The sequence below is a fragment of the Streptomyces sp. NPDC002867 genome (assembly GCF_053591895.1).
Genome location: NZ_JBSFUR010000006.1, coordinates 1 through 56321 on the forward strand (window position 1 = coordinate 1; position 56321 = coordinate 56321).

Below are 56321 nucleotides of genomic sequence, written 5' to 3' on the forward strand. Positions count from 1 at the left end.
CAGCGTGACGAGGACCCGTTCGCCGATCCCGGACTGCCGGCCCACAAGCCGCGCGTCCAGGACATCGACGAGCGTGCGGCCAAGCGCTCCGAGCGGCCCGCCGGTCCGTTCGGGCAGAAGTGCCGCGTCCTCGCGCCTACGCGGAGTCGGCCTCCTCGCGCAGACCGTCCTCGCTCAGGCCCTGCTTCCAGTAGCCGACGAACGTCACGCGCGTGCGGTCCATGTGACGGTCGTTCACCAGATGGCGGCGCAGCGCCTTGACGCTGCCCGACTCTCCCGCGATCCACGCGTACGGCGTGCCCTCGGGCAACTCGGCGGCGGCCACGGCCTCCAGGGCGGGCGGAGCGTTCTCCTCCCGCACCAGCCAGCTGATGTCGGCGTCCGCTTCGGTGGCGAGCGGTATCCGGTCGCCTGCGTGCGGGACCTCCAGCCACACCTTGGCCTTCATGCCCTTGGGCAGCCATTCGAGGATCGCCGCGGCGGCGGGCAGCGCCGTCTCGTCGCCCCACACGAGCACCCAGTCGGTGTCCTCGGGCGGGCGGCAGCGCACCGCCGTGTTGTCCGCGACGGCCGGTCCGAGCACCATCACGCGGTGGCCGGGCTCGGCCGCGAGCGCCCAGCGGCACGCCGGGCCGCCGTCCTCGTGGACGGCGAAGTCGATGTCGACCTCGCCGGCGTCCGCGCGCTGCTCCCGGACGGTGTACGAACGCATCACGGCCCGTACGTCGTCGGGCAGCGCCCGCCACGCGGCGAAGACCGCGCTGCCGTCGCCCGCGTCGACGGGGACGACAGGGGCGTCCTGGCCGGGGTGGGGGAGGAAGAGCGAGAGGGACTGGTCACGGCCGCCGGCCGCGAAACCGTCGAGACCGCCGTCGGCTCCGGTGAAGGTGACCCGGACGAACGACGAGCCGAGCCGCCGGGTCCGTGCGACCTTCAGGCCGAAGAAACGGAAAGGGGCGGACTCGGCCTGCGTCGTCATCGTCAGGAGACCTTCTTGGCGTTCTCGATGGCCTTGGCCAGGTCCTCGAGGATCGGCGCGCACTTGGCGTACGAGTGGATGGGCTCGGTGACGCGCGGGATGACCTGACCGGCCTTGACGGCGGGGAGCTTCGCCCAGGTCGGCTTGGACGTGTGGAGGTCCGCGGGCTGCAGCGTGCCGGTGCGGTTGTCCATCATGATGATGTCCGCCTCGTACTTGGCGGCGTTCTCCCAGCTGAGCTCCTCGAACCAGCCGGTCGCGTCGAGCTTCGACGGCGTGATGATGTCGACGCCGAGCTCCTTGAAGTACGTGAGGTCGGTGGGGCGGTCCGGCGTCGAGACGTAGAACAGGTCGGCGCTGCCGGAGCCGATGAGCACCTTGATGCCGGGGTTGGCCTTCGCCGCCCGGCGCAGGCGCTCGGCGGCCTTCTCGAAGCGGGCCTTGGCGTCGGTGACCTTCCGCGACGTCAGGTCCGCGCCGAGGGACTCGGCCAGCTGGGCGCGGCGGGCGAGCGCGGCGGGCATGTCGACCCCGGCGGCCCACAGGGCCGCGCTCGGGGCCAGCTTGAGGATCTTGTCCTTCGACTGGTCCGGCACGTACCAGAGGGCGCCCTTGTCCCACATGTCGGTGACGAGCAGTTCGGGCGCGAGGGCCGCGTACTTCTCGACGTTGAACTCGCCCCAGACGTTGCCCAGGATCTCGACCTTGCTGATGTCCAGGTCGCCGGCCTGGACGTCGGGCTTGCCCTCCGGCGTCCTGGTCGGGCCGAAAACGCCCTTGACCTGGATTCCGTAGTCGTACAGCGCAGCCGCGGTGCCGGTGAAGGCGACGACGTTCCTGGGGACGGCCTTCGACTCGGCGGTGGTACCGCGGTCGTCCTTGAAGGACCAGGGGCCCGCGTCCTTCGCGGCGTCCTTGCCCGAGCCGCTGCTCGTGGCGTCGCCCCTGCCGCAGGCGGCGAGTGCGACGCCGAGCCCGAGGGCGCCGCCGGCGGCGAGGATGCCGCGGCGAGTGAGGTGATGTGCGCGGGCGTTGGACATGATGGTGTCCGCTTTCGTACGTGCTGATTCGGCCACTGGCAGGTTCGAAGGTAGGTTAGCCTAACCTCAGTACGCGCCCAGGGGCCCTCTCCTCGTACGGCATCGGGCGAGGGCGTGATCCTGGACATGACGGACCGGCGGCCGATACGCGAACGCGCGCGGCCCGCCGTCCGGCAGGTCGCGCGCGCTCGGCGCGGCGGGTCAGCCGCCGAGGCCCAACTCCCGTGCGATCAGCATCCGCTGGACCTCGCTCGTGCCCTCGCCGATCTCCAGGATCTTGGAGTCGCGCCACATCCGGGCGACCGGGTACTCGTTCATGAAGCCGTAGCCGCCGTGGATCTGGGTCGCCTCACGGGCGTTGTCCACCGCCACCGTCGACGAGTACAGCTTGGCGAGCGCCGCCTCCTTCTTGAACGGCTCGCCCCGCACCAGCCGGGACGCCGCGTCGCGCCAGCCGACCCGCGCCATGTGCGCGCGCATCTCCATGTCGGCGATCTTGAACTGGATGGCCTGGTTGTCGCCGATCGGCCGCCCGAAGGCGTGACGTTCCTTCGCGTACTTCACCGACTCGTCGACACAGCCCTGCGCGAGACCCGTCGCCAGCGCCGAGATGGCGATGCGGCCCTCGTCGAGGATGCGCAGGAACTGCGCGTAGCCCCGGCCCTCCTCGCCCAGCAGGTTGGAGAGCGGGACGCGGACGTCGGAGAACGACAGCTCGCGGGTGTCCGACGCGTTCCACCCCACCTTGGAGTAGGGGGCGGCCACCGTGAAGCCCGGTGTGCCGGAGGGGACGATGATGGACGAGATCTCCGGACGGCCGTCGGGCTTGCGGCCCGTCACGGCCGTCACCGTCACCAGGCCCGTGATGTCCGTGCCGGAGTTGGTGATGAAGCACTTGGAGCCGTTGACGACCCACTCGTCGCCGTCGCGCACGGCCGTCGTCCGGGTGCCGCCCGCGTCCGAACCGCACTCCGGCTCGGTCAGGCCGAACGCGCCCAGCAGTTCACCCGAGCACAGCCGCGGCAGCCACTCCCGCTTCTGCTCCTCGGTGCCGAAGCGGTAGACCGGCATGGCGCCCAGCGAGACGCCGGCCTCCAGGGTGATGGCCACGGACGAGTCGACGCGGGCCAGCTCCTCCAGGGCGATGCCGAGGGCGAGGTAGTCACCGCCCATGCCGCCGTACTCCTCGGGGAACGGCAGCCCGAACAGGCCCATGCGGCCCATCTCGCGGACGATCTCGTAGGGGAACTCGTGGCGCTCGTAGAAGTCGCCGATCTTGGGCGCTATCACGTCGTGCGCGAACTCCTCCACCGTGCGGCGGAGTTCCTCGTGCTCGGCGGAGAGCCGGTGGTCCAGGGACATCAGGGAGTCACTCCTTGTGGGAGAGGGCGCGGACGGTACGGGACGGGCTGGGACGGCCCAGCTGTTCGGCCATCCACACGCTGGTGGCGGTGAGCCGGCCGAGGTCGACCCCGGTCTCGATGCCGAGGCCGTCGAGCATCCACACGAGGTCTTCGGTGGCGAGGTTTCCGGTGGCGCTCTTCGCGTACGGGCAGCCGCCGAGGCCGCCCGCCGAGGCGTCCACCGTGGTCACTCCGCACTCGAGCGCGGAGAGGGTGTTGGCGAGGGCCTGGCCGTAGGTGTCGTGGAAGTGCACCGCGATCCTGGTGCTCGGCACGCCCTTGTCGTTCAGCGCGGTGACCAGCGCGCGCACGTGGCCGGCGGTGGCCACGCCGATGGTGTCGCCGAGGCTGAGCTCGTCGCAGCCCATGTCGATCAGGCGCCGGGACACCGCGACGACCTGGTCGACCGGGACCGGGCCCTCCCACGGGTCGCCGAAGCACATCGACAGATAGCCGCGCACCCGCAGGCCGTGCTCGACGGCCCTGGTGACGACCGGCTCGAACATGGCGAGCGCCTCGTCGACCGTACGGTTGAGATTGGCCTTGGCGAACGACTCCGTGGCGCTGGCGAACACGGCGATCTCGCGGGCGCCGAGGCCCAGGGCCCGGTCCAGGCCGCGGTCGTTCGGCACGAGGACGGGCAGCCGCACCCCGGGAAGGTCGGCGACCATCGGGAACAGCTGCTCCGCGTCCGCCAGTTGGGGCACCCACGTGGGACGGACGAAGCTCGTCGCCTCCACGGTGGTGAGACCGGCGCCGGCCAGCCGGCGGATGAACTCCGCCTTGACCTCGACCGGAACCACCGACTTCTCGTTCTGCAGGCCGTCGCGGGGGCCGACCTCGTGGATACGTACCTGCGGCGGGAGGCCGGGGGCCCGCACCGTCATCGGCAGTCCTTCGGTGCCGGTCATGCCCGCGCCTCCTCGTCGGTCTCGTCCGGGGTGACCACGGCGAGCACCTGGTCCATGGCGACGGTCGAGCCCGCGGTGACGTCGAGCTCGGTGACCGTGCCCGCGTGCGGGGCGGAGATGACGTGCTCCATCTTCATCGCCTCCACCACCAGCAGGCTCTGACCGGCCGCCACCACGTCGCCCACCGCCACCTTGACGACGGTGACGGTGCCGGGCATCGGCGCGGCCAGGGTGTCCACGCCGCTGTGCGCGGTCCCGCTGAGGGCCGCCTCGACGGGGTCGTGGTCCAGCACGTGCCAGGAGTCGCCGTCCCGGCCGAGCCAGTCGCTCGCGCGGTGGAAGGTGTGCGTGACGCCGTGCACCTCGACGGCGACCGTGTCCTCCTCGACCCGGGGGGCCGCCTGGCGCCTCACGGTGTGGGTGACGGGGTCGAGTCCCGGCACGCGCAGCGAGAAGGCGAGCGGGGCCGCCTCGCCGCCCATCCGCCAGCCGCTGGGCACCGAGAACGGGTCCGTCCAGCCTCCTGTCGCCGGGGGCGCCAGCTCGGCGGCCCGCACGGCCGCCGCCGCCTCGTACACCTCGTCCGGCACCCCGTCGGGAACGAGCGCGTCCGCCTCCCGCTCGACCAGGCCGGTGTCCATCTCGCCGGAGACGACCGCCGGATGGGCGAGCAGCCGGCGCAGGAACCCGGCGTTGGTCGGGACGCCCAGCGTCACCGTCTCCGCGAGGGCCGCGCGCAGCTTGCGCAGCGCGGTGGCCCGGTCGGGGCCGTACGCGATGACCTTGGAGAGCATCGGGTCGTAGAGGCTGCCCACCTCCAGGCCCTCGGTCAGGCCGGAATCGGTGCGCACTCCGTCGCCCTGGGGCTCGTGGAGGCGCAGCACCGTGCCGCCGGAGGGCAGGAAGCCGCGCGAGGGGTCTTCGGCGCAGACACGCGCCTCGACGGCGTGGCCCGTGAGGGTGATGTCGTCCTGGGCGAACGGCAGGCGCTCTCCGGCCGCCACCCGCAGCTGCCACTCCACCAGGTCGAGACCGGTGATGAGCTCGGTGACCGGGTGCTCGACCTGGAGACGGGTGTTCATCTCCATGAAGTAGTACTGCGAAGGGTCGGTGCCCGGGACGATGAACTCCACCGTGCCCGCGCCCCGGTAGCCGCAGGAACGGGCCGCCTGCACGGCCGCCTCGCCCATCGCGGCACGCGTCGCCTCGTCCAGCAGGACGGACGGCGCCTCCTCGATGATCTTCTGGTGGCGGCGCTGGAGCGAGCACTCGCGCTCGCCGAGATGGACCACGTTGCCGTGGCCGTCGGCCAGCACCTGGATCTCGATGTGGCGGGGGCGGTCGATCCAGCGCTCGACGAGCAGTGTGTCGTCGCCGAACGAGGCGCGCGCCTCGCGCCGGGCCGCCGCGATCTCGTCGAGCAGCGCCGACTCGACGCGGGTGAGGCGCATGCCCTTGCCGCCGCCGCCCGCCGAGGGCTTGAGCAGCACCGGCATGCCGATCTCACGGGCGGCCGCGGCCAGTTCGTCGTCGGTGAGCCCGCTGCCCGAGGACCCGGGGACGACCGGGACCCCGGCCGCCCGCACGGTCTCCTTGGCGCGGATCTTGTCGCCCATCAGCGAGATCGCGGACGGGGGCGGGCCGATGAAGACCAGGCCGGCCTCGGCGCACGCCTGGGCGAAGCCCGCGTTCTCCGCGAGGAAGCCGTAGCCGGGGTGGACGGCCTGGGCGCCGGTGCGCACGGCCGCGTCCAGCAGGCGGTCGATCGAGAGGTAGCTCTCGGCGGCCGGCGCGGGCCCGATGCGCACGGCGGTGTCCGCCTCGCGCACGTGGCGGGCGCCGGCGTCCGCGTCGCTGAAGACGGCCACGGAGCGCACGCCGAGGGACCGCAGGGTGCGGATCACGCGTACCGCGATCTCGCCGCGGTTGGCGACCAGAACGGTGTCGAACATCGTCATCGTGGAAGGTCCCTCACATCCGGAAGACGCCGAAGCCGGGCTCACCCAGCGGGGCGTTGGCACACGCGGTCAGGGCAAGACCCAGCACCTGCCGGGTGTCCATCGGGTCGATCACGCCGTCGTCCCACAGGCGGGCCGTCGCGTAGTAGGCGTTGCCCTGCTGTTCGTACTGGGCGCGGATCGGGGCCTTGAAGGACTCCTCCTCCTCGGCGGACCACTCCTCGCCGCGGCCCTCCAGCTGGTCGCGCTTGACCGTGGCCAGCACGGACGCGGCCTGCTCGCCGCCCATCACCGAGATCTTGGCGTTGGGCCACATCCACAGGAAGCGGGGGCCGTACGCCCGGCCGCACATCGAGTAGTTGCCCGCGCCGTACGAACCGCCGACGACCACCGTCAGCTTGGGCACACGCGTGCACGCCACGGCCGTGACCATCTTGGCGCCGTGCTTGGCGATGCCGCCGGCCTCGTAGTCCTTGCCGACCATGAAGCCGGAGATGTTCTGCAGGAAGAGCAGGGGGATGCCGCGCTGGTCGCACAGCTCGATGAAGTGGGCGCCCTTCTGGGCGGACTCGGCGAACAGGATGCCGTTGTTGGCGACGATGCCGACCGGGTGGCCGTGGATCCGGGCGAAGCCGGTGACCAGCGTCTGCCCGAACTCCGACTTGAACTCGGCGAACCGGGAGCCGTCGGTGATCCGGGCGATCACCTCGCGGACGTCGTAGGGCGTGCGCGAGTCGACCGGGACGGCGCCGTACAGCCCGGCCGGGTCGGCCTTGGGCTCCTCGGCGGCCTCGACGGACCACGGCAGCGGCCCGCGCTCCGGCAGGGTCGCCACGATGTTCCGCACGATCCGCAGCGCGTGCGCGTCGTCCTCGGCGAGGTGGTCGGTGACGCCGGAGATCCGCGAATGGACCTCGCCGCCGCCGAGTTCCTCGGCGGTGACGACCTCGCCGGTGGCGGCCTTCACCAGCGGCGGGCCGCCGAGGAAGATCGTGCCCTGATTGCGCACGATCACGGCCTCGTCGCTCATGGCCGGCACATACGCCCCGCCGGCGGTGCAGGAGCCGAGCACCGCGGCGATCTGGGGGATGCCCGCGCCGGACATGCGGGCCTGGTTGTAGAAGATCCGGCCGAAGTGCTCGCGGTCGGGGAAGACCTCGTCCTGCATCGGCAGGAACGCGCCGCCGGAGTCGACCAGGTACACGCAGGGCAGCCGGTTCTCCAGGGCCACCTCCTGGGCGCGCAGGTGCTTCTTGACCGTCATCGGGTAGTAGGTGCCGCCCTTGACGGTGGCGTCATTGGCCACGACGACGACCTCGCGGCCGCTGACCCGGCCGATCCCGGCGATCACCCCGGCCGCCGGCGCCTGCCCGTCGTACATTCCCTCGGCGGCGAGGGGCGCGAGCTCCAGGAACGGTGAGCCGGGGTCGAGAAGGGTGTCCACGCGGTCGCGCGGAAGCAGCTTCCCGCGCGCGGTGTGGCGGGCGCGCGCCTTCTCGCCGCCGCCGAGGCGGGCCGCCGCCAGGCGTGAGCGCAGACCGTCGGCGAGCTCCTGGTGTGCCGCCTCGTTGGCCTGCCAGGCCTCGGACGCCGGGTCCGCGGCGCACGCCAGCACTGGTGCCTGCTGCATTGCTCGAGCTCCCTTGCTCGGTTAATGAGCGTTAACGTGTTTCTCCTAGGTTAACGACCGCTAACAGCCCTGTCTAGAATGAATTCCCATGAGCACCAGGACCTCGGCCCCGACGCGCCGCGAGCAGATCCTCAAGGAGGCCGCGCGCCTCTTCGCCGAGCGCGGCTTCCACGGCGTGGGCGTCGACGAGATAGGGGCCGCGGTGGGCATCAGCGGACCCGGTCTCTACCGCCACTTCCCCGGCAAGGACGCGATGCTCGCGGAGCTGCTCGTGGGCATCAGCGAACGGCTCCTGAGCGGTGGCCGGCTGCGGGTCGAGGAGGCGTCGGCGGGCCCGGACGCGGTCCTGGAGTCCCTGATCGACGGCCACATCGACTTCGCGCTCGACGACCGCCCGCTGATCACTCTGCACGACCGGGAGCTGGACCGCCTGCGGGACAGCGACCGCAAGCTGGTCCGCCAGCTGCAGCGCCAGTACGTGGAGCTGTGGGTGACGGTGGTGCGCGAGCTGCACCCGGCCGTGGCGGAGTCGGAGGCGCGGGCCGCCGTGCACGCGGTGTTCGGCCTGCTCAACTCGACCCCTCACCTCGGTGCGAACGGGGGAGGCCCGCTCGGCCGCGCGGCCACCGAGTCGCTCCTGCGGCGGCTGGCGCACGGGGCGTTCGCGTCCCTGGGCGGCTGAGGGACCCTTCTTCGGCCGGCCGAAGGCCCGCAGGCTCCCGTCGCCCGGACGGGCGCCACGTCCGCAGGACAAGACGGTGCGTACGCTCCGCGCACCCCACGGCACAATGGGCTCATGCCGATACCCAGCCGCGCCGCTCTGGTCGACCACCTCGTCCGCTCACGTATCGCCGGAGACGTCGCCACCCCCCGCGACAACAACCTCTCCCACTACCGCAGGCTCGCCAACGGCGACCGGCACTACTGGCTGGGGCTGGAGCTCGGCGACCGCTGGAGCGACGAGCAGGACGTGCTGGCCGTCATGGCCGAGCGGTGCGGCGTCAACGACGACCCCGAGCACCGGCAGGGCCAGGACACCATCGACCCCGAGCTGACCGTCGACGCCCTGGAGCGCATGGCCGCGCGCCTGCGCAAGGCCGCCGACGCGCAGGAGCGCGTGCTGTTCGCGACCGGGCACCCCGGCGGCCTGCTGGACGTGCACCGGCAGACCGCGGAGGCGCTGCGGGCCGCCGGATGCGAGATCGTACGGATCCCGGGCGGGCTGATGGCCGACGAGGGCATGGTCTTCCAGTTCGCCGACGTCGCCGTGCTGGAGCGGGGCGCGACCCTGTGGCACACCCACTCGCCCGCGCCGATGGCCGCGATCCTCGACGGTCTCGCGCGCGAGGGCCGCCCGCTGCCCGACCTGGTGGTGGCCGACCACGGCTGGGCGGGCTGCGCGGGCCAGCGCGGCATCGACGCCGTCGGCTACGCGGACTGCAACGACCCGGCCCTGTTCATCGGCGAGGCCGAGGGCACGCTCCAGGTGACGGTCCCGCTGGACGACCACGTGACCGACCCGCGCTTCTACGACCCGATGACGGCGTACCTGCTGGACGCGGCCGGGCTCGGCCCGGCCGCGTGACGCCGGGGCCGCCCGGCCCTCAGTCGCGCCAGGTGCCGCGCACGACTCCGTACGCGCCGCCCAGCAGCATGACCATCAGCGCGCCCCGCACCGCGAGCCCGAGAGCCTGACGGACTCCGCCGGTGAGACCGGCGGACCAGTCACGCAGGACCATCAGGAGCACGACCGCGCCCAGGATGAGCGTGCCCCCGCCGACGGTCCACAGCACCCGTGCGGCGGGAGACGCCGTCGCCCATCCGGTGGTCCCGGCCGCGTCGTACGACGGTTCGTCGTACGACGGTTCCTCCTCGGCCGGCGGCTGAGCGCTCACGGTGTCCGTTCCCCTTGACGGTCCCGGCGCGCTGCCCGGGCAGGCATGGTCCCGGGGGGTGGTCGGCCCCCGGGGATCCGCACCGAGCGCTTGTGGCGCCGCGGGGCAGTGACCGCGAGCCGCCCCGTGCGTGTGGGGCGCACGGGGATGCCCTGCGGGTACTGCCTAGGATCTGCATCCAGGCTCCCAGCAGCCGCTGCCGCATCGCTCAGACCACAGGACGACCTTTGCCCTACGACTTGAGGCCGGTGCGTGTCCTGGTCGTCGACGACGAGGAACTCGTACGCACCGCGCTCCAGCAGGTTCTCGGCTCGGCCGACGGCGTGACCGTCGCCGGGACCTGCGACGGCCCGGACGCCGTCGACGCCGTGCGCGACCTCGTGCCCGACCTGGTCCTGCTGGACATCGACATGCCGCGCGCGCACGGCTTCGACGTGCTGCGCGCCCTGAAGGGCCTGCCGCGGCCGCCCGCCGTCGCGATGCTCACCGCCCTCGACACCGCGGCCGACGTGGAACGCGCGCTGCGCGAGGGCGCCTCGGGCTTCCTGCTCAAGACCACCGAGCCGCGGCTGTTCACCGAGGCGGTGCGGCTCCTCGCGGCGGGCGGGGTGGTCTGCACACCGTCCGGCAGCGCCGAGGCGCTCTCCCGGTACGCGGCCGCGGCCCCGGCGCCCGCTCCCTGCGCGCCCGAAGCCCTCGACCACCTCACGGCCCGCGAACGCGACGTCCTGGCACTGATCGCGGCCGGCCTGTCCAACGCCGACATCGCGGCCCATCTCGGCATGGGCGTGACGACGGTCAAGACCCACATCGGCGCCCTCAAGCGGAAGCTGTCGGTCGGCAGCCGTGTCGCGCTGGCGACCGTGGTTCACCGGTCGGACACGCCATGAGCGCGGGCGCGCGGGGACGGGGGCGCGAGGGGGCGACGCGTCCAGGGACCGACGGGCCGGGATCCGACCGGCTCCGGTCCGGCCGTGCGGGGGCCGGCGGCCGGGGATCCGACCGGGCCGGGGCCGGCCGCCGCGGGCCCGCGCGCCCGCGGCTCCGCCTCCCGCGCCCCGGCCGTCCCCGGCGCGGGCCCGAACCGGGGACCGTCGCCGTCGAGGCCCTGGTCGTGGCCGCCGCCCTCGCCGAAGCGCTGGCCACCGGGCACTGGCTCCCCGGCTGGGCGGTCTGGGCCGCGCCGGCCGTCGCGTGTGTGCTTCCGCTGCGCCGGCGCTTCCCCCGCGCCTTGATGCTCCTCGCCCTGCCGACCCTGGCCACCGGCGTGCTGTGGATCCCGGCGATGGCCGCGCTGCACGCCGTCGCCGCGTCCGAGCGGCGCCGCGTCGAGGTGGTCGCCTCGGCGGCGGCCGTGGCCGTCGTGTCGTTCGTGCCGTGGCAGAACATGGACGACTATCCGTGGTCCCTCCCCGACGTCACCCTCGGGGTCCTGCTCTCGGGGCTGCTGGCCGTCGCTCCCGCCGCCCTGGGCCTCCTCGGCCGGGCCCGCCGGGAACTGGCCGCCCGCCTCGCCGAGTTGGCCCTGTCGCGGGAGCGTGAACGCCTGTACGCCGCCGAACAGGCCGCGCTGCGGGAGCGGGAACGCCTGGCCCGCGACGTGCACGACACCGCGGCCCACCATCTGAGCCTGATCAGCCTGCGGTCGTCGGTGCTCGCCGCGTCCGTGGAGTCCCCCGCCTGCCGGGAGGAGGCGGAGACGCTCGGCGAGCTGGCCCGGCGGGCCGCGGCCGACCTGCGCCGGACGATCCGCCGCCCCGGCCAGGGTCTCGCGCAGCTCCCGGAGCTCGTCGAGGCGGCGGGCGACGGTGTACGGGCCGAGCTGGACCGGCTGGAGGCGGCCGAGTGCCCGCCGGAGGTCCAGCACGCCGCGTACCGGATCGTGCAGGAGGGGCTGGCGAACGTCCGCCGTCACGCGCCGGGGGCCGAGGCCAAGGTCTCGGTCCGCCGTACGGACGACGGCTTGCGCATCATCGTCCGCAACACCCCGCCCGCCGGGCCGCCGCGCCCGGCTCCCGACCGTGGCGGCCAGGGTCTGCCGGGTCTGCGCACCCGCGTGGCGGCGCTGGGCGGCACGCTGTCCGCGTGCCCGACACCGGACGGCGGCTACGCGCTCGCCGCGCTCCTGCCCCTGCCCGGCCCGTCCGGTCCGCCGGCTCGGGACGCCTGAGAGCGCATCCGCGTCTCCGAGGGGAACTCGGCACCATGCCGACGTTGCCGCTGCTCGCCCGCCTCGCGCGGGCTCTCGACGCCGCGCTCGGCCTGGAGCTGGACGGCGACACCTCGCGCGTGGCGTTCCACGCACACACGCCCGCTGCCTGAGCAGCGGGCGTACGAGTGGGGCCGTTCTCAGCCGCGGGGGACGCGGACCACGCCCTCCTGGATGACCGTGATCGCCAGGCGACCGTCCTGCGTCCAGATGCGGGCCTGGCCCAGACCGCGTCCGCCCGAGGCGGACGGCGACTCCTGGTCGTACAGCAGCCATTCGTCCGCGCGGAACGGCCGGTGGAACCACATCGCGTGGTCCAGTGAGGCACCGACCACGTCGCCGACCGCCCACCCGCCGCGCCCGTGCGCGAGCAGGACCGAGTCCAGCAGCGTCATGTCGGAGACATACGTGGCCAGGCAGACGTGCAGCAGAGGGTCGTCGGCGAGCTTGCCGTTCGCGCGGAACCACACCTGGGAGCGTGGCTCGCGCGGCCGGCCCGCAGTGGCGTACGGCGGCTCGTCCACGTACCGCAGGTCGACCGCCGCCCGCGCCTCGAGCAGCCGGTCGACCACGCCCGGGTCGACGAACCGGTCCGCGTACCGCGGCAGAATCTCGGCCGCCGTGGGCAGTGTCTCCGGGTCCGGGGAGTCCGGCATCTCCTCCTGGTGCTCCAGGCCCTCCTCGTACGTCTGGAACGACGCGGAGAGGTGGAAGATCGGCTGCCCGTGCTGGACCGCGACCACGCGGCGGGTCGTGAAGGACCGGCCGTCGCGGATGCGGTCGACCGTGTAGACGATCGGCGCGCCCGGGTCGCCCATGCGCAGGAAGTACGAGTGCAGGGAGTGCGCCGTGCGGTCCGCCGGGACCGTACGGCCCGCGGCGACCAGCGCCTGGGCCGCGACCTGCCCGCCGAAGACCCTGGGGACGACGGCGGACCGGGAACGCCCGCGGAAGATGTTCTGCTCGATCTGCTCCAGGTCGAGCAGATCGAGCAGACCTTCGAGTGCTGAGCTCATGTCAGGAACGTACAGCTCCGGTTCTCCCGGCCTCTTACAGACCCATGTCCTTCGCGATGATCGACTTCATGATCTCGCTGGTACCGCCGTAGATGCGGTTGACGCGGTTGTCCGCGTACAGGCGGGCGATCGGGTACTCGTTCATGAAGCCGTAGCCGCCGTGCAGCTGCAGGCAGCGGTCGATCACCCGGTGCGCGACCTCGGTGCAGAAGAGCTTCGCGGACGCGGCCTCGGCCGGGGTCAGCTCGCCCGCGTCGAGGGCCTCCAGCGCGCGGTCGGCAACGGCCTCGGCGGCGTCCACCTCGGCCTGGCAGGCGGCCAGCTCGAACTTGGTGTTCTGGAAGGCGGCGACCGGCTTGCCGAAGACCGTGCGCTCCTGGACGTACTCCTTGGCGAACCGCACGGCGGCCTTGGCCTGCGCGTAGGCGCCGAAGGCGATGCCCCAGCGCTCGGAGGCCAGGTTGTGGCCGAGGTAGTAGAAGCCCTTGTTCTCCTCGCCGAGCAGGTCCTCGACCGGGACCTTGACGTCGACGAAGGCCAGCTCGGCGGTGTCGGACGTCTTCAGGCCGAGCTTGTCGAGCTTGCGGCCGACGGAGTAGCCCTCGGACTTGGTGTCCACGGCGAACAGGGAGATGCCGTGGCGGCGGTCCTCGGCGCTGGGCGCGTCCGTGCGGGCGCAGACGATCACGCGGTCGGCGTGCACGCCGCCGGTGATGAAGGTCTTGGCGCCGTTGAGGACGTAGTGGGTGCCGTCCTCGGAGAGCTTGGCGGTGGTCTTCATGCCCGCGAGGTCGGAGCCGGTGCCCGGCTCGGTCATCGCCAGTGCCCACATCTCCTCACCGGAGACGAACTTCGGCAGGAACCGCTTCTTCTGCTCGTCGGTGGCGAGCATCTTGATGTACGGCAGGCCGAGCAGCACATGCACGCCGGAGCCGCCGAACTGGACGCCGGCACGGGAGGTCTCCTCGTACATCACGGCCTCGAACTTGTACGAGTCGATGCCGGCGCCGCCGTACTCCTCGTCGACGCGGATGCCGAAGACGCCGAGCTCGGCGAGCTTGTAGTAGAAGTCGCGGGGCGCCTGGCCCGCCGCGAACCACTCGTCGTAGACGGGGACGACCTCGGCCTCGATGAAGGCGCGGATGGTGTCCCGGAACGCCTCGTGGTCCTCGTTGAATACGGTCCGGCGCACGGACGCCTCCTCGTGACTGGGTACGACAATGTCTAAGCGCTTGCTCAGGCACAAGTTACCGGGCGGTTGTTGAAGCTGTCCAGAGTGATGCTGCGCACGCAGAGGGGCCGCCGCCGCGCCCTCGCCCCGAAGGGGCGCTTTGTCCCCGGTGGCTACGCTCGAACCGGAACGCCGTCGCGGCCCCGGCCGCTCAGGCCGACGGCTCGTCGACGTCGTAGGCCGCCAGGGCTGCCTGGCGGTACTCCAGCAGTTCGGCCAGGTCCTCGTGGGTCAGGTGTTCCTGCGTCAGCTTCACCGTGGCCCGGCCCTCCGTCGCCGCCCACGCGTGGCGGGCCCGCTTGTTGGCTCTGCGGCGGTTGTCGCTGCGGAGGAAGCCCGCGCCCGCCGCGAACCCGGCCGCGGCCAGGGCCGCCAGCGCCGCGGGGACACGGGCGTTCGCCGTGGCCAGCCCCGTGGCGCCGGCCGTCGCGGCGAGGAGGGCCGCGGGGAAGCCGAGGGCGATGTCGACCTTGGTCCAGAACTCCGCCCTGCGGTGGGCGAGCCTGCGCTGCCGCTCCGCTTCCTCGCGCAGCCGCGTGATCTCGGCGCGCAGACGGCGGGCGGGCTCGTCCGGTGTGGACCGGGTGGTGCCGTCAGGGGCGATGGTCATGCAGAAATTCCAACACACTTGCCCCTCAAGGGACTTGGCTTTGTCCCGACAGTCCTGGAAGGGGTTCGTGGTGGGCTTCCCACGGATCCGTGGACGTCCGGCTTCTCACTCGTGCCGCAGTGCGAACCACAGCTCCATCCGGACGTCCGGATCGTCCAGGTCCTCGTCCAGCAGCGTGCCGACGCGCGCGATGCGCTGACGGACCGTGTTGCGGTGGATCTCCATCGCCGCCGCCGTCCGGTCCCAGTTGCCGTGCAGCGAGAGCCAGGTCCGCAGCGTCTCGACGAGCGCGGGGGAGGCCGCGAGCGGGGCCAGGCGCGCGCGGGCGGCGTCGGCGGAGAACGGGCCCGCGTCGCGGTGGCGCACCAGGGGTTTGCGGGTCGTCAGCGCACGGCGCACGGCACGGGCCGCCTGCGTGTCGGCGGCGGCCAGGTCCCGCGCCTCGACGGGGGCGCTCACCCCGAGCGTCCAGTCCGGCTGGGCCACGACGGCCGTGCTCGCCGGCAGCAGCAGCCGCACGGCCGTGGGCTCCGGTGTCTCGAACAGGGGGGTGCCCAGCGCCGCCGCCAGCGCCGCCGCCGCGAACGGGGTCGCGTCGCCGCCCCGGGCGTGGACCACCGTCCAGGGGCCCGGATCCAGGATGCGCGCCGTGTCGGCCGGGGACTCGCCGACGAGCAGACGGACCAGGGCCGCGTCGCGTACCGCCGAGTCCGCGGCCTGTCGCGGGGCCGTGAGCAGGGAGAGCAGAACGACCGCCACTCCCGCGATCGTGTGGTTCCCGGGCTCGTGGTGCTCGGACGCCACCCCGAGGGTGAGGCCGTCGCCGCCGCCGAGTGCGTACGCGGCGAGCCGCAGCCCGCCGCTGTTCCCGCTCGCCGTCGCCGGTCCGCCCGGGCGCGGGCCCACCACGCCCGCCAGATCCGCGAGGGCCCGGCTCGCCGCGTCGGGGATCGACCGGCCCGCCGCCGCCGACTCCGTACCGTCCGGTGCGAAGAGCACGGCACGTCCGCCGAGCCGCGAGGCCAATGCGCCGAGCACCGCCGGGACCGGGGCGGGCCGGGCCGCCGCCGTCGCCAGTGACTGCTGGGCCTCGGTCACCCGGCGCAGTTCCTGGAGGCGGGCCTGCGCCATCAGCCGCCACAGCGCCCTGGCCACCGCCGTGAACGGCGTCTGCGGCGGCACCTCGATCAGCGGCAGGCCGTGCCGTGTGCACGCCTCGACAAGCTCCGCCGGGACGGTGTCGTACACCGGTGTCACGCCGAAACCGAGTGCCGCCGCGCCCGCCTCCACGACCCGTTCCACGTAGCGAGCCGGGTCGCTGAGCTGCACGCCCGCCGTCATCAGCAGCTCACCGCCCAGGAGGTACGGATAGGGGTCCGCCATCTCGGAGGTGTGCACCCAGTGGAGGGCGGCGTCCTCGGGACCCGCGAGCAGGCGCAGCCCGAGGTCCCGGCGGGCGAGCAGTGCGGCGAGCGGGACCGGTGGCGCCGGTGGGGTGGATGCGGGCTCCTGTGCGGACATGACCGTGGACCCTTCGTACATCCATCGTAGGAACAGTGGAGGAAACGTACACTTCAGCGTCGCTTTCCGGCCACCTACTGTCGTGCCATCCAGCGGCAGCGGGTACGGGCGGATGTCCCCGCGAACGGCCCTGGCACCTTTCCCCGCACGACACGCCACCGAGGTGAGCAGAGGAGGGCCCCATGGCCGTCGACTACACAGTGATCGTCCTGTATTTGGCCAGCATGCTGGCGATGGGCTGGTGGGGCATGCGACGCGCCAAGTCCAAGAGCGAGTTCCTGGTCGCGGGCCGCCGCCTCGGCCCCTGGATGTACTCCGGGACCATGGCCGCCATCGTCCTCGGCGGCGCGTCCACCATCGGCGGCGTCGGACTCGGCTACAAGTACGGACTCTCGGGCGCCTGGATGGTCTTCACCATCGGCCTCGGCCTGCTCGCGCTGTCCGTCTTCTTCTCCGCGCGGATCGCCCGGCTCAAGGTCTACACCGTCTCCGAGATGCTCGACCTGCGCTACGGCGGCAAGGCCGGTGTCATCTCGGGCGTCGTCATGTGGGCGTACACGCTGATGCTGGCGGTCACCTCGACCATCGCCTACGCCACGATCTTCGACGTCCTCTTCGACCTGCCCCGCTCCGCCGCGATCGTCCTCGGCGGCACGATCGTCGTCGCCTACTCGACCCTCGGCGGCATGTGGTCCATCACCATCACCGACATGGTGCAGTTCGTGGTGAAGACCATCGGCGTACTGCTGCTGCTCCTGCCCATCGCCGTCGTCAAGGCGGGCGGCTTCGCCGAGATGAAGGCCGCGCTGCCGACCGCGTACTTCGAGCCGCTCGGCATCGGCGGCGAGACGATCTTCACCTACGTCCTGATCTACACCTTCGGCATGCTCATCGGTCAGGACATCTGGCAGCGGGTCTTCACCGCCCGCACCGACAAGGTCGCCAAGTGGGGCGGCACCGTCGCCGGTACGTACTGTCTCGCGTACGCCCTGGCCGGCGCCGTCATCGGCACCGCCGCCAAGGTGCTCTACCCGAAGCTGCCCAGCGCCGACGACGCCTTCGCCACCATCGTCAAGGACGAGCTGCCGATGGGTGTGCGGGGCCTGGTGCTGGCCGCCGCGCTCGCCGCCGTCATGTCCACCTCCTCCGGCGCGCTCATCGCCTGTGCCACCGTCGCCAACAACGACATCTGGTCCCGGCTGCGCGGTCTCACCGCGAAGAAGGCGGAGGGCGAGCACGACGAGGTCAAGGGCAACCGCGCCTTCATCCTGATCATGGGTGTGGCCGTCGTCCTGATCGCCATCGCCCTCAACGACGTCGTCCAGGCCCTCACCGTCGCGTACAACCTGCTCGTCGGCGGCCTGCTGGTGCCCATCCTCGGCGGCCTGCTGTGGAAGCGCGGCACCGTGCAGGGCGCGCTCGCCGCGGTGACCGTCGGAGGTCTCTCGGTCGTCGGCCTGATGGCGACCTACGGCATCCTCGCCAACCAGCCCGTCTACTACGGTCTGCTGGCCTCGCTCGCCGCATACATGGTCGTCAGCCTGGTCACCCGGCCCACCGACCCGGCCGTGCTCGCCAACTGGCGTGAGCGGCTGGCCGGCCGCGGTGGCGACGACGCCGAGCCGGAGGCCCCGGCCGCCGAGCCCGCCCCGCTCCACAGCTAAAATCGGACAAACGTCCTCAAGCGGATGAATGCGCAACGAAGCGCGAGAAGGAAGGCATCACACATGAGCAGCAACGAGCAGCCGCGCGGTCCGATCGACTCGTCCCGCATCCCGCGGTACGCCGGACCCGCCACGTTCGCCCGGCTGCCGCGGCTCGACGAGGTCGGCTCCGCCGACGTCGCCGTGGTCGGCGTGCCCTTCGACTCCGGGGTCTCCTACCGCCCCGGTGCGCGCTTCGGCGGCAACGCCATCCGTGAGGCGTCGAGGCTCCTGCGCCCCTACAACCCGGCGCAGGACGCCTCGCCCTTCGCGCTCGCCCAGGTCGCCGACGCGGGTGACATCGCGGCCAACCCGTTCAACATCAACGAGGCCGTCGAGACGGTCGAGGCCGCGGCCGACGACCTGCTCGCCACCGGCGCCCGGATGATGACGCTCGGCGGCGACCACACCATCGCGCTGCCGCTGCTGCGCGCGGTCGCCAAGAAGCACGGCCCGGTCGCCCTGCTGCACTTCGACGCGCACCTGGACACCTGGGACACCTACTTCGGCGCCGAGTACACCCACGGCACGCCGTTCCGCCGGGCCGTCGAGGAGGGCATCCTCGACACCGAGGCGCTGTCCCACGTCGGCACCCGCGGCCCGCTGTACGGCAAGCAGGACCTGACCGACGACGAGAAGATGGGCTTCGGCATCGTCACCTCGTCCGACATCTACCGCCGTGGCGCCGACGAGGTCGCCGACCAGCTGCGCCAGCGCATCGGCGACCGGCCCCTCTACATCTCCATCGACATCGACTGCCTCGACCCGGCGCACGCGCCCGGCACCGGAACCCCCGAGGCGGGTGGCATGACCTCCCGCGAGCTCCTGGAGATCCTGCGCGGCCTGTCCTCCTGCAACCTGGTCTCGGCCGACGTGGTGGAGGTGGCCCCGGCGTACGACCACGCCGAGATCACCGCGGTCGCCGCCTCGCACACGGCGTACGAGCTGACCACGATCATGTCGCGCCAGATCGCCGCGAACCGTGCCTCCGGGGCGGAGCAGACCGGGAAGTGACCGCGCGGCCGGTCCCGTCACCGGGACCGGCACCGGCCTGCCGGCCGGGGCGCGCGCGTAACGTCGAGCCGGGAGGCCGGAAGGCCCCCGACGCCGGGCCCATGCGCCCGGAGGCAGACGTACGCAACGATCGAGACGCTAAGGACGCCACGGTGACCCACGACCACGACCTCGTCCTGCGGCCCACCGCCGCGCAGACCGAGGCCGCGCTGAACCCGCCCGCCGGGCGCAACGGCGGCGACCTCGTCGTCGAGACCCTGCGGGGCCTCGGGGCGACGACCGTCTTCGGGCTGCCCGGGCAGCACGCGCTCGGCATGTTCGACGCGCTGCGCCGCTCGACCCTCACCTACGTCGGGCTGCGCGTCGAGAACAACGCGGGCTTCGCCGCCGACGCCTACGGCCGCGTCACCGGCGAGGCCGCGCCGCTGCTGCTGTCCACCGGCCCCGGCGCGCTGATGTCCCTGGCCGCGCTCCAGGAGGCCGCCGCGGCGTCGGCGCCCGTGCTGGCGATCGGCAGCCAGATCCCGGTGGCCGGGCTCGGCGGCGGACGCCACGGCTACCTGCACGAACTGCGCGACCAGCAGGCGTCGTTCCGCGACATCGTGAAGTCCGTGCACACCGTGCGCACCGCCTCGCAGATCCCGTCGGCGATCGCGGCGGCGTGGGAGTCGGCGCTGACCGCACCGCACGGACCCGTGTGGGTCGAGATTCCCCAGGACGTCCTGCTCGCCGAGACCGCTGTGCCGGTCGTCACGGCGGTGGACGCCACACCCGAGGACGTCGTGCCGCGCCCCGAACTGACCGCCGTGGCCGCCCACCTGCTGTCCACCGCCGAGCGCCCCGTGATCATCGCCGGCGGCGGCGTGGTGCGCTCCGACGCCTCGGGCAAGCTGCGCGCGCTCGCGGAGAAGATCGACGCGCCGGTCGTCACCACCTTCGGCGGCAAGGGCGCCTTCCCCTGGGAGCACCCGCTGTCCCTCCAGTCCTGGCTGGAGGACCGCCACACGACCGACTTCCTGGAGTCGGCCGACGTGCTGCTCGTCGTCGGCTCGGGCCTCGGTGAACTGTCCTCGAACTACCACACGTTCGCCCCGCGCGGCCGCGTGATCCAGATCGAGGCCGATCTCGGCAAGCTGGAGTCCAACCACGCCGGGCTCGGCATTCACGCGGACGCGCGCCTCGCGCTGTCGGCCCTGCTGGAGACGGTGGAGGACCGCCGCGACCCGTCGGCGGCCGACGCCGTGCGCGAGGTCCTCGCCGCGGTCCGCGCGCGGATCGACTCCCAGGAACTGACCCTGGAGCAGCAGGTCCTGGCCTCCGTGCGCGAGGCCCTGCCGGACGACTCGCCCAGCTTCTGGGACATGACGATCCTCGCGTACTGGGCGTGGTCCGCCTTCGACGCCCGCCGGCCCAACACGATGCACTCCGCCCAGGGCGCCGGCGGCCTCGGCTACGGCTTCCCGGCGGCGCTCGGCGCGGCCGCCGCCGACCCCACCCGCCCGGTACTCGCCGTCTCGGGCGACGGCGGCGCGATGTACTCGATCGCCGAGCTGGCCACGGCCCGCCAGTACGACCTGCCGGTCACCTGGCTGATCGTGGACGACGGCGGCTACGGCATCCTGCGCGAGTACATGAACGACGCGTTCGGGCAGGCCACGGCGACGGAACTGGCGCGCCCGGACTTCGTCGCGCTGGCGGAGGCCTTCGGCGTCCCGGCGACCCGGACGAGCCCCGAGACGCTGTCCGAGGACCTGGCCAAGGCCCTGGCGCAGCCCGGGCCCTCGGTGGTCGTGCTCCCCGCCCTGCTGCGGATGTTCGCCCCGACGCACCTGTGACGCACGCGGCGTGACCCGCGGCTCCCGGCCCCGCCGCCCGCCCTCCCCGGGCCGGCGGGGCCGGGCTCGTCTCCGGAGCGCCCGTCAGGTCGTGCCGGCGAACGAGTGGTGCTCGTGCGCCACCAGCCAGCGGCCCCGCTCCTCGCGGAGCCGACGGTGAGCCGCAGCCGGGTCTCGGGGACGCTCGGCGAGTTCGGACCCGGCCGCGAGCCGGATCTCATCGCTCACGCCGGTGTGACGAACCCCGACTCGTACGCCGCGATGACCGCCTGCGTCCGGTCCCTCGCCCCCAGTTTGGCCAGCACGGCGCTCACATGCGTCTTGACGGTCTCCGTGCCGACGACCAGCTGCGCGGCGATCTCCGCGTTGGACATGCCCCGTGCCATCAGCCGCAGCACCGCCGCCTCGCGGTCCGTCAGGGCGGCCCGCTCCATCGCCGAGCGTGCCGCCGTGGTCCCGTACTCGGCGGCCAGCGAGCGGACCGCCGCCGGGAAGAGCAGCGACTCGCCCTCCGCGACGAGCCGCACCGCGTGCACGATCTCGGCCGGGCGGGCCCGCTTGAGCAGGAAGCCGTCGGCGCCCGCGCGCAGCGCCTCGTACACGTACTCGTCGTTCTCGAACGTCGTGACCACCAGGATCTTGGGCGGGTCGTCGACGGTCCGCAGGACCGCGCGGGTCGCCTCGATGCCGTCGAGCAGCGGCATCCGGACGTCCATCGCCACGACGTCCGGCCGCAGTTGCCGTACCAGCGGGATGACGGCCGCCCCGTCCGCGGCCTCGCCGGCCACCTCGATGTCCGGCTGCGCCTCCAGCACGGCACGCAGGCCCGCCCGTACGAGTGGTTCGTCGTCGACAATCAGTACGGTGATCGGCACCCGCTCAGCGTAGGCCGTCCAGCGGCAGCCCCACCCGCACCCTCCACCGGCCCTCGTGCGGACCCGTCGTCGCCTCCCCGCCGAGCAGCGCCGCCCGCTCCCGGATGCCGCGCAGCCCACTGCCGCGGGAGCCCGTCGCGACAGGGGCGACGGGTCCGGCGAGCGCGCTCTGCACCTCCAGCTCGAGCCGGCCGTCCGCGACGGCTATCCGCACGCGCGTCGGCACCGGACCCGCGTGCCGCAGGACATTGGTCAGGGCCTCCTGGACGATGCGGTAGCCCTCCCGGGACACCGGCGCCGGCACCTGCGTCAGCGGGCCGGTCACCTCGGCGTCCACCTCGGCGCCGGACGCGCGCGCCGACTCCAGCAGCCGGTCGGCGTCGGCGAGCGTGGGGCGGCTGCCGACGGGCTGCCCGGACTCGCGCAGCACAAGCAGCACGCGTTCCAGGTCCTCCAGCGCACTGCGCCCGGTCTCCTCGATCGCGGACAGCGCGCGCTCGGTGAACTCCGCGTTCCCCGCCGCCCGTGCCGCACCCGCCTGCACCACCGCCACGGTCAGCGCGTGCCCGATCGAGTCGTGCAACTCGCGGGCGATGCGGTTGCGTTCGAGGAGTTGCTCAGTGCGCTCCTCCAGGGCGGCGAGACGTTCCGCCGCCGAGGGGCCCAGCAGCCGGCGGGCGAGGAAGGCGATCAGCTCGCCGAGCCCGACGACGCAGGCGAGGAGGAGAGCGATCGGTACGGGGACGAGCAGCGCGTACCACCAGTGCCCGTCGCCGGCCGGCAGGGGGACGAGTGAACCCGAGTCGGCGCTGCCGTCGCCCGCCTTCAGCGCGAGGTCGAACGAGAGCCCGAGCAGGTGGACCGTGGCCCGGCCGGTCAGCACCCCGAGGCCGAGCCGGAGTTCCAGCCACAGCACGGTCCGCCACCGGTCCGCCCAGGTCGTCGACGAGGACACGGCGATGCCCGAGGCGTCGTCCTTGTACCCGTACGGCGACAGCAGCAGCCTTGCCTGGAGGCCCTCGACCAGCCGCATCGCCGGAAGGAAACCCAGCAGCGCGAGCGCGATCACCGGCACGTAGAGGGCGTCCTCCGTGATGAAGAGCCACACGCCGATCACGAGGGTGCTGATGAGCAGATGCAGCCAGCGGGTGTAGGTGACCCGCCGGGTCAGCGGGCGGAGGAAGCGGAGCATTCCGCCATCGTGCCAGCGGCTCCGGGGTCCGAGGCTCCCCCGCACGGGGGAGAGGATCCCCACGGGCGAGGGAGGCCCGGGAACCCGCCGCCCGGCCAGGCTTGCTGCCATGACCAGCATCGACATCACAGACCTCACCAAGGAGTACGGCGGGCGGTTCGCGCTGGACCGCGTGACGTTCACTGTCCGGCCGGGCCGTGTCACCGGCTTCCTCGGGCCCAACGGCGCCGGGAAGTCGACCACCATGCGCCTGGTCCTCGGCCTGGACCGGCCCACCTCGGGAACGGCCACGATCGGCGGGCGTCCCTACGCGGCGCTCGACGAGCCGATGCGGCACGTCGGCGCACTGCTCGACGCGCAGGCCGCGCACGGGGCGCGGACCGCCCGCGACCATCTGCGCATCCTCGCCGCGGCGGGCCGCATTCCGGCGTCGCGGGTGGACGACGTCCTGGAGCGGACCGGGATCGCGTCCGTCGCCCGGCGCAGGATCCGGACGTTCTCCCTCGGCATGCGCCAACGGCTCGGGATCGCCGCGGCGCTGCTCGGCGACCCGGCGGTGATCGTGCTGGACGAACCGTCCAACGGCCTCGACCCCGAGGGCATCATCTGGATCCGCGAGCTGATGAGGGACATGGCCCGGGAGGGAAGGACCGTCCTCGTCTCGAGCCATCTGATGGGGGAGACGGCGTCGTTCGCGGACCATCTCGTCGTGCTGGGCCGGGGGCGGCTGCTGGCGGACACCGGGATGCGGGAGTTCGTCGACGCCTGGACCACCCCGCGGGTGCGGCTGCGCACGACGGACGGCGCGCGGCTGCGGGCCGTCCTCGCCGGCAGGGGGCTTGCCCCCGTCGAAGGGCAGGACGGCCGGTGGACCGTCGACGGCGCGCGGGTCGAGGACATCGGGCCGCTCGCCGCAAGGGAAGGCATCCCGATCCTCGAACTCGCCGCGGAGGAGCCCTCGTTGGAGGACGCGTACCTCGCGCTCACCGCCGACGAGGCCGAGTACACCGCCACCCGCCCCGCCCCGGCCGTACAGGAGGCATGAACCATGTCCGTCGTTCCCGCCCCGACCCCGACCACCCCGAGCGCCTCGGCCACCCTGTCCGTCCGGCCCGTCCTGCGCTCCGAGTGGCTGAAGATCCGCACCGTGCGCTCCCAGTGCCTCACGCTCGCCTCCGTGTTCGCGGCGACCGTGGGGTTCTCGGCCCTGGTGTGCGCGACGCTCAGCGCCGAAGAGCTGTCCGAGCCCGGGTTCGACCCCGTCCACTCGTCGTTCTTCGGTATCGACTTCGGCCAGATCGCGGCCATCTGCTTCGGCTCGATCGCCGTCGCGGGTGAGTACCGCGACGGCGGCATCCGCGTCTCGCTGGCCGCCGTTCCGCGCAGAGGAGTCTTCTGGGCGGGCAAGATCGCGGTGGTCGGACTGCTGTCGCTCGCGGTCGGCCTGGCCACGAGCGCGGCCTGCTTCGCGCTGGGCCAGATGCTCCTCGGCGACCACGGTGTGGGCATCGGCGCGGCCGGGGCGCTGCGGGCGGTCGTGGGGTGCGGGCTCTATCTGGCGCTGATCACCCTGTTCGCCGCCGGGCTCGCCGCCCTGCTGCGCAGTGCCCCTGCGGTCATGGGCATCCTCATCCCGTTCCTGCTGATGCTGTCGTTCGTCCTCGGTGACGTGTCGCAGGGCGGCAGCTGGGTCGACTTCCTGCCCGACAGGGCCGGGCAGCAGATCCTCCTCCAGGAGCCGGACGGCCCGCTGGGCCCCTGGACCGGTACCGGCGTCCTGGTGCTGTGGGTGGCGGCGGCCCTGTGGGCGGGCGGCCGGCGGCTGACGCGACGGGACGCGTGAGGCGCTCCCCGGTCACTCCAGCAGTGCGCCGTGAGCGGCCGTGTACGCGGCCATCCGCAGGCGGTACCCCTCCTCGAACCTGTCCGGCTCCCCGTCCTGGAGGAAGCCGGGCAGGTTGCCCTTGGGCGGCAGGCAGTCCGGTATGGCCCGGAACAGCTCGTCGGCCGCCGCGCCGTGCGCGGGTCCCCGGCCCCGGGCCCTCACCAGGTGCTCGCCCGCCTTGCGCAGCATGCCCGGCAGCCACTTCAGCGGGCTGGTCCGCACCTTGTCGTTCGGGCGCAGGTCCTCCAGCTTCCGGTGGGCGGCGCCGAGGGCCTCCAGCGCCCGAAGGGTCGCGTACAGCTGGCCGCAGAGATGACCACGGCTCGGCGGAGCGTCGGGCATGTCCCCTCCCTCGCAAGGGCCCGGGCGATGCCCGCCCGGGCGCCGTCAGTGACTACCCACGGCCGCGTCCGGCGAACCGGCGCCTGCCTGGGGGCCCAGTCCCTCCGGCAGGCGCGGAGGGGTCCCCCGCGTCCACACGACGCGCAGGGCCGTCGCCGAGATGCGCCAGCCGTCCGCCGTCCTGACCAGCTCCGTCTCCGAGAGGCCGGCGGAGACGAAGACGTCCTCCGACCCGTCCGCCAGGATGTGGGTGCTCAACTGCGGGCCGCGGGCCGTGGCCCGGTCGCCGTCGATCTCGATCACGGGGCTGCCGCCCAGGTGCACCGTCCGGTCGAACAGGGCCATGGCACGGCCGACCGTCGCCAGCACGGCGTCGCGTCCGTGGACCGTGCCCACGGGCATCTCGGCGGTGACGTCCTCGGTGTGGAAGGCGCGGGCCCACTCCTCGTCGAGGACGCCCTCGTCCAGGGAGCGGAGGTAGCGGGCGAGGAGGTCGGTGATCTCGGCCCGGTCGGTCAGCGCGCGCAGCTCGAGCCGCATCTGGGTGATGTCCATGACCGCGATCCTGGTACCTCAAGCATGATTGAGGTCAAGGGTGGCGCCGGCGCCCTTCATGGCGTGGGCGCGCCCGTCCCGCATCCGGGCGGTCCTAGGACCAGGGACGGGGATTTGTTGCGGAGGGATGAAATCCGTTCCGGTCCGCGTTGGTGCCTTCCGGAAGATCAGATCGTCGGGATCAGCGGGATCCGAGTGTGCGGACGGGGAGGCCCAGGTGGCTGCGGCGGCTCGAAAAGAGGACGGCTGGGCGCGGCGTCTGGCCGGTTACGCCTGGCGTTACCGGCGCAACGTGGTGCTCGCGCTCGGGTCCTCGCTCGGCGGCATGGCCGTCATGGCGCTCGTACCGCTCATCACCAAGGTTGTCATCGATGACGTCATCGGGGCCAAAACCCGCTCGCTCGCCGTGTGGACCGGTCTGCTGATCGCCGCGGCCGTCGCGGTGTACGTCCTCACCTACATCCGCCGCTACTACGGCGGCCGGCTCGCGCTCGACGTCCAGCACGACCTGCGCACCGATATGTACGGCACGATCACCCGGCTCGACGGGCGGCGCCAGGACGAGCTGTCGACCGGCCAGGTCGTCGGACGGGCGACCAGCGACCTCCAGCTCATCCAGGGCCTGCTCTTCATGCTGCCGATGACCATCGGCAACTTCCTGCTGTTCGCGATCTCCCTGGCCATCATGGCGTGGCTGTCCCTGCCGCTCACCCTGATCGCCCTCGCCGTCGCCCCCGCCCTGTGGATCATCGCCAAGCGCAGCCGTACCCGGCTCCATCCGGCCACCTGGTACGCGCAGAGCCAGGCCGGGGCCGTCGCCGGAGTCGTCGACGGGGCGGTGTCGGGCGTGCGGGTCGTGAAGGGGTTCGGGCAGGAGGACCAGGAGACCGGGAAGCTGCGCGAGGCGAGCCGGAAGCTGTTCGCGGGCAGGCTGCGGACGATCCGGCTCAACGCGCGGTACACGCCCGCCCTGCAGGCCGTCCCGGCGCTCGGCCAGGTGGCCATGCTCGCGGTCGGCGGGTGGCTGGCGACGAAGGGCGAGATCACGCTCGGCACGTTCGTCGCCTTCTCGACGTACCTCGCGCAGCTCGTCGGACCGGTCCGGATGCTGGCCATGGTGCTCACCGTCGGTCAGCAGGCACGGGCCGGTGTGGAGCGGGTGCTGGAGCTCATCGACACCCGGCCGTCCCTGAGCGAGGGCACGAAGGAGCTGCCGGCGGACGCCGAGGCGAGCGTCGAGTTCGACGACGTGAGCTTCGCGTACGCGGACGGCAGGCCGGTCCTGGACGGCTTCTCGCTGGAGATCCGGCCCGGCGAGACCGTCGCGGTCGTCGGGGCGTCCGGCAGCGGCAAGTCCACCGTCTCGCTCCTGCTGCCGCGCTTCTACGACGTCACCCGCGGCGCCGTCCTCGTCGGCGGCCACGACGTGCGCGAGCTGACCCTCGACTCGCTGCGGGCCGCCATCGGAATCGTGCCCGAGGACAGCTTCCTGTTCTCCGACACCGTCCGCGCGAACATCGCGTACGGGAAGCCGGACGCGACGCAGGACGAGATCGACCGGGCCGCCCGCGCCGCCCAGGCCGACCGGTTCATCGCCGAGCTGCCCGACGGCTACGACACCAAGGTCGGCGAGCACGGACTGACCCTCTCGGGCGGCCAGCGCCAGCGCATCGCGCTGGCCCGCGCGATCCTCACCGACCCGCGCCTGCTCCTCCTGGACGACGCCACCTCGGCCGTCGACGCCCGCGTGGAGCACGAGATCCACGAAGCGCTGCGGCAGGTCATGGCGGGCCGGACGACCCTGCTCATCGCCCACCGCCGCTCCACTCTGGGCCTCGCCGACCGGATCGCCGTCCTGGACGGCGGCCGGCTCGCCGACATCGGCACGCACGAGGAGCTCCAGGAGCGCTCCGCGCTCTACCGCCGGCTGCTGACCGACCCGGACGAGCTCGGAGGCGTCTCGCCCGGCCACGTGCTCCCGCAGCCCGCGCCCGATCCGGACGAGGACCGCACCGTGCGGGACGAACTGGACGCGGAGTTCGACGCCGAGCGCGGCATCACCCGCCGGCTGTGGGTGCGCGACGAACGAGCCGACGAGGCCAGGGAGGCCAAGGAGGACGCGAGTGCCACTCCCGAACTGCTCGCCCAGGTCGAGGCGCTTCCCCCGGCCACGGACACGCCCGACATCGACGAGGCACGGGCCGTAGGGGCCGAACCGGCCGGCGCCCGCGCGGGGGAGGGCGGCCGGCTCCGATCGCTCCTGCGCGGCTTCGGCCTGCCCCTGCTGGTCAGCCTGCTGCTCGTCGCCGTCGACGCGGGCATGGGCCTGCTGCTGCCCGTGCTGATCCGGCACGGCATCGACGAGGGCGTCGAACAGGTCGCGCTCGGAGCGGTGTGGACGGCGTCCCTCCTCGCGCTCGGCACCGTCGTCGTCCAGTGGGCCGCCCAGACCGGCGAGATCCGCAAGACGGGACGCACCGGCGAGCGGGTCCTGTACGCCCTGCGCCTGAAGATCTTCGCCCAGCTCCAGCGGCTCGGCCTCGACTACTACGAGCGGGAGCTGACCGGCCGGATCATGACCCGGATGACGACGGACGTGGACGCCCTGTCCACGTTCCTGCAGACGGGCCTTGTCACCGCGTTCGTCTCGGTGGTCACCTTCTTCGGCATCATGGTCGCGCTCGTCGTCATCGACGTGCAGCTGGCGCTCGTCGTGTTCGCCACCCTGCCGGTCCTGATCGTCGGCACGTACTTCTTCCGCAGGAAGAGCGTGAAGGCCTACGAGCTGGCCCGTGAGCGCATCAGCGTCGTCAACGCCGATCTCCAGGAGTCCGTCTCCGGGCTGCGGATCGTGCAGGCGTTCCGGCGCGAGCGCGACGGCGTGGCCGACTTCACGGCGCGCAGCGACAGCTACCGCGAGGCCCGTGTCCGCGGCCAGTGGCTGATCTCCGTCTACTTCCCCTTCGTCCAGCTGCTGTCGTCGGTGGCGGCCGCGGCCGTGCTGATCGTCGGCGCGGGGCGGGTGGAGGCCGGGACCCTCACCACGGGTGCGCTCGTCGCCTACCTCCTGTACATCGACCTCTTCTTCGCGCCCGTACAGCAGCTCTCGCAGGTCTTCGACGGCTACCAGCAGGCCTCCGTGTCGCTGGGCCGGGTGCAGGAGCTGCTGCGGGAGCCGACATCGACGGCCACCGCGGAACGGCCGCGCGAGGTGCGCAAGCTGCGCGGCGACATCGCCTTCGAGAACGTGTCGTTCGCCTACGGTTCCGGCGGCGACGAGGAGGAGGCGCTGACCGGCATCGACCTGCGCATCCCGGCCGGGCAGACCGTCGCGTTCGTCGGAGAGACCGGTGCGGGCAAGTCCACGCTGGTCAAGCTCGTGGCCCGGTTCTACGACCCGACCGACGGCCGTATCTCGGTCACTCTCGACGACTCCTCCCACGACGACCAGGGCGAGGGCCCCGGGGAAGGCCACGACCTGCGCGAGCTGGACCTGACCGCCTACCGGCACCGGCTCGGCGTCGTCCCCCAGGAGGCGTACCTCTTCTCCGGCACGGTCCGCGACGCCATCGCCTACGGCCGGCCCGGCGCGAGCGACGCCGAAGTGGAGGCCGCGGCCAGGGCCGTCGGCGCGCACGACATGATCGCCACCCTCGACGGCGGCTACCTGCACGAGGTCTCCGAGCGCGGGCGCAATCTCTCGGCCGGACAGCGCCAGCTGATCGCCCTCGCCCGCGCCGAACTGGTCGACCCCGACGTGCTGCTGCTCGACGAGGCGACCGCCGCCCTGGACCTGGCGACCGAGGCACAGGTCAACCAGGCCACGGACCGGCTGACCGGCCGCCGCACCACGCTGGTGGTCGCGCACCGGCTCACCACCGCGGCCCGTGCGGACCGGGTCGTGGTGATGGACCACGGGCGGATCGCCGAGGACGGCACGCACGACGAACTCCTCGCCCGCGACGGCCACTACGCCGCCCTGTGGCGCACCTTCATAGGGGAGGACGAGCCCGCGACCGTGTGAGGGGAGGTGCGGGGCACGTACAACCTTTCGGTGCGGGCGGTTGTCTTGCGTACCGAACGCGTTCAACGGCGCGTTCTCGTCCGTTCACCGTCTTGTGCGGAGGGACTCCATGCCCACATCTCGTGCCCGCCGCCGTGCCGTCCTCGGCGCGGCGAGCGCCGTCGCCCTGATCGCCCTCGGTTCCGTGCCCGCCGCCGCGGAGGACGGCAAGGGACTCGTCCTGGGGCCGATCGCGCCCGTCGAGGGGGTGAAGCCGGGCAGCGGCTTCGAGCTGCCGGTCACCTTCCGGAACGAGGGCACCGAAGCACTGGACAAGGTCTGGCTCACGTACGCCGTCACCCAGGGCCTCGCCCACACCGAGCTGCCCTCCAACTGCGTGCGCTACGACATTCCTTCGGCCGACGAGTCGCCGCGTAACTCCATGGCGCAGTGCGAGTACGTGCAGCCGATCGAGGCGGGTGCGGTGTACGCGCCCGAGAAGCCGCTCGCGCTGAACGCCCAGGGCTGGGCGCTGCACGACGTGGTGCACGTGTCCGTCGGGCGCTACGGCGAGGGGCCCGGCGACAGCGGCGCCCAGCCCGTGCAGGGCACGGGACCGGCGCAGAAACTCGTCGAGCAGACGTCCGACGGGGCCGGCTTCTCGCAGCGCTTGGTCACCGTGCCGGTGAACGCGGACAGCACGGCCGACTTCCAGGTGACGGGTGCGCGGCTGAAGGCCCGCGCGGGTGACACGGCCCCCGCCGAGCTGTCGTTCCGCAATGCCGGGCCCGGCTGGGTGCTGGGTGAGGCGGGCATCCCCGCGCACGAGGTCACCGTCACCCTCCCCGCCGGCACGAAGGCCGCGAGGGTCGCCGACCTCTGCAAGGCCACCGACGATCCGCGCCGCTTCACCTGCGGCAGCTGGAACCACTGGGTGGAGGTGGACCGCGTCGAGCGGCTCACCTTCCAGCTGAAGGTCGAGAAGCTGGTGCCCGGAGCCAAGGGCACGGTGGCGCTCACCGGCGGACCGCGGCCGTTCGACAAGAACGCGGCGAACGACACGGCCGAGATCGTCGTCGAGGCGGCGGACGGGACGTCGGGCGGCGGATCGGCCACCGGCGGATCGGCCACCGGCGGATCGGCCACGGGCGGCTCCGGCGGCAGCGGCGGCTCCGAGTCGGGCGGCGGCTCCGCGACGGGCGGCTCCGGCGGCGCGGGCGGTTCCGCCTCGTCGACGGGCGGCAGCACCGGATCGGCCTCGGCGGGCGGTTCCTCCTCATCGACGGGCGGCAGCACCGGATCGGCCACGACCGGCGGCAACCTGGCCTCCACCGGCTCCGGTTCGGCCCTGCCGGTCGCGGCCGGCGCGGCAGCGGCTGTGGTCGCGGGCGCCGGCGTCGTCGTCGCGATGCGCCGCCGCGCGGCCCGCACGCAGTAGCCCGCGCGAGACCCGACGCGGAGGTCCGCGCGGTTGCCCGACCCGGCCAACCGCGCGGGGCCCGACGCGGCGCATCGCAACCAATCCCGCCGTGTGTGCGTCGTACGCGTGTACGGAGCAGTGGCAGTGGGGAGCGGACGTGGTCGATCGGGTGGGGAACGGGAACAAGCACGCGCGGCGAGCGGCCCGGGCGCTCGCCGTGCTGACGGCCGCGTCCGCCATGGCGCTGGCGGGCCCAGGCCTCCAGAGCGCCCAGGCGGCGGCGCCGTGCGCCGGACGCCTGGTGAAGTCCCTCTCCTTCGCCACCGGGGAGCTGAGGGTCTATCAGAACAGGCAGCAGGTCTGCGCCGTCACCCTCGCCAGGAACCCGGGTGCCAGGCGGCCCATGTCCGTCTCCCTCCAGGTGCGCGGCGACCGTGCGGAGACGGACAGCGGGAGCTTCAGGCGCCAGGCCGGACCGGTCACCGTGCCGGCGCGCGGCCGCTGCGTGAAGGCCACCGGTTCGGTCTCCGGCACCTCCCGCTCGACCGGCTGGATCCTGTGCTGAGCGCTCCTCCGCCAGCCACGCCATGGCCAACTGGGGGTGGTGGGACGGGGGTTGGCACCGCTAAGTTCACCGCGACCGTTTGATCTCAAGGGGAGATCTTCAGGGGAGGGTGAATGCGCAAGGCGTTCAGATGGCTGCTGTCGCTGGTGGTGCTCATAGGCACCGTGAGCGCGGCCGGAGCGACGGCCGGTGCGGCGACCGCCGCCGAGCCGACGGCCGGCACGGACATCAAGGACCGGATCCTGGCGATTCCGGGCATGAGTCTCATCGAGGAGAAGCCGTACCCGGGTTACCGGTTCTTCGTCCTCAACTACACACAGCCGGTCGACCACCGGCGCCCGGACAAGGGCACCTTCAAGCAGCGGATCACCCTGCTGCACAAGGACACCAACCGCCCCACCGTCTTCTTCACCTCCGGCTACAACGTGTCCACCACGCCGCGCCGGAGTGAGCCGACGACCATCATCGACGGCAACCAGGTCTCCCTGGAGTACCGTTTCTTCACGCCGTCACGGCCCGCTCCCGCGGACTGGTCCACGCTGGACATCTGGCAGGCCGCCAGCGACCAGCACCGGGTCTTCGCCGAGCTGAAGAAGATCTACACCAAGAAGTGGCTGTCCACCGGCGGCTCCAAGGGCGGCATGACCGCCACGTACTACGAGCGCCACTACCCGCGCGACATGGACGGTGTCGTCGCCTACGTCGCGCCCAACGACGTCGTCAACAACGAGGACAGCGCCTACGACCGCTTCTTCGAGAACGTCGGCACCAAGGAGTGCCGCGACAGGCTGAACGCGGTGCAGCGCGAGGCCCTCGTGCGCCGTGAGCCGCTGGAGGCCGTGTTCGAGAAGTACGCGGCGGACAACAAGCTCACGTTCGAGACCGTCGGCGGCCTGGACCGTGCCTTCGAGGCCGTCGTCCTCGACTACGTGTGGGCGTTCTGGCAGTACAGCCTGCTCGCGGACTGCGACTCGATCCCGGCCGCGGCCACCGCCACGGACCAGGAGATCTGGGACAGCATCGACGCGATCTCGGGCTTCTCCGCCTACGCGGACCAGGGTCTTTCGACCTACACCCCGTACTACTACCAGGCGGGCACCGAGCTGGGCTCCCCCGACATCGAGCAGCCGCACCTCGACGGTCTGAGCCGCTACGGCTACCAGCCGCCGCGGAACTTCGTGCCGCGTGACATCCCGATGCGGTTCAAGCCGTGGGTCATGAAGAACGTCGACACCTGGGTGCGCCACAACGCCACCCGGATGATGTTCGTCAACGGCCAGAACGACCCGTGGAGCGCCGAACCGTTCCGTCTCGGTGCGGGCGCGCGCGACAGCTACGTCTACACCGCGCCGGGCGCCAACCACGGCGCCAGTGTCGCCCGTCTCGCCGCTGACGAGAAGGCGAAGGCCACCGCCACGATCCTGACCTGGGCGGGCGTCGCCTCGGCCGCCGTCCAGGAGGACCCGACGAAGGCCAGGCCGCTCGCGAAGGCGGACGCCAAGCTCGACAAGCGGGACACGGAGCGCACGCTGCGTCCGTGACCCCCGGGCGACAGGAGGGGCTGTGTCCGCGGTACGGCGGACACAGCCCCTTCGTGCGTCAGCTGTACGACAGCCCGTGGCCGATCGGGAACAGCACCCGTGACGGGTCGTCGGCGCGCTGCACCGGGACCGGCAGCCGGCCCTGCGGTTCGGCCGCGCCCGCGACGACCCGGGCGGCGGCGCGGAGTTCGACGTCGGTCCACGAGTAGCTCGTGAGCGCCGCCTTCACCCCGCTGAGCCGGGCGATGTCGTACGGATTGCGGATCGCGAGCGCGACGACCGGCACCCCCGTGGCGACCAGCCGGTCCACCAGCGTGCGCTGCGAACTGGTCGCCGAGACGTTGTAGGTGCCCACGACGACGACGTCCTTGCCCTGGGCGGCGGCCACCGCCTCGGCGATCTTGGCGCTGCTGGGTGCGGTGCCCGTGGACAGGGCGCTCGCCCTGAAGCCCAGCTCGGTGAAGGCGTTCGCCAGCACGGTCGTCGGCGGGCCCGTCGTGCCGCTGGGGGACGCCGGGTCGGCGCCGACGACCAGCAGGTTGGGCCTGCTGCGGCGGCTGAGCGGCAGCAGCCCGTCCGGGTTGGTCAGCAGGGTGGTGGTGCCCTCGGCGATCCGGTCGGCGGCCGCCAGGTGCGGGGCCGTGCCGACGGCGAGGTCCACGCCCCGGTGGGTGACGAACGGGTCGCGGAACAGCCCGAGCTTCTCCTTGAGCAGCAGAATCCGCAGGATCGATTCCTCGATGCGGGCGACGCTGAGCTCGCCGCTCCTGACCGCGCCCATCACGCCGTGCCAGGCGACCGCCAGATCCGGCGGATTGAGGAGCTGGTCCACGCCCGCGAGCAGTGCGAGCACCGGCACCCGGTGGTCGCCGTACTTGTCCCGCACGCCCTGCATGTTGAGCGCGTCCGTCACGACGACGCCGTCGTAGCCGAGCTCCTCGCGCAGGATGCCGGTGAGGATCGGGCGGGAGAGCGTGGCCGGGTCGTTGCTCGGGTCCAGCGCGGGGAACTGGATGTGTGCCGTCATGATCGAGTCGATCCCGGCGTCGATCGCCGCCCGGAAGGGCGGTGCGTCGATCCGCTCCCACTCCTCACGGGTGTGGGTGATGACCGGGATGCCGGTGTGGCTGTCCACGGTGGTGTCCCCGTGGCCCGGGAAGTGCTTGGCCGTCGCGGCGATGCCCGCTGCCTGATAGCCCGTCACCTGTGCGGCGGCCATCCGGGCGACGGCGGCCGGATCGGCGCCGAAGGACCGTACGCCGATGACCGGGTTGGCCGGGTTCACGTTCACGTCGGCGTCGGGCGCGTAGTTCTGCACGATGCCCATGGCGGCGAGCTCGGTCCCGGCGATGTGCGCGGCGGTACGGGCCGCCGACCGCGAGCCGCCGGCCCCCAGCGCCATCGCGCCCGGCATCAGCGTGGCCGGCTTGCCGACGCGGGCGACGATCCCGTGCTCCTGGTCGGTGGAGATCAGCAGCGGCACGGGCGTGGGCTGGGCGAGCCCGGCCCGCTGGATCCCGTTCGACAGGTCCGCGATCTGGTGCGGGTCACGGGTGTTGTGCGCCCAGACGAAGTAGATGATGCCGCCGACGTGGTACCGGGCGACGAGCTCGGCGGCCGTGCGGACACCGATCTCCTTGAGGTTCGCGTCGATGTCGGCCTGGTCGGGCGCGGTGGCGGAGTGCCCGTAGACGCGCATCACGAAGAGCTGGCCGACCTTCTCCTCCAGGCTCATCCGGGAGATGAGGCGCTTGAGGCGGTCTCGGGTGCCGGCGGCGGCGGGCGACGCGACGGCGGGCGACGCCACCGCCACCGTCCCGGCGGCGACCGCGGTCGCGGTGAGAAGGGTGCGTCTGGAGAGGTTCCGGTCGTGCACTGGTGCTCCTTCCGGCCTTGCTCGACAAGGGAGTTGCACAAGGGGGGTTGAAGGAAACTTCCAAGGTGCCACGGATATCCGGAAAGTAACTGCCAGGTCAAGGCCCCGCGCAGAACCGGCACGAATGGCGCCTCCGGCCGCGGCTGCACCGCCGACGGCGGATCGCCGGGCTGCCGCCGTCCGGGCCGGCTCCTCACCCCTGGGCGGCGACCTGCGGCCACAGCCGCTGCAACGTGCGGACCGTCTCCCTGATCGCGGGCCGCCTCGCCGCCCCCGCACGCCACAGCGCGCACAGCCGGCGTCTCGGCACCGGTTCCAGCCGTACGGCCGCCACCTCAGGCGGAAGCGGCCCGCGGCCGAGCCGTGGCACCAGTGCGATGCCGAGCCCGGAGGCCACCAGGGCGACCTGGGTGTGGTTCTCCTCTGCCTGATGGGCGATCAACGGCTCATGGCCCGCTGCCCGCAGGGTGCGCATCAGCCAGTCGTGGCAGACGGTGCCGGGCGGCTGGGTGATCCACCGTTCGTCCACGAGATCCGCACGGCGTACGGACTCTTCGGCGGCCAGCGGATGGCCCGTCGGGACGAGCACGTCGCACAGGTCGTCACCGATCAGGGCCTGCTCCACACCGGGCGGGGCCGGCATCGGGGCGATGTCCCAGTCGTGCGCCACGGCCAGGTCGATGGCGCCGCGGGCGACGAGGTCGACCGACACGTGCGGATCGAGCTCCTGCAGCCGCGCGTCCAGGGCGGGGTGGCGGCGGGCGAGATCGGCGAGCGCGAGGGGCATCAGGCCCCGCGCCGCGCTGGCGAAACAAGCGACGGCGAGCCGCCCGGACGGCACGCCGCGCTGCTCCTCGAGGCGCACCTCGGCCTCCTCGACGAGGGACAGCAACTGCTCTGCCGTCGCCGCGAGTTGCTGTGCCTCGTCGGTCAGCCGCACTCCGCGGCCCTGCCGTTCCAGCAGCGTCGTACGGGTCTCCCGCTCCAGTTTGGCGATCTGCTGGGAGACCGCCGACGGCGTGTAGCCGAGCGCTGCGGCGGCAGCGCCGACCGTGCCGTGGACAGAGACGGCGTGCAGGGCGCGCAGTCGGCCGAGATCGAGCACGGCGCCTCCTCTCGTAAGCAGCGCTTCATCCAACCATGAAGAAATCCGTGCTGGTCCTGCACGGTCCCCGGCGGCGATGCTCGATGCCATGCCTCCCGCTCGGGTCATGCCGCCCGCCCACATCGCCCTCGCCGCCCTGGTCGCCGCCGTCTGGGGCGTCAACTTCGTCGTCATCGAGATCGGCCTCGACCACTTCCCGCCGCTCCTCTTCTCCGCGCTGCGCTTCCTCGCGGCGGCCCTGCCCGCGGTCTTCTTCGTCGGCCGGCCCAAGGTCGCCTGGAAGTGGATCATCGGCGTGGGACTGGTGCTGGGCGTGGCCAAGTTCGGCCTGCTCTTCACGGGCATGGACCAGGGGGCGCCGGCCGGTCTGTCGTCGCTGATCCTGCAGGTGCAGGCGGTCTTCACCGCCCTGTTCGCCTTCGTGGCCCTCGGTGAACGGCCGGGCCCCGTACGGACGGTCGGCATGGCCGTCGCTCTCGGCGGCATCGCGGTCGCGGCGGTCGACGAAGGCGCGTCGGGCCCGCTGCTGGGCTTCCTGCTCTGCATCGCCGCGGCCGCCTGCTGGGGCGTCTCCAACGTCATGACCCGCAAGGCGGCCCCGCCCGACGCCCTGAACTTCATGGTGTGGGTGAGCCTCGTCCCGATCCTCCCGCTGCTCGGGCTCTCCCTGCTCATGGAAGGCGTGGACCGCGACATGGCGGCCCTCCGCTCCCTGGACTGGACCGGCGCCGGCGTCGTGATCTACGTCGCCTGGATCACCACGATCTTCGGCTTCGGCGCCTGGGGCCACCTGATGCGCCATCACCCGGCCTCCTCGGTCGCGCCGTTCTCCTTGCTGGTACCGGTGTTCGGCATGTCGTCGGCGGCCCTGTTCCTCGACGAGTCGGTCAGCCCGTTGCGCTGGTGCGCGGCGGCGCTGCTCGTGGGCGGTGTGGCCCTGACGTCGCTGTCCGGCGGCCGCAAGGCTGTGCGGTCGAGCCGGCAGGGGGAGGCGGAGCCGGATCCGGTCGCGGCCGGCCGGACCTGAGGTTCTAAGGTGTCCTCCGGCTGACCAACCGGGGGAGTACATCGTGTCCATGCCGCCGCCCCACCATCAGGGCTTCGTCCAGCAGGGCCCCACCGCCCAGCACCATTACCAGGCGCACACGGGCGAGGAGTACCTGATGCGCGTCGAGGACGCGCCGGACGCGGTGGCCATGTGCCTCCGGCCCCTGAGGAACCGGTGACATGGTGACGGGAGGCACGTCGGCGGGCGGCTGGCTGGCACCGACGGACGTCGAACGCAGGCTGTACGAGGCGAAGATGCGGGGCGACTGGGCCGCGTTCTTCGACGTGCTCGCCGGGACGTATCTCTACTGGCCCGTGTCCCGTGCCGAGGCCGAGGCGGGCAGGACGCCGCACGCCCCGTTCCGCAGCCCGGTGACCGGCACCTGGTGCTTCGCCTACTACACCGAGGGCGTCCTCCCGGTACCGCAGCCCGACCCCGTGTTCGAACCCCGGCCCTTCTCGTACGTGGTGCGCACCTGGGGCAACGACAACCGCTGGCTCGCCATCAACCCCGGCACACCGGGCGAGGCGTACTTCCCCGCGAACCCGCAGACGCTCCACCTGTGGCGGCAGCACGCGGAGCGCATTTCGCCCGCCGAATGCGGCACGCTCCGCACCCTGCGGGTCGGCGGGCCGCTCCAGGGGGCGGTTGCTCACGGACTGGGCTGCGGAGCCCTCTTCGCGGTGAAGAACGGCGAACTGTGGAATGCCTTGGCCTTCCACGGCGCCGGCTTCGTCGACGAGCGGAACTCGCTCGAGAAGTGGTGGGGGGTGAAGAGCCCCGAAGACTGGCGGAAGACCCTGCACTCTCTCCTGAACGCGGAGTACGTCAGCCGCGTCTGGGAGTTCGCCCTGTCCGTCCGCCAGTCCCTCGCGCGGCAGTACGGTGGGACGGTCGACACCTCCCTGTGGCGGGAAGCCGCGGCCCACGTCATGCGCCGCAACGCGGAACCCGAGACGGTGCCCGAGTCGGCCCTCAACGGTGTGCAGCAGCTGATCGGCCGCATCACCCGCTACGAGGCCCGCTTCCGCGCGGACGGCCTGCTGCCGGAGGGCCGTCATGTCCGTTCCGTCCTCGCCTGGGACTACGGCCGGGCGGTCAGCATGGCCCGGTGGGGAGTGGCCGCCCGCTTCGGCGACGTGGCGGAGGCGGAAGCCGCGGTCCTGCGCGCCGGCCAGGCCGCCCAGGTCGCGTACCGCTCCTGGGAGGACTTCGGCGCCGGGTTCGTGCTGGGGAGGTGTCTCCACTTCGACGAGGAGGAGTTCGGCCCCTGGTACAGGGAGGTCGCGGAGAGCTGCAAGGTGCTCACCTCCGACCCGGAGAGCCCCTGGCTCACGCTCCCGTGGCGATAGCCGACCCGGGACGCGGGTAACGCGCCCGCATCGCGTCGATGCACACGTCACGCGAGGTGGGGCCGCCGAAGCGGAGGCGGTCGTAACCCGTGAACGCCGGCTCCAGCGCGTCCAGTTCGTCGATGAGCGCGTGCAGCCGGGCCGTCCACCCGGCCGAGCCCGCGTCCGGCGCGGACGGGGCCGCCGTGATGGCCGCCGTCAGACGCTCCTTGCGCCGGATCGTGGCCGGGCTCACCTCGTGCAGGCACACGTACTGCCCGCTCAGGTACGCCTCCCACTCCCGCCGTCCCGTCGCCCCGTCCGCCCAGTGCGCCGTGAACCACGCCTCCAGCCGCTCCGGTCCGCCGGCCCGCTCCGTCAGAGCGAACAGGTCCCGGGGGACCATCTGCGCGCCGTCGGAGCGCAGGTAGCCGGGCAGCGGCAGCAGTCCCGCCAGCATCGTCAGGCGTACGGCTCCGGGATCGCGGGCCTCGGTCGCGCACAGCTCGTCCAGTACGGCGAACTGCGCGGTGACATACGCGTCGTCCGCGGGTGTCATCGGATGGTCGCCGTTGATCCGCCGGAATCGGTCGGCTACTTCCTGCTCGAACATGGGACCTCGTTCCTCGGTGGGACGCCGTCCCCCACATGCTGGGCGCTCATCCCTTCGGCCCCGGCCGAACCGTCCTCGCGCCCCCTCAGATCAGTCCCTGCAGATGCTCCCGGCCCGCCACGAGCAGCCCCGGCAGCTCGGCCGCTCCCTCGTACCAGCGCTTCTCGTACTCCCAGCACACCCAGCCGTCCGGGTCGGCCAAGGACAGGCACTCGGCGAGCGGAAGCAGACCGGCGCCGAGCGGGAGCGGGGTGAGGTCGCCGCGCGAGGCCACGTCCTTGACCTGGAGGTAGCCGAGGAACGGGCTCAGGCCGGCGTGCGTCGTCCGGGGATCCTCGCCGCCGAGCCACGGGTGCATCACGTCCCACAGCGCGCCCGCGTGCTTGTGGCCGACGGTGCCGAGGACGCGCGAGACATCGGCGCCCGTGCGGTGCGAGTCGTGCGTCTCCAGCAGGATCCGCACCCCCGCGCTCGCCGCGGTTTCCGCGGCCGCGCCCAGCCGCCGCGCCGCGATCGCGTCGGCCTCCGACGGGTCCTGGTCGCCGCCGCCCGGGAACACCCGGACGAACGCGGCCCCCAGGTCGCCGGCCAGGCGGACCAACTGGTCCAGCTCCTGCAGGACGGGACCGTCGTCACCCGCCGCCGCGACCCGCGCGTACCCGGCGACGGTCAGGATCTCGACACCCGCTTGCCCGAACTCCTTCACCACCGCCTGCCGTTCGGGCGTGGTGAGGCCCAGGTGCACCGGCTCCTCGGGGTGCGTGCGCAGCTCCACGCCCTGGTATCCGGTCGCGGCGGCGAGCGCGGCCACGTCCGCGACGGGCATGCCGGGAACGCCGAGGGTCGAGAAAGCGAACTTCATGGGGTCTGTCCTTCCTGCAGGGGCGGTTCGCGCAGGGGCAGCCGCCAGTCCTGGCCGACCAGCTCCGCCCCGTACGAGCGATGCGGTTTCTCCGCGACGAGCGTGAAGCCCGCCCGCTGATATATCCGGCGGGCGCTGTGCAGCACGTCGTTCGTCCACAACACCATGTCCCGATACCCGGCCCCCCGCGCGAAATCCACGGCCGTGCGCACGAGCCGGTCGCCCAGGCCGTGCCCGCGGGCCTCCGGCTCGACGAGCAGCAGGCGCAGCCGCGCGGTGGACGGGGCGTCGTCCCGTACACACATCACGGAACCCACCGGACGGCCGTACAGCTCCGCTATCCACACCCGCTCCCGGCTCGGGTCGTGGCCCTGCGCGAAGTCGGCGACGATCTTCGCGACGAGGCCCTCGAACTCGGTGTTCCACCCGTACTCCGCCGCGTACAGCGCGCCGTGACGCTGCACGATCCAGCCGAGATCACCGGGGCCGGGGTCGCGCAGCACGGGCTCCGGGCCGCCGTCGGGCCGGGTGTCGGACAGCACCTCGCGGACCGTGCGCATCGCCATGGCGAGCCGCTTGCGCTCCGGCTCCGGCACCCCGTCCAGCAGCGTCCCGACGGCCCGGCGCGACCGCTCGTCCAGCAGGGCCGCGGCCTCCCGCCCGCGCGGGGTGAGCGTGATCCGCTGCCGCCGCGGATCGGCCTCGGACGGCGCCCGCTCGACGAGCTCGTCCCGCTCGAACTTGCCGAGCAGCCGGCTCAGATATCCCGCGTCGAGCGACAGCTCCGCCCGCAGGTCGGCGGCGTCGGTGCGAGGGCTGTGGGCGAGCTCGTAGAGCACGCGGGACTCGGTGAGGGTGTACGGCGTGTAGAGGTGCTTGCCGTAGTCGAGGGCGCCGATGAGGTTCGTGTAGAAGCGGTTGAAGGCGCGGATTTCGTGGACGGACATGGCGGCCTCCAGAGGCATACCTTTGACTGAGTCAAAGCTATGCCCGCGCCGTGACCGGCAGCAAGAGCCTGCGGGTGGTGTGGACGGGGCGCGCGAGTCACGGGGCGGCTTGCGCCCGCCGCCCGTGCGCGCCCCCCATGTCGCCGCTCCGGACGTGCGGGCTTCCCCCGGCGCCCCCGACTCCGCCCCGGCTCACCCCGGTCCGCGCCTCACCCCGCAGCCGCAGACCCACCCGCCGCCCGCCCGAGTCCCCGGCCGGGGTGGACCGTCGACGCGCCCGCCGTCAGCCCTCGTCCGCCGTCCGCCCCAGGCCCGCACCCGGGCGGGCCGTCGACGCGCGCACCATCAGCTCCGCCGCGATCGTCGCGATGCCTCCCGGCGGCGGCGCCTCGATCCCCATCGCCAGCCGCCCCGCGCGCGCCCCCGCCTCGAACAGCGGCAGTCGCACCGTCGTCAGCGCCGGCACCGCGTCGATCGAGAACGGCAGGTCGTCGAAGCCCGCCACCGAGATGTCGTCCGGGATGCGCACCCCCTGGTCGCGCAGCGCCGCGCAGGCGCCCAGCGCCACCGTGTCGTTCGCGGCCACCACGGCCGTCAACGCGGGCTCCCGCCGCAGCAGTTCGAGCGTGGCCTCGTATCCCGAGCGCCGGTCGTACGGTCCGTGCACCGTCAGCCGGTCCTGTTCGGCCTCCCCGCCGGCCAGCCCCGCCGCGGCCATCGCCGCACGGTGCCCCTCCAGCCGGTGCCGGGTCGTCGTGCGCTCCACGGGCCCGGCGACGTATCCGATCCGCCGGTGCCCGAGCGAGATCAGGTGCTCGGTGAGGCGCCGCCCGCCGCCCCGATTGTCGAAGGCGAGGGCCGCGAGGACCGCGTCGCTCCCGGGCAGAGGGGGCCGCCCGCAGAGCACCACGCGCGTCCCCGCGTCCGCCAGCTTCGTCAGCTTGGCGCTCATCGCCGCGATGTGCTCCGGGTCCTCGACCGCCCCGCCGGTCAGGATCACCGCCGCGGCCCGCTGGCGCTGGAGGAGGGTCAGGTAGGTCAGTTCACGCTCCGGGGAGCCGCCGGTGTTGCACACCACGGCCAGCTTCTCGCCGCCGGCCCGCCCCGAGCCCTCCTGTCCGCCGATCTCGGTCTGGGCCGCCCCGGCCATGATCCCGAAGAAGGGGTCGGCGATGTCGTTGACGAGGATGCCGACCAGGTCGGACGTCGCCGCGGCGAGCGAGCTCGCCGGGCCGTTCAGCACGTAGTCCAGTTCGTCGACCGCACGCAGGACCCGTTCCCGGGTCGACGCCGCGACCGGGTAGTTGCCGTTCAACACGCGGGAGACGGTCGCCGGGGACACCCGGGCGCGCGCCGCCACATCCGCCAGGGTGACTGTCATCGCTTCCTCCGCAGGAGATGAACCGGCCCCCCTTGTCCGGGCCGCTGTCGGCAGGCTAGCTTCATACCGTGTAGAAAGCGCTTGCTACGCTCATATCGGGGATCTCGGGAAACCCGAGCGGAACGTGGAGGTACCTTCGTGACACGCAGGACAGTGCGGATCGCCATGAACGGCGTCACCGGACGGATGGGCTACCGCCAGCACCTGGTCCGGTCCCTCCTCGCGATCCGCGAACAGGGCGGTCTCGACCTCGGCGACGGCGAGGTCCTGTGGCCCGAGCCCGTCCTCGTCGGCCGCCGCGAGCACGCGCTGCGCGCCATCGCCGACCGGCACGGACTGACGGAGATCTCCACCGACCTCGACGCCGTACTCGCCGACGACACGATCGACGTCTACTTCGACGCCCAGGTCACCTCGGCCCGGGTGGAGGCGCTCAAGAAGGCCGTCGCCGCCGGCAAGCACCTCTACACGGAGAAGCCCACCGCCACCGACCTCGCGGGCGCCCTCGAACTGGCACGTCTCGCCGCCGCCGCGGGCATCAAGCACGGCGTGGTCCAGGACAAGATCTTCCTGCCGGGCCTGCTGAAGCTGAAGCGCCTGGTCGACGGCGGCTTCTTCGGCGAGATCCTGTCCGTGCGCGGCGAGTTCGGCTACTGGGTCTTCGAGGGCGACTGGCAGGAGGCGCAGCGCCCGAGCTGGAACTACCGCGCCGAGGACGGCGGGGGCATCGTCGTCGACATGTTCCCGCACTGGGAGTACGTCCTGCACGAGCTGTTCGGCCGGGTCACCTCCGTCACCGCGCAGGTCGCCACACACATTCCGCGGCGCTGGGACGAGGACGGCAAGCCGTACGAGGCGACCGCCGACGACGCCGCGTACGGCATCTTCGGGCTGGAGGGCGGCGCGATCGCCCAGATCAACTCCTCCTGGGCGGTCCGCGTCAACCGGGACGAGCTGGTCGAGTTCCAGGTCGACGGCACCCACGGATCGGCGGTCGCGGGCCTGCGCAACTGCCGCGTCCAGCACCGTTCCGCCACGCCGAAGCCGGTGTGGAACCCTGACCTGCCCGTCACCGAGTCCTTCCGCGACCAGTGGCAGGAGATCCCGGACAACACCGAGTTCGACAACGGCTTCAAGGCCCAGTGGGAGCTGTTCCTGCGCCATGTCGCGCTGGACGAGCCGTACCACTGGGACCTGCTGGCCGGCGCGCGGGGCGTGCAGCTCGCCGAGCTCGGACTGCGCTCGTCCGCGGAGGGCCGCCGCATCAGCGTTCCGGAGCTCGCGCTGTGACGATCCGGCTCCCGCACCCCGACGGCACGCTCCGCGCGTACGAACCCCGTACGGAGCCGCTGACCTTCACCACGGGTGCGCCTCTCACCTCCCGTACGGTCTTCTCCGCCGCCCATGTGGTGGCCGACCCGTACGCCGACACCACCCCCGACGCTCCCGCCGCCCTCGACTGGGACGCCACCCTCGCCTTCCGCCGCCACCTGTGGTCGCACGGTCTGGGCGTCGCGGAGGCGATGGACACCGCGCAGCGCGGGATGGGCCTGGACTGGTCGGGCGCGGCCGAGCTCATCCGCCGCTCGGCGGCCGAGGCGAAGGCGGTCGGCGGCACGATCGCGTGCGGGGTGGGCACGGACCAGCTGACCGGGCCCGCGACGCTCGACGAGGTCCGCGCGGCGTACGAGGAACAGCTCGCCCTCGTCGAGTCCACCGGCGCACAGGCGATCCTGATGGCCTCCCGCGCGCTGGCCGCCGCGGCCCGGTCGGCCGACGACTACGTCACCGTCTACACGGACCTGCTGCGCCAGGCGTCGGAGCCGGTGATCCTGCACTGGCTGGGCCCCATGTTCGACCCGGCCCTGGAGGGCTACTGGGGGTCTTTGGACCTGGACGCGGCCACGTCGGTCTTCCTCGACGTGATCGCCGCCCACCCGGACAAGGTCGACGGCATCAAGGTCTCCCTGCTGGACGCCCGGCGCGAGGTCGACCTGCGCCGCCGCCTGCCGCAGGGCGTGCGCTGCTACACGGGCGACGACTTCCACTACCCGGAACTGATCGCAGGCGACGAACAGGGCTTCAGTCACGCGCTGCTCGGCATCTTGGACCCGCTGGGCCCGCTGGCGGCGGAAGCGGTGCGGGTGCTTGACACGGGCGACACCGCGGGCTTCCGCAAACTCCTCGACCCCACGGTCGAGCTGTCCCGCCACCTCTTCCAGGCGCCGACGCGCTTCTACAAGACAGGTGTGGTGTTCCTCGCCTGGCTGGCCGGCCACCAGACGCACTTCTCGATGGTGGGCGGTCTGCAGTCCGCGCGCTCTCTGCCGCACCTCGCACGGGCGTACGAACTGGCCGACGGCCTCGGCCTGTTCCCCGACCCTGCGACGGCCGAGTCCCGCATGAAGTCCCTGCTGACGGTCTACGGAGTCCCGCGGTGAACGCCCTCTCGCGCTTCAGCATCAACCAGATGACGGTGAAGCAGCTGTCGCTGCCGTCGCTCGTCGAGGCCTGCGCCCGCCTGGGCGTGCCGGCCGTCGGCCTGTGGCGTGAACCGGTCGCGGCGTACGGCCTGCAGGCGACGGCGAAGCTGGTACGCGACGCGGGCCTGACGGTCACGTCTCTGTGCCGCGGCGGCTTCCTCACCGCTCCGGACCCGGCCGAACGCACTCGCGCCCTGGACGACAACCGCGCGGCGATCGACGAGGCGGCCGCCCTGGGCACGGACACCCTGGTCCTGGTCTCGGGCGGCCTCCCGCCGGGCAGTCGCGACCTGGTCGCGGCGCGCGAACGGATCGCGGACGCGCTCTCGGCGCTGGCGCCCTACGCCGGCGAACGCGGCGTCCGCCTGGCGATCGAGCCGCTCCACCCGATGTACGCGGCGGACCGCTGCGTGGTCTCGACCCTGACCCAGGCCCTGGACCTCGCGGAACGCTTCCCGGCAACGCAGGTGGGCGTGGTGGTGGACACGTACCACATCTGGTGGGACGACCGGGCCCCCGCCGAGGTCGCCCGCGCGGGCGCACAGGGCCGCATCCACTCCTTCCAACTGGCGGACTGGACGACCCCCCTTCCGGCGGGCGTCCTCAACGGCCGTGGCCAACTGGGCGACGGCGCGATCGACATGCGCGAGTGGCGCGAGCGCGTGGAGGCGACGGGCTGGACGGGCAGCATCGAGGTCGAGCTGTTCAACGACGGGTTGTGGGCGCGGGACGGGGTGGAGGTACTGGAGGAGACGGTGGCGAGGTTCGCGGGGGAGGTGTTCTGAGCGCCGGGCTGCGGGGGAAACCCCGCGGCCGGGCACGTGGTCGGCGGGTGCCGGCCGGCGAACAGGGTGTCGAGCGGCGCCGTGGCGTCAAGCGCGCGTTCCCGCGAGCGGCGACGGACGACGGCGCGGACCCGTGAACCGCGCAGTTGTCCACAGGCCTCCCGCGCTGTCCGACCCCGGCGATACCGTCGCCTCATGTCCAACCAGGTCATGCCCCGCCTCGCCGTCCTCGAAGGCGTTCTCGAGCGGATCACGTACGCCAACGAGGAGAACGGCTACACGGTCGCCCGCGTCGACACCGGCCGGGGTGCCGGTGAGCTGCTCACCGTCGTCGGGTCGCTCCTCGGCGCGCAGGTCGGGGAGTCGCTGCGCATGGAGGGGCGTTGGGGCTCCCACCCGCAGTACGGCAAGCAGTTCACGGTGGAGAACTACACCACCGTCCTGCCCGCCACCGTCCAGGGCATACGGCGCTACCTCGGCTCCGGGCTGATCAAGGGGATCGGGCCGCGCATCGCCGAGCGGATCGTCGACCACTTCGGCGTCGACACGCTCGACGTCATCGAGCAGGAGCCGAAGCGGCTCATCGAGGTGCCCGGTCTCGGGCCGAAGCGGACGAAGCTGATCGGGGCCGCCTGGGAGGAGCAGAAGGCCATCAAGGAGGTCATGGTCTTCCTCCAGGGCGTGGGCGTCTCGACGTCCATCGCCGTGCGCATCTACAAGAAGTACGAGGACGCCTCGATCTCCGTCGTCAAGAACCAGCCGTACCGCCTCGCCGCCGACGTGTGGGGCATCGGCTTCCTGACCGCGGACAGGATCGCGCAGGCGGTCGGCATCCCGCACGACAGCCCGGAGAGGGTCAAGGCGGGCCTGCAGTACGCGCTGTCCCAGTCCACGGAGCAGGGGCACTGCTTCCTGCCGGAGGAGCAGTTGATCGCGGACGCCGTGAAGCTGCTCCAGGTGGACACGGGGCTGGTCATCGACTGTCTCGCGGAGCTCGCGGCCGACGAGGAAGGGGTCGTCCGGGAGCAGGTGCCCGGTCCCGACGGCGGTGAGCCGCTCACGGCGGTCTACCTGGTGCCCTTCCACCGGGCCGAGCTGTCCCTCGCGGGCCAGCTGCGCAGGCTGCTGCGCGCCGAGGAGGACCGGATGCCGGCCTTCCGGGACGTCGACTGGGGCAGGGCACTGGCCTGGCTCGCGGAGCGCACGGGCGCCGAGCTGGCGCCCGAGCAGGAGGCCGCGGTCAGGCTGGCGCTCACGAGCCGGGTGGCCGTACTGACCGGCGGCCCGGGCTGCGGGAAGTCGTTCACGGTGCGGTCGATCGTGGAGCTCGCGCGGGCGAAGAAGGCGAAGGTCGTGCTGGCGGCGCCCACCGGCCGGGCGGCCAAGCGGCTCGCCGAGCTGACCGGGGCCGAGGCGTCGACGGTGCACCGGCTGCTGGAGCTCAAGCCGGGCGGGGACGCGGCGTACGACCGGGACCGGCCGCTGGACGCGGACCTGGTCGTCGTCGACGAGGCGTCGATGCTCGATCTGCTGCTCGCCAACAAGCTGGTCAAGGCGGTGGCGATGGGCGCGCACCTGCTGCTCGTCGGGGACGTGGACCAGCTGCCGAGCGTCGGCGCGGGCGAGGTGCTGCGCGATCTGCTGACGGACGGCGGGCCGGTGCCGAGCGTGCGGCTGACGCGCATCTTCCGGCAGGCCCAGCAGTCGGGCGTCGTCACCAACGCCCACCGGATCAACTCCGGTATGCAGCCGGTCACCTCGGGGATGACGGATTTCTTCCTCTTCGTGGCGGAGGAGACGGAGGACGCGGGCAGGCTGACCGTGGACGTGGCGGCGCGGCGGATTCCGGCGAAGTTCGGGCTCGACCCGCGGCGGGATGTGCAGGTCCTCGCGCCGATGCACCGCGGGCCGGCCGGCGCGGGCACGCTCAACGGACTGCTGCAGCAGGCCATCACCCCGGCCCGGCCGGACCTGCCGGAGAAGAGGTTCGGCGGGCGGGTGTTCCGTGTGGGCGACAAGGTGACCCAGATCCGCAACAACTACGACAAGGGGCGCAACGGCGTCTTCAACGGCACGGTCGGGGTCGTCACCTCGCTCCAGCCCGACGACCAGCGCCTGACCGTCCTGACGGACGAGGACGAGGAGGTGCCGTACGACTTCGACGAGCTGGACGAGCTGGCGCACGCGTACGCGGTCACGATCCACCGCTCCCAGGGCAGCGAGTACCCGGCCGTGGTGATCCCGGTCACCACCGGGGCCTGGATGATGCTCCAGCGGAACCTGCTCTACACGGCCGTCACCCGCGCCAGAAAGCTCGTCGTGCTGGTCGGCTCCCGCAAGGCGATAGGGCAGGCCGTGCGTACGGTTTCCGCAGGCAGGCGCTTCACCGCGCTGGACCACCGGCTGGCTGGCGGGCCGCCGGTCGGCTGAGCGGCCCGGCGGCGGTTCGGGGGCCCCGCCCCGAGGGAAGGCGCCGGGAAGGGTGGGAAACACCACGCCTGCCCCGTCCCGGCTTTCAGAACCAGGGCGAAGGGGGCAAGATGAGCAGGTTGGCGGCACTGAGTGCCGCCGATGGGCCCAATGGTCGACCCCGAGTGCACTCTCCTGAGCCAAATGGGGGATGGTAGAGACAGTCAGGGCACCTCGAAGTAGAGGCACTACGTCGGTGAGGGATGACGTGAGCGACAACTCTGTAGTACTGCGGTACGCGGACGGTGAATACACCTACCCGGTGGTCGAGAGCACCGTCGGTGACAAGGGCTTCGACATCGGGAAGCTCCGAGCCCAGACCGGTCTGGTGACCCTGGACAGTGGATACGGCAATACCGCCGCCTACAAATCCGCGATCACCTACCTCGACGGCGAGCAGGGCATTCTGCGCTACCGCGGCTACCCGATCGAGCAGCTGGCCGAGCGCTCCACCTTCCTCGAGGTGGCGTACCTGCTGATCAACGGTGAGCTTCCCACGGTCGACCAGCTGGCGGGGTTCAAGGGCGAGATCACGCAGCACACCCTGCTGCACGAGGACGTCAAGCGTTTCTTCGACGGCTTCCCGCGCGACGCCCACCCCATGGCCATGCTCTCCTCCGTGGTCAGCGCGCTGTCGACGTTCTACCAGGACAGCCACAACCCGTTCGACGAGAAGCAGCGCCACCTGTCCACGATCCGGCTGCTGGCCAAGCTGCCGACGATCGCGGCCTACGCGTACAAGAAGTCGATCGGTCACCCCTTCGTCTACCCGCGCAACGACCTCGGGTACGTCGAGAACTTCCTGCGCATGACCTTCTCGGTCCCCGCCCAGGAGTACGAGCTGGACCCGGTCGTGGTCTCCGCGCTCGACAAGCTGCTGATCCTCCACGCGGACCACGAGCAGAACTGTTCCACCTCCACGGTGCGCCTCGTCGGCTCCTCGCAGGCGAACATGTTCGCCTCGATCTCCGCCGGCATCAGCGCCCTGTGGGGCCCGCTGCACGGTGGCGCCAACCAGTCCGTCCTGGAGATGCTCGAGGGCATCCAGGCAGGCGGCGGCGACGTCGACTCCTTCATCCGCAAGGTGAAGAACAAGGAGGACGGCGTCCGCCTGATGGGCTTCGGCCACCGCGTCTACAAGAGCTTCGACCCCCGGGCGAAGATCATCAAGGCGGCGGCGCACGACGTCCTCTCGGCCCTCGGCAAGTCCGACGAGCTGCTGGACATCGCCCTGAAGCTGGAGGAGCACGCGCTCTCCGACGAGTACTTCGTCTCGCGCAACCTCTACCCGAACGTGGACTTCTACACGGGTCTGATCTACCGCGCGATGGGCTTCCCGACGGAGATGTTCACCGTGCTCTTCGCCCTCGGCCGTCTGCCGGGCTGGATCGCCCAGTGGCACGAGATGATCAAGGAGCCCGGCTCCCGCATCGGCCGTCCGCGCCAGATCTACACCGGCGAGGTCCTGCGCGACTTCGTCCCCGTCGAGGCCCGCTAGACGCGCCGAAGGCGCGCGAAGACCGGCCGCTCGCGGCCGAGCCTTCCCGGACCGGGCCCGGCCCCGGTCCGGTGGGCTGCGCCCCGGTCCAGAGCCTGTTTCCTCGGGCCCCGCTGCCCCTCAGGGGGCGCGTCCTCCGGACGAGCGAGCCACCAGGCGAGCAAGCGCGGAAAGCGCCCCGCTGCCGATCCCCCCACGGGTCGGCGACGGGGCGCTTCCCATATCCCCGAGCGGATTCCCCCCACGGGATCCGGCCGGGCGTCTGCTGGGCAGCAGAAGCTCCTCGCGCGGTCTGCCGGGGTACGTACGCACGGGAGGGCCGCTCAAAGCTCCCCGGGCACGTGCCCCGGCCAACGCTTGCCTGGAACGTCCCCCAAGACATTCCATGAACGTCCCCCAAGACGTTCTCGGCATCGCCCACTTAGACTCGCGAGGAGTCTTAATGGTTACCCCCAAATATCTGTGATCTAGGTCTCCTTGTGAAGGTCTTGTGACCTGTTTGTAGTCACGAGAAGGAGCGCAGGCGCAGGCTGTTGGTGACGACAAACACGGACGAAAAGGCCATGGCGAAACCCGCGATCATGGGGTTGAGCAGGCCGAACGCGGCCAGAGGCAGGGCCGCGACGTTGTAGCCGAAGGCCCAGTAAAGATTCCCTTTGATCGTCGCCAGAGTCCGACGGGCGAGACGGATCGCGTCCGCGGCGACCCGCAGATCACCCCGCACCAGGGTCAGGTCCCCGGCCTCGATCGCCGCGTCCGTGCCGGTGCCCATCGCCAGGCCGAGATCGGCGGTCGCGAGCGCTGCGGCGTCGTTCACACCGTCGCCGACCATCGCGACCGTCCGGCCCTCGGCCCGCAGCCTCTCGACGACCCGCACCTTCTCCTCGGGCAGGACCTCCGCGTACACCTCGTCCACGCCCACCTCGGCGGCCACCGCCTCCGCCACGGCCCGCCCGTCGCCGGTCAGCAGCACCGGGGTGAGCCCGAGGGCCCGCAGCTCCCGTACCGCCTCGGCGCTGGTCTCCTTCACCGCGTCCGCGACGGTGAGCACCCCGAGCGCCTTGCCGTCCCGGGCGGCGTAGACGGCGGTACGGCCCCGGTCGCCGGCCGCGGCCGTCACGAGCGCCTCGGGCAGCTCCACACCGGCGTCCCGCAGCAGCGCCGCGCGCCCGACGAGCACCTCATGGCCCTCGACCGTTCCGCGGACCCCGAGGCCGGGGACGTTCGCGAACGTCTCGGCGGCGGGCAGCGGGCCGACGCGCCCCTCGGCGCCCTCGGCGACGGCGCGTGCGATCGGGTGCTCGGAGGCGTGCTCCAAGGCGCCCGCGAAGCGCAGGAGTGCCGCCTCGTCGGCGTTTTCGGCGGGGTGCACGCCCTGAAGGGTCATCCGGCCGGTGGTGACCGTTCCGGTCTTGTCCAGGACGACCGTGTCGACCGTGCGGGTCGACTCCAGGACCTCGGGTCCCTTGATGAGGATCCCGAGCTGCGCGCCCCGGCCGGTGCCCACCATCAGGGCCGTCGGGGTGGCGAGGCCGAGGGCGCAGGGGCACGCGATGATCAGTACCGCGACGGCGGCGGTGAACGCGGCGGTCGCGTCGTCGGTCGCGAGCAGCCAGACCACGAGCGTCGTCAGCGAGATCAGCAGCACGACGGGCACGAAGACCGCCGACACCCGGTCCGCGAGACGCTGGACCTCGGCCTTGCCGTTCTGCGCGTCCTCGACGAGCTTCGCCATGCGGGCGAGGCGGGTGTCGGCGCCGACACGGGTGGCTTCGACGACGAGCCGGCCGGAGGCGTTGAGGGTGGCGCCGGTGACCTGGTCGCCCGCGGTCACGTCCACCGGCAGGGACTCGCCGGTGAGCATCGAGACGTCCACGGCCGACGCCCCCTCGACGACCGTGCCGTCGGTGGCGATCTTCTCCCCAGGCCGTACGACGAAGCGGTCGCCCACCGTCAGGCGGTCGACCGGAACGCGTACCTCCGCGCCGTTCCGCAGCACGGCCACGTCCTTCGCGCCCAGCTCCATCAGCGCGCGCAGGGCGGCACCCGCCCGGCGCTTGGAGCGGGCCTCCAGGTAGCGGCCGAGCAGGATGAACGTGATCACCCCGGCGGCCACTTCGAGATAGATCGCCGAGCCCCCGTCCGTGCGGGAGACGGCCGGATCGAAGGCGTGACGCATGCCCGGCATGCCCGCCTGCCCGAAGAACAGCGCCCACAGGGACCAGCCGAACGCGGCCAGTGTGCCGGTGGACACCAGCGTGTCCATGGTGGCCGCGCCGTGCCGCAGGTTCGTCCAGGCGGCGCGGTGGAAGGGCAGCCCGCCCCAGACCACGACGGGAGCGGCGAGGGTGAGCGAGAGCCACTGCCAGTTGTCGAACTGCAGGGCGCCGATCATCGACATGAGGACGACGGGCGCGGAGAGGGCGGCGGAGACGACGAGACGCTGCCACAGGGTGCGCTGCTCCGTGTCCGTCCCGGCCTCGTTCCCTTCGCCGGTCCCGGCCGACGGGGTCGCGTCCTGCGGCTCGGGGGCCGGGGGCGGCGGCTCCGCGGCGGTATAACCGGTCTTGACCACGGTGGCGATGAGGTCGGCGACCGGCATGTCCGGCGGGTAGCTGACGTGGGCCTTCTCGGTCGCGTAATTGACCGTGGCGCTCACGCCGTCCATGCGGTTCAGCTTCTTCTCGACGCGGGCCGCGCAGGAGGCGCAGGTCATCCCGCCGATGGTGAGCTCCACCTGGGCTGTTTCCACGTTCGGGACTCCATGCGTACCGAGGGCCGGGCCTTACCCGACCAGTATCGGACCGATCGGGAGGAGCCCGGTCCCCGGTACGTACGGTGCGACGCGCCGACAGGTCCTGGCGCGCTCGGTTCCGGTGGCGTTCAGGCCCGGCCGACCAGCTCGTAGCCCGCCTCGTCGACGGCTGCGCGCACGGCGGCCTCGTCGAGCGGCGCGTCGGAGACCACGGTCACCGTGCCGGTGGCCGCGACGGCCCTCACCGAGCTGACCCCCGGGATCTCGGAGATCTCGCTGCTGACCGCGCCTTCGCAGTGGCCGCAGGTCATGCCGGAGACCTGGTAGACCGTGGTGACAGCGCCGGCCTGGGCGTCCGCCCCGGTGTCGTGGCAGGAGCCGTCGGCCGAGCAGCAGGAACCGGAGCCCTGGACGGTCTCGATCTCGATCTTCGTCTCGGTGGTCATCGCGTTCTCCTCATGAGCGGAACGTACACGTGCATGATGCGCCAGGAGCCCACGGGAAGGCCGAAGCTCCCTGACGCAGACACTTTATACCCCCAGGGGGTATGAGGCCAACAGGTGGGTGCCGCCTCGCCGGGAACCGGTGGATCCGGGGCTCCGCACCGCATGCGGGGGCCTCACCTTCTGCGGCCTCTGTTCCCGGGCCTGTTGGCCACCCAGAGGCGGATGGTGTCGGCGAACCAGTACGGCTTACCGGCCTCCACATGGTCGGGGGGCGGAAGAAGGCCGTGCTTCCGATACGAACGGACCGTGTCCGTCTGCACCTTGATGTGCACGGCGATGTCCTTGTAGGACCAGAGCTTTCTGTCCGTCATGTGTCCGGCACCTCCCTGCGCGCAGCAGCGGCGGGCGGGATGCCGTCGGGGGTGCTGCCGCGCGGACGCTGGCGACGCTGAGCCTTTGCCCCGTGAACGACGGTGGGAGGAGGAGGGGGCAGGGCTGTCGACCGCCTGTGACGTAACGCATGCGTAATGGCGACATGCGTGATCAGGCGGTGACAACCGTGACAGATGCGCAGCAGGCGCTCAGACGCCGCAGGACCGCAGAAATCCGCGCGTGCGTTCCGCGATCGGGAGGGGTTTGTCCGGCGGGCAGGGGTACATGTCCTGTTCGACGATGGCGAAGAGGTCGACACCGAGAGCCGAGGCCGCGTTCAGGACGGGCTCCAGCGCGGGTACGCCGGCCGGGGGTTCGCACATGACACCGCGGCCGACCGCCGGGCCGAAGGGCACCTCGTCGGCCACCACTTGGGCGAGCACCGCGGGGTCGACCTGCTTGAGGTGGAGGTAGCCGATCCGCTCGCCGTACGTCTCGATGAGCTTCACGCTGTCACCGCCGCAGTAGGCGTAGTGGCCGGTGTCGAGGCAGAGGGAGACGAGGTCGGGGTCGGTGGCGTCGAGGAAGCGGCTGACGTTCTCCTCCGTGTCGATGTGGGTGTCCGCGTGCGGATGGACGACGATCTTCAGCCCGTGGCGTTCGCGCACCTCGCGGCCGAGGCGTTCGCTCTGGGCGGTGAGATCGCGCCACTGCCGAGAGGTCAGCGTGCGGTCCTCCAGCACCCGGCCCGTCTTGTCGTCGCGCCAGAAGGAGGGGATGACGACCAGGTGCTCCGCGCCCATGGCGCGGGTGAGCGCGGCGATGTCCGAGACGTGGGCCCACGTCTGCTCCCAGACGGCGGGGCCGTGGTGCAGTGCGGTGAAGACGGTGCCGGCCGAGACCTTCAGTCCCCTTCGGGCGGTCTCCTCGGTGAGCCGCGCGGGGTCGCTCGGGAGATAGCCGTAGGGGCCGAGCTCGATCCATTCGTAGCCGGCCCGGGCGACCTCGTCGAGGAAGCGCTGCCAGGGGACCTGCTGGGGATCGTCGGGGAACCACACGCCCCAGGAGTCGGGGGCCGAGCCGACCCGGATGCGGTTCAGGGCGGGGACGGAGGAGGTCATGCCGGTCAGCTTTCCGGCCGCCGGAGAAGGGTGTCAAGGCTTGGTCCGAATGTCCGGACAAAACATTGACAGGGTTCATGGGTGAGGGCTAGACCTGAGGGCACCCCCTGACCGAAGGGACGCGCATGTCTTTGCCGTACGACGTGATCACGATGGGCCGGATCGGGGTGGACCTCTATCCACTGCGTACCGGGGTCCCGTTGGCGCAGGTCGACACGTTCGGGAAGTTCCTCGGCGGCTCGGCGACGAACGTCGCGGTCGCGGCGGCCAGGCTGGGCCGGCGGACGGCCGTGATCACCCGGACCGGGCAGGACCCCTTCGGCGAGTATCTGCACCAGGCGCTGCGCGAGTTCGGCGTGGACGACCGGTGGGTGACGCCGGTCGAGGAGTACCCGACGCCGGTCACCTTCTGCGAGATGTTCCCGCCGGACGACTTCCCCCTCTACTTCTACCGGCAGCCCAAGGCGCCCGACCTGGAGATCCGGGAGAGCGAGCTGGAGCCGGAGCCGATCCGGGCGGCGCGGATCTTCTGGATGACCGGCACGGGACTGTGCGCGGAGCCCAGCCGGACGGCGACGCTGGCCGCGCTCGCGCACCGGGACAAGTCGGGGACGACCGTGTTCGACCTCGACTGGCGGCCGATGTTCTGGGCCGACCCGCAGTCGGCCGGCCCGCACTACGCGAAGGCACTCGCTCTGGCGACCGTCGCCGTGGGCAATGCAGAGGAGTGCGCGATCGCGACCGGCGAGCGTGAGCCGGACGCGGCCGCCGAGGCGCTGCTGGCCGCGGGCGTCGAGCTCGCCGTGGTCAAGCAGGGCCCCAAGGGGGTGCTCGCCGTGCACCGGGACGGCACACGCGCCGAGGTACCGCCCGTGCCCGTGGACGTGGTCAACGGGCTGGGGGCGGGGGACGCGTTCGGCGGGGCCCTGTGCCACGGGCTGCTCGCGGGCTGGGAGTTGGACCGCGTGATGCGCTTCGCCAACGCGGCGGGAGCGGTGGTCGCCGCGCGCCTCGCCTGCTCGACGGCCATGCCGTACGAGGAGGAGGTCGCCCAAGTCCTCGCGGGCGGCCCCGTCCCCTCGGACCCCAGCCGCATCGACCGGGCGCGGGGGGCCTCGTGAGCCGCGTCGACATCGGCGAGCTCGTAGGGATCCGGACCCGGCACCCCGAGGCCGTCGCCGAGGCCGCCACGCGGCGGCGCAGACGCACGCGCCTCGTCGGCGACCGCGGACGGCTGGTGATCATCGCGGCCGACCACCCCGCCCGCGGCACGTTCGCCGTCGGCGACCGCCCGCTCGCCATGGCCAACCGGCTCGACCTGCTGGAGCGGCTCTGCCTCGCCCTCTCGCGCCCCGGGGTCGACGGCGTCCTCGCCACCTCCGACATCCTCGACGACCTGCTGCTCCTCGGCGCGCTCGACGACAAGGTCGTCATGGGCTCCATGAACCGCGGCGGGCTCGCGGGCGCGTCGTTCGAGCTCGACGACCGGTTCACCGGCTACCGCGCCCGCGATCTGGACCGGCTCGGCTTCGACGCGGGAAAGCTGCTGCTGCGCATCGACTACGACGACCCGGCCTCGCTCGACACCCTGGCCGCGGCCGCCCGCGCGGTCGACGAGATGGCCGAGCGTCGGCTTCCCGTCTTCGTGGAGCCGTTCCTCTGTCACCGGATCGACGGCCGGCTGCGCAACGATCTCGGAGCCGAGGCCGTGACCCGGTCCATCGCCATCGCCTCCGGACTGGCCGGCACCTCCGCGTACACCTGGCTCAAGGTGCCCGTGACCGAGGACCTAGACGACATGCGATCCGTGATGGAGACCTCCACCCTCCCCGCGGTGCTGCTCGGCGGCGACGCGGGCAAGGACCAGGACAGGGCGTACGAGAGGTGGCGCGCCGC

Annotated in this window: 49 protein-coding genes (1 of these 49 running past the window's edge); 23 read left to right on the plus strand and 26 right to left on the minus strand. The window is 72.4% G+C overall.

The window, feature by feature from the left end; genetic code table 11:
• Positions 1 to 136: 136 nt before the first annotated feature.
• From ACWD0A_RS07525 to ACWD0A_RS07550, 6 genes are all read right to left on the minus strand, one after another.
• A complete protein-coding gene (locus ACWD0A_RS07525; RefSeq protein WP_451295568.1) occupies positions 137 to 979 on the minus strand; it encodes a siderophore-interacting protein in 843 nt (280 codons plus the stop codon).
• 2 nt (positions 980 to 981) lie between these two features.
• Positions 982 to 2019: an ABC transporter substrate-binding protein gene (locus ACWD0A_RS07530; RefSeq protein ID WP_451295570.1), complete on the minus strand. Its 1038-nt coding sequence runs from the start codon at positions 2017 to 2019 to the stop codon at positions 982 to 984.
• 201 nt (positions 2020 to 2220) lie between these two features.
• Entirely contained in the window at positions 2221 to 3381 is a 1161-nt protein-coding gene (locus ACWD0A_RS07535) for an acyl-CoA dehydrogenase family protein (RefSeq protein ID WP_365990575.1), read from the minus strand.
• Between the two features lie 7 nt (positions 3382 to 3388).
• Positions 3389 to 4333: a hydroxymethylglutaryl-CoA lyase gene (locus ACWD0A_RS07540; RefSeq protein WP_451295572.1), complete on the minus strand. Its 945-nt coding sequence runs from the start codon at positions 4331 to 4333 to the stop codon at positions 3389 to 3391.
• Entirely contained in the window at positions 4330 to 6285 is a 1956-nt protein-coding gene (locus ACWD0A_RS07545) for an acetyl-CoA carboxylase biotin carboxylase subunit (RefSeq protein WP_451295945.1), read from the minus strand. The genes ACWD0A_RS07540 and ACWD0A_RS07545 overlap by 4 nt, the downstream gene beginning before the upstream one ends.
• Before the next feature lie 19 nt (positions 6286 to 6304).
• Complete coding sequence (locus tag ACWD0A_RS07550) at positions 6305 to 7921, minus strand: carboxyl transferase domain-containing protein (protein ID WP_451295574.1); 1617 nt, start codon at positions 7919 to 7921, stop codon at positions 6305 to 6307.
• Between the two features lie 88 nt (positions 7922 to 8009).
• Here ACWD0A_RS07550 and ACWD0A_RS07555 point away from each other — a divergent pair, with 88 nt between their 5' ends.
• On the plus strand, positions 8010 to 8603 hold the full coding sequence (locus ACWD0A_RS07555; RefSeq protein ID WP_177150940.1) for an SACE_7040 family transcriptional regulator: 594 nt from the start codon (positions 8010 to 8012) through the stop codon (positions 8601 to 8603).
• 114 nt (positions 8604 to 8717) lie between these two features.
• On the plus strand, positions 8718 to 9506 hold the full coding sequence (locus ACWD0A_RS07560) for a phosphatase (RefSeq protein WP_177150939.1): 789 nt from the start codon (positions 8718 to 8720) through the stop codon (positions 9504 to 9506).
• A 19-nt stretch (positions 9507 to 9525) separates the two neighbouring features.
• Here ACWD0A_RS07560 and ACWD0A_RS07565 read toward each other — a convergent pair whose 3' ends face one another.
• Positions 9526 to 9816 carry a hypothetical protein gene (locus ACWD0A_RS07565; RefSeq protein ID WP_451295576.1) on the minus strand — a complete coding sequence of 97 codons (291 nt, stop codon included), beginning with the start codon at positions 9814 to 9816 and terminating at the stop codon, positions 9526 to 9528.
• A 227-nt stretch (positions 9817 to 10043) separates the two neighbouring features.
• Between ACWD0A_RS07565 and ACWD0A_RS07570 the strand changes: the two genes are divergently transcribed.
• Both ACWD0A_RS07570 and ACWD0A_RS07575 read left to right on the plus strand, forming a co-directional pair.
• Complete coding sequence (locus ACWD0A_RS07570) at positions 10044 to 10706, plus strand: response regulator (RefSeq protein ID WP_451295578.1); 663 nt, start codon at positions 10044 to 10046, stop codon at positions 10704 to 10706.
• A 224-nt stretch (positions 10707 to 10930) separates the two neighbouring features.
• Positions 10931 to 11986: a sensor histidine kinase gene (locus tag ACWD0A_RS07575; protein WP_451295580.1), complete on the plus strand. Its 1056-nt coding sequence runs from the start codon at positions 10931 to 10933 to the stop codon at positions 11984 to 11986.
• Positions 11987 to 12165: 179 nt separating this feature from the next.
• On the opposite strand, the gene tesB is transcribed toward ACWD0A_RS07575, so the two are convergent.
• The 4 genes from tesB to ACWD0A_RS07595 form a co-directional block, all read right to left on the minus strand.
• On the minus strand, positions 12166 to 13041 hold the full coding sequence (gene tesB, locus ACWD0A_RS07580; RefSeq protein ID WP_451295582.1) for an acyl-CoA thioesterase II: 876 nt from the start codon (positions 13039 to 13041) through the stop codon (positions 12166 to 12168).
• Positions 13042 to 13075: 34 nt separating this feature from the next.
• Positions 13076 to 14233 (minus strand): acyl-CoA dehydrogenase family protein, encoded by a 1158-nt coding sequence (locus tag ACWD0A_RS07585; RefSeq protein WP_307715388.1) that lies wholly within the window; start codon positions 14231 to 14233, stop codon positions 13076 to 13078.
• A 190-nt stretch (positions 14234 to 14423) separates the two neighbouring features.
• The gene (locus ACWD0A_RS07590) at positions 14424 to 14882 is read right to left on the minus strand and encodes a hypothetical protein (protein WP_451295585.1); all 459 of its coding nucleotides are present in this window, start codon (positions 14880 to 14882) and stop codon (positions 14424 to 14426) included.
• Between the two features lie 105 nt (positions 14883 to 14987).
• Positions 14988 to 16403 (minus strand): PucR family transcriptional regulator, encoded by a 1416-nt coding sequence (locus ACWD0A_RS07595; RefSeq protein WP_451295587.1) that lies wholly within the window; start codon positions 16401 to 16403, stop codon positions 14988 to 14990.
• A gap of 182 nt (positions 16404 to 16585) precedes the next feature.
• On the opposite strand from ACWD0A_RS07595, the gene ACWD0A_RS07600 reads away from it, so the two are divergent.
• From ACWD0A_RS07600 to ACWD0A_RS07610, 3 genes are all read left to right on the plus strand, one after another.
• The gene (locus ACWD0A_RS07600) at positions 16586 to 18067 is read left to right on the plus strand and encodes a sodium:solute symporter (protein ID WP_451295589.1); all 1482 of its coding nucleotides are present in this window, start codon (positions 16586 to 16588) and stop codon (positions 18065 to 18067) included.
• 63 nt (positions 18068 to 18130) lie between these two features.
• Entirely contained in the window at positions 18131 to 19120 is a 990-nt protein-coding gene (gene speB, locus ACWD0A_RS07605) for an agmatinase (RefSeq protein ID WP_451295591.1), read from the plus strand.
• Between the two features lie 152 nt (positions 19121 to 19272).
• Positions 19273 to 20955 carry a thiamine pyrophosphate-binding protein gene (locus tag ACWD0A_RS07610; RefSeq protein ID WP_451295593.1) on the plus strand — a complete coding sequence of 561 codons (1683 nt, stop codon included), beginning with the start codon at positions 19273 to 19275 and terminating at the stop codon, positions 20953 to 20955.
• Positions 20956 to 21039: 84 nt separating this feature from the next.
• On the opposite strand, the gene ACWD0A_RS07615 is transcribed toward ACWD0A_RS07610, so the two are convergent.
• From ACWD0A_RS07615 to ACWD0A_RS07625, 3 genes are read right to left on the minus strand one after another with little or no spacing between them, the layout of a single operon-like run.
• On the minus strand, positions 21040 to 21183 hold the full coding sequence (locus ACWD0A_RS07615; RefSeq protein ID WP_451295595.1) for a hypothetical protein: 144 nt from the start codon (positions 21181 to 21183) through the stop codon (positions 21040 to 21042).
• Positions 21180 to 21830, minus strand: a complete 651-nt coding sequence (locus ACWD0A_RS07620) for a response regulator transcription factor (RefSeq protein WP_177150927.1) — start codon at positions 21828 to 21830, stop codon at positions 21180 to 21182. Before ACWD0A_RS07620 ends, ACWD0A_RS07615 begins: the two co-directional genes overlap by 4 nt.
• 4 nt (positions 21831 to 21834) lie before the next feature.
• A complete protein-coding gene (locus ACWD0A_RS07625) occupies positions 21835 to 23022 on the minus strand; it encodes a sensor histidine kinase (protein ID WP_451295597.1) in 1188 nt (395 codons plus the stop codon).
• 109 nt (positions 23023 to 23131) lie between these two features.
• On the opposite strand from ACWD0A_RS07625, the gene ACWD0A_RS07630 reads away from it, so the two are divergent.
• Both ACWD0A_RS07630 and ACWD0A_RS07635 read left to right on the plus strand, forming a co-directional pair.
• Positions 23132 to 24067: an ABC transporter ATP-binding protein gene (locus tag ACWD0A_RS07630; RefSeq protein WP_451295599.1), complete on the plus strand. Its 936-nt coding sequence runs from the start codon at positions 23132 to 23134 to the stop codon at positions 24065 to 24067.
• Between the two features lie 3 nt (positions 24068 to 24070).
• Positions 24071 to 24865: an ABC transporter permease gene (locus tag ACWD0A_RS07635; protein WP_451295601.1), complete on the plus strand. Its 795-nt coding sequence runs from the start codon at positions 24071 to 24073 to the stop codon at positions 24863 to 24865.
• Between the two features lie 12 nt (positions 24866 to 24877).
• Here ACWD0A_RS07635 and ACWD0A_RS07640 read toward each other — a convergent pair whose 3' ends face one another.
• The gene (locus ACWD0A_RS07640; RefSeq protein WP_451295603.1) at positions 24878 to 25249 is read right to left on the minus strand and encodes a hypothetical protein; all 372 of its coding nucleotides are present in this window, start codon (positions 25247 to 25249) and stop codon (positions 24878 to 24880) included.
• Positions 25250 to 25294: 45 nt separating this feature from the next.
• Positions 25295 to 25804 (minus strand): nuclear transport factor 2 family protein, encoded by a 510-nt coding sequence (locus tag ACWD0A_RS07645; RefSeq protein ID WP_451295605.1) that lies wholly within the window; start codon positions 25802 to 25804, stop codon positions 25295 to 25297.
• A gap of 127 nt (positions 25805 to 25931) precedes the next feature.
• Between ACWD0A_RS07645 and ACWD0A_RS07650 the strand changes: the two genes are divergently transcribed.
• The 4 genes from ACWD0A_RS07650 (at position 25932) to ACWD0A_RS07665 (ending at position 33333) form a co-directional block, all read left to right on the plus strand.
• On the plus strand, positions 25932 to 29828 hold the full coding sequence (locus ACWD0A_RS07650; protein WP_451295607.1) for an ABC transporter ATP-binding protein: 3897 nt from the start codon (positions 25932 to 25934) through the stop codon (positions 29826 to 29828).
• Between the two features lie 109 nt (positions 29829 to 29937).
• Positions 29938 to 31245 (plus strand): hypothetical protein, encoded by a 1308-nt coding sequence (locus ACWD0A_RS07655; protein WP_451295609.1) that lies wholly within the window; start codon positions 29938 to 29940, stop codon positions 31243 to 31245.
• 220 nt (positions 31246 to 31465) lie between these two features.
• Positions 31466 to 31792: a hypothetical protein gene (locus ACWD0A_RS07660; RefSeq protein WP_451295947.1), complete on the plus strand. Its 327-nt coding sequence runs from the start codon at positions 31466 to 31468 to the stop codon at positions 31790 to 31792.
• Between the two features lie 113 nt (positions 31793 to 31905).
• A complete protein-coding gene (locus tag ACWD0A_RS07665) occupies positions 31906 to 33333 on the plus strand; it encodes a S28 family serine protease (RefSeq protein WP_451295611.1) in 1428 nt (475 codons plus the stop codon).
• Between the two features lie 58 nt (positions 33334 to 33391).
• Here the strand turns inward: ACWD0A_RS07665 and ACWD0A_RS07670 are convergent, their stop codons facing one another.
• Positions 33392 to 35209 carry a glycoside hydrolase family 3 protein gene (locus ACWD0A_RS07670; protein WP_451295613.1) on the minus strand — a complete coding sequence of 606 codons (1818 nt, stop codon included), beginning with the start codon at positions 35207 to 35209 and terminating at the stop codon, positions 33392 to 33394.
• 193 nt (positions 35210 to 35402) lie between these two features.
• Complete coding sequence (locus tag ACWD0A_RS07675; protein WP_451295615.1) at positions 35403 to 36314, minus strand: LysR family transcriptional regulator; 912 nt, start codon at positions 36312 to 36314, stop codon at positions 35403 to 35405.
• 106 nt (positions 36315 to 36420) lie between these two features.
• Between ACWD0A_RS07675 and ACWD0A_RS07680 the strand changes: the two genes are divergently transcribed.
• The 3 genes from ACWD0A_RS07680 to ACWD0A_RS07690 are packed head-to-tail and all read left to right on the plus strand — an operon-like array spanning position 36421 to position 38714.
• Complete coding sequence (locus tag ACWD0A_RS07680; RefSeq protein ID WP_451295949.1) at positions 36421 to 37341, plus strand: EamA family transporter; 921 nt, start codon at positions 36421 to 36423, stop codon at positions 37339 to 37341.
• 43 nt (positions 37342 to 37384) lie between these two features.
• Positions 37385 to 37540, plus strand: a complete 156-nt coding sequence (locus ACWD0A_RS07685) for a hypothetical protein (RefSeq protein WP_451295617.1) — start codon at positions 37385 to 37387, stop codon at positions 37538 to 37540.
• A gap of 1 nt (position 37541) precedes the next feature.
• Entirely contained in the window at positions 37542 to 38714 is a 1173-nt protein-coding gene (locus ACWD0A_RS07690) for a DUF1266 domain-containing protein (protein ID WP_451295619.1), read from the plus strand.
• Here ACWD0A_RS07690 and ACWD0A_RS07695 read toward each other — a convergent pair.
• The 4 genes from ACWD0A_RS07695 to ACWD0A_RS07710 all read right to left on the minus strand — a co-directional run bounded on the left by ACWD0A_RS07695 (position 38695) and on the right by ACWD0A_RS07710 (position 42496).
• The gene (locus tag ACWD0A_RS07695) at positions 38695 to 39306 is read right to left on the minus strand and encodes a DUF6058 family natural product biosynthesis protein (protein ID WP_451295621.1); all 612 of its coding nucleotides are present in this window, start codon (positions 39304 to 39306) and stop codon (positions 38695 to 38697) included. The two genes, ACWD0A_RS07690 and ACWD0A_RS07695, sit on opposite strands and share 20 nt — an antisense overlap.
• 85 nt (positions 39307 to 39391) lie before the next feature.
• The gene (locus tag ACWD0A_RS07700) at positions 39392 to 40168 is read right to left on the minus strand and encodes a sugar phosphate isomerase/epimerase family protein (protein ID WP_451295623.1); all 777 of its coding nucleotides are present in this window, start codon (positions 40166 to 40168) and stop codon (positions 39392 to 39394) included.
• A complete protein-coding gene (locus ACWD0A_RS07705; RefSeq protein WP_451295625.1) occupies positions 40165 to 41115 on the minus strand; it encodes a bifunctional helix-turn-helix transcriptional regulator/GNAT family N-acetyltransferase in 951 nt (316 codons plus the stop codon). Before ACWD0A_RS07705 ends, ACWD0A_RS07700 begins: the two co-directional genes overlap by 4 nt.
• A gap of 283 nt (positions 41116 to 41398) precedes the next feature.
• Positions 41399 to 42496 carry a LacI family DNA-binding transcriptional regulator gene (locus ACWD0A_RS07710; RefSeq protein WP_451295627.1) on the minus strand — a complete coding sequence of 366 codons (1098 nt, stop codon included), beginning with the start codon at positions 42494 to 42496 and terminating at the stop codon, positions 41399 to 41401.
• A gap of 138 nt (positions 42497 to 42634) precedes the next feature.
• On the opposite strand from ACWD0A_RS07710, the gene ACWD0A_RS07715 reads away from it, so the two are divergent.
• The 5 genes from ACWD0A_RS07715 (at position 42635) to ACWD0A_RS07735 (ending at position 49731) form a co-directional block, all read left to right on the plus strand.
• Complete coding sequence (locus ACWD0A_RS07715) at positions 42635 to 43786, plus strand: Gfo/Idh/MocA family protein (RefSeq protein WP_451295629.1); 1152 nt, start codon at positions 42635 to 42637, stop codon at positions 43784 to 43786.
• Positions 43783 to 44937 (plus strand): dihydrodipicolinate synthase family protein, encoded by a 1155-nt coding sequence (locus ACWD0A_RS07720; protein ID WP_451295631.1) that lies wholly within the window; start codon positions 43783 to 43785, stop codon positions 44935 to 44937. The genes ACWD0A_RS07715 and ACWD0A_RS07720 overlap by 4 nt, the downstream gene beginning before the upstream one ends.
• On the plus strand, positions 44934 to 45764 hold the full coding sequence (locus tag ACWD0A_RS07725; RefSeq protein ID WP_451295633.1) for a sugar phosphate isomerase/epimerase family protein: 831 nt from the start codon (positions 44934 to 44936) through the stop codon (positions 45762 to 45764). The genes ACWD0A_RS07720 and ACWD0A_RS07725 overlap by 4 nt, the downstream gene beginning before the upstream one ends.
• Positions 45765 to 45974: 210 nt before the next feature.
• Positions 45975 to 48194 carry an SF1B family DNA helicase RecD2 gene (gene recD2 / locus ACWD0A_RS07730; RefSeq protein WP_451295951.1) on the plus strand — a complete coding sequence of 740 codons (2220 nt, stop codon included), beginning with the start codon at positions 45975 to 45977 and terminating at the stop codon, positions 48192 to 48194.
• Positions 48195 to 48441: 247 nt separating this feature from the next.
• On the plus strand, positions 48442 to 49731 hold the full coding sequence (locus ACWD0A_RS07735) for a citrate synthase (protein ID WP_307715410.1): 1290 nt from the start codon (positions 48442 to 48444) through the stop codon (positions 49729 to 49731).
• Between the two features lie 505 nt (positions 49732 to 50236).
• Here the strand turns inward: ACWD0A_RS07735 and ACWD0A_RS07740 are convergent.
• The 4 genes from ACWD0A_RS07740 to ACWD0A_RS07755 all read right to left on the minus strand — a co-directional run bounded on the left by ACWD0A_RS07740 (position 50237) and on the right by ACWD0A_RS07755 (position 54425).
• The gene (locus ACWD0A_RS07740) at positions 50237 to 52447 is read right to left on the minus strand and encodes a heavy metal translocating P-type ATPase (RefSeq protein WP_451295953.1); all 2211 of its coding nucleotides are present in this window, start codon (positions 52445 to 52447) and stop codon (positions 50237 to 50239) included.
• A gap of 167 nt (positions 52448 to 52614) precedes the next feature.
• Positions 52615 to 52932: a heavy-metal-associated domain-containing protein gene (locus ACWD0A_RS07745; protein ID WP_451295636.1), complete on the minus strand. Its 318-nt coding sequence runs from the start codon at positions 52930 to 52932 to the stop codon at positions 52615 to 52617.
• Positions 52933 to 53105: 173 nt separating this feature from the next.
• Positions 53106 to 53303, minus strand: a complete 198-nt coding sequence (locus tag ACWD0A_RS07750; RefSeq protein ID WP_307715413.1) for a MarR family transcriptional regulator — start codon at positions 53301 to 53303, stop codon at positions 53106 to 53108.
• Between the two features lie 210 nt (positions 53304 to 53513).
• Positions 53514 to 54425, minus strand: coding sequence for a sugar phosphate isomerase/epimerase family protein (locus tag ACWD0A_RS07755; RefSeq protein ID WP_451295638.1), 912 nt, complete (start codon positions 54423 to 54425; stop codon positions 53514 to 53516).
• Between the two features lie 125 nt (positions 54426 to 54550).
• On the opposite strand from ACWD0A_RS07755, the gene iolC reads away from it, so the two are divergent.
• Complete coding sequence (gene iolC / locus ACWD0A_RS07760) at positions 54551 to 55546, plus strand: 5-dehydro-2-deoxygluconokinase (RefSeq protein WP_451295640.1); 996 nt, start codon at positions 54551 to 54553, stop codon at positions 55544 to 55546.
• On the plus strand, positions 55543 to 56321 hold the 5' portion of the coding sequence (locus ACWD0A_RS07765; protein ID WP_451295642.1) for a Cgl0159 family (beta/alpha)8-fold protein. 106 nt of this gene lie beyond the right edge of the window; the window shows 779 of its 885 coding nt (coding positions 1–779); it begins with the start codon at positions 55543 to 55545; the stop codon falls past the right edge of the window. The genes iolC and ACWD0A_RS07765 overlap by 4 nt, the downstream gene beginning before the upstream one ends.

Excerpts from the sequence above, each read along its gene's own strand:
- ACWD0A_RS07525 (WP_451295568.1), bottom strand. The coding sequence starts at position 979 with ATGACGACGCAGGCCGAGTCCGCCCCTTTCCGTTTCTTCGGCCTGAAG.
- ACWD0A_RS07530 (WP_451295570.1), bottom strand. The coding sequence starts at position 2,019 with ATGTCCAACGCCCGCGCACATCACCTCACTCGCCGCGGCATCCTCGCC.
- ACWD0A_RS07535 (WP_365990575.1), bottom strand. The coding sequence starts at position 3,381 with ATGTCCCTGGACCACCGGCTCTCCGCCGAGCACGAGGAACTCCGCCGC.
- ACWD0A_RS07540 (WP_451295572.1), bottom strand. The coding sequence starts at position 4,333 with ATGACCGGCACCGAAGGACTGCCGATGACGGTGCGGGCCCCCGGCCTC.
- ACWD0A_RS07545 (WP_451295945.1), bottom strand. The coding sequence starts at position 6,285 with ATGTTCGACACCGTTCTGGTCGCCAACCGCGGCGAGATCGCGGTACGC.
- ACWD0A_RS07550 (WP_451295574.1), bottom strand. The coding sequence starts at position 7,921 with ATGCAGCAGGCACCAGTGCTGGCGTGCGCCGCGGACCCGGCGTCCGAG.
- ACWD0A_RS07555 (WP_177150940.1), top strand. The coding sequence starts at position 8,010 with ATGAGCACCAGGACCTCGGCCCCGACGCGCCGCGAGCAGATCCTCAAG.
- ACWD0A_RS07560 (WP_177150939.1), top strand. The coding sequence starts at position 8,718 with ATGCCGATACCCAGCCGCGCCGCTCTGGTCGACCACCTCGTCCGCTCA.
- tesB (WP_451295582.1), bottom strand. The coding sequence starts at position 13,041 with ATGAGCTCAGCACTCGAAGGTCTGCTCGATCTGCTCGACCTGGAGCAG.
- ACWD0A_RS07590 (WP_451295585.1), bottom strand. The coding sequence starts at position 14,882 with ATGACCATCGCCCCTGACGGCACCACCCGGTCCACACCGGACGAGCCC.
- ACWD0A_RS07595 (WP_451295587.1), bottom strand. The coding sequence starts at position 16,403 with ATGTCCGCACAGGAGCCCGCATCCACCCCACCGGCGCCACCGGTCCCG.
- ACWD0A_RS07600 (WP_451295589.1), top strand. The coding sequence starts at position 16,586 with ATGGCCGTCGACTACACAGTGATCGTCCTGTATTTGGCCAGCATGCTG.
- speB (WP_451295591.1), top strand. The coding sequence starts at position 18,131 with ATGAGCAGCAACGAGCAGCCGCGCGGTCCGATCGACTCGTCCCGCATC.
- ACWD0A_RS07625 (WP_451295597.1), bottom strand. The coding sequence starts at position 23,022 with ATGCTCCGCTTCCTCCGCCCGCTGACCCGGCGGGTCACCTACACCCGC.
- ACWD0A_RS07630 (WP_451295599.1), top strand. The coding sequence starts at position 23,132 with ATGACCAGCATCGACATCACAGACCTCACCAAGGAGTACGGCGGGCGG.
- ACWD0A_RS07635 (WP_451295601.1), top strand. The coding sequence starts at position 24,071 with ATGTCCGTCGTTCCCGCCCCGACCCCGACCACCCCGAGCGCCTCGGCC.
- ACWD0A_RS07640 (WP_451295603.1), bottom strand. The coding sequence starts at position 25,249 with ATGCCCGACGCTCCGCCGAGCCGTGGTCATCTCTGCGGCCAGCTGTAC.
- ACWD0A_RS07645 (WP_451295605.1), bottom strand. The coding sequence starts at position 25,804 with ATGGACATCACCCAGATGCGGCTCGAGCTGCGCGCGCTGACCGACCGG.
- ACWD0A_RS07650 (WP_451295607.1), top strand. The coding sequence starts at position 25,932 with ATGAAATCCGTTCCGGTCCGCGTTGGTGCCTTCCGGAAGATCAGATCG.
- ACWD0A_RS07655 (WP_451295609.1), top strand. The coding sequence starts at position 29,938 with ATGCCCACATCTCGTGCCCGCCGCCGTGCCGTCCTCGGCGCGGCGAGC.
- ACWD0A_RS07660 (WP_451295947.1), top strand. The coding sequence starts at position 31,466 with ATGGCGCTGGCGGGCCCAGGCCTCCAGAGCGCCCAGGCGGCGGCGCCG.
- ACWD0A_RS07665 (WP_451295611.1), top strand. The coding sequence starts at position 31,906 with ATGCGCAAGGCGTTCAGATGGCTGCTGTCGCTGGTGGTGCTCATAGGC.
- ACWD0A_RS07680 (WP_451295949.1), top strand. The coding sequence starts at position 36,421 with ATGCCGCCCGCCCACATCGCCCTCGCCGCCCTGGTCGCCGCCGTCTGG.
- ACWD0A_RS07690 (WP_451295619.1), top strand. The coding sequence starts at position 37,542 with ATGGTGACGGGAGGCACGTCGGCGGGCGGCTGGCTGGCACCGACGGAC.
- ACWD0A_RS07695 (WP_451295621.1), bottom strand. The coding sequence starts at position 39,306 with ATGTTCGAGCAGGAAGTAGCCGACCGATTCCGGCGGATCAACGGCGAC.
- ACWD0A_RS07700 (WP_451295623.1), bottom strand. The coding sequence starts at position 40,168 with ATGAAGTTCGCTTTCTCGACCCTCGGCGTTCCCGGCATGCCCGTCGCG.
- ACWD0A_RS07705 (WP_451295625.1), bottom strand. The coding sequence starts at position 41,115 with ATGTCCGTCCACGAAATCCGCGCCTTCAACCGCTTCTACACGAACCTC.
- ACWD0A_RS07710 (WP_451295627.1), bottom strand. The coding sequence starts at position 42,496 with ATGACAGTCACCCTGGCGGATGTGGCGGCGCGCGCCCGGGTGTCCCCG.
- recD2 (WP_451295951.1), top strand. The coding sequence starts at position 45,975 with ATGCCCCGCCTCGCCGTCCTCGAAGGCGTTCTCGAGCGGATCACGTAC.
- ACWD0A_RS07740 (WP_451295953.1), bottom strand. The coding sequence starts at position 52,447 with ATGACCTGCGCCTCCTGCGCGGCCCGCGTCGAGAAGAAGCTGAACCGC.
- ACWD0A_RS07745 (WP_451295636.1), bottom strand. The coding sequence starts at position 52,932 with ATGACCACCGAGACGAAGATCGAGATCGAGACCGTCCAGGGCTCCGGT.
- ACWD0A_RS07750 (WP_307715413.1), bottom strand. The coding sequence starts at position 53,303 with ATGACGGACAGAAAGCTCTGGTCCTACAAGGACATCGCCGTGCACATC.
- ACWD0A_RS07755 (WP_451295638.1), bottom strand. The coding sequence starts at position 54,425 with ATGACCTCCTCCGTCCCCGCCCTGAACCGCATCCGGGTCGGCTCGGCC.
- iolC (WP_451295640.1), top strand. The coding sequence starts at position 54,551 with ATGTCTTTGCCGTACGACGTGATCACGATGGGCCGGATCGGGGTGGAC.